At 70.5% G+C, this 52641-nt stretch carries 42 protein-coding genes (1 of these 42 cut by a window edge); 18 read left to right on the top strand and 24 right to left on the bottom strand.

Annotated elements, in window-relative coordinates; all coding sequences use genetic code 11:
• Positions 1-414: 414 nt before the first annotated feature.
• Positions 415-1422, bottom strand: coding sequence for a stage II sporulation protein M (locus ACIP6N_RS16360; RefSeq protein ID WP_401816153.1), 1008 nt, complete (start codon positions 1420-1422; stop codon positions 415-417).
• A gap of 187 nt (positions 1423-1609) precedes the next feature.
• On the opposite strand from ACIP6N_RS16360, the gene ACIP6N_RS16355 reads away from it, so the two are divergent.
• Positions 1610-2539, top strand: coding sequence for an RDD family protein (locus ACIP6N_RS16355; RefSeq protein ID WP_401816151.1), 930 nt, complete (start codon positions 1610-1612; stop codon positions 2537-2539).
• A 12-nt stretch (positions 2540-2551) separates the two neighbouring features.
• Here ACIP6N_RS16355 and ACIP6N_RS16350 read toward each other — a convergent pair whose 3' ends face one another.
• The 9 genes from ACIP6N_RS16350 to ACIP6N_RS16310 all read right to left on the bottom strand — a co-directional run bounded on the left by ACIP6N_RS16350 (position 2552) and on the right by ACIP6N_RS16310 (position 13438).
• Entirely contained in the window at positions 2552-3166 is a 615-nt protein-coding gene (locus tag ACIP6N_RS16350; RefSeq protein ID WP_401816149.1) for a hypothetical protein, read from the bottom strand.
• A 245-nt stretch (positions 3167-3411) separates the two neighbouring features.
• Complete coding sequence (gene ahcY, locus ACIP6N_RS16345; protein ID WP_401816147.1) at positions 3412-4869, bottom strand: adenosylhomocysteinase; 1458 nt, start codon at positions 4867-4869, stop codon at positions 3412-3414.
• Positions 4870-5198: 329 nt separating this feature from the next.
• Positions 5199-6221: a cation diffusion facilitator family transporter gene (locus tag ACIP6N_RS16340; protein ID WP_401816145.1), complete on the bottom strand. Its 1023-nt coding sequence runs from the start codon at positions 6219-6221 to the stop codon at positions 5199-5201.
• Between the two features lie 137 nt (positions 6222-6358).
• Positions 6359-7522: a mannose-6-phosphate isomerase, class I gene (gene manA, locus ACIP6N_RS16335; protein WP_401816143.1), complete on the bottom strand. Its 1164-nt coding sequence runs from the start codon at positions 7520-7522 to the stop codon at positions 6359-6361.
• Positions 7523-7704: 182 nt separating this feature from the next.
• On the bottom strand, positions 7705-8850 hold the full coding sequence (locus tag ACIP6N_RS16330) for an SIS domain-containing protein (protein WP_401816141.1): 1146 nt from the start codon (positions 8848-8850) through the stop codon (positions 7705-7707).
• Positions 8851-8889: 39 nt separating this feature from the next.
• Positions 8890-9072, bottom strand: coding sequence for a Trm112 family protein (locus ACIP6N_RS16325; RefSeq protein WP_401816139.1), 183 nt, complete (start codon positions 9070-9072; stop codon positions 8890-8892).
• A gap of 741 nt (positions 9073-9813) precedes the next feature.
• Positions 9814-11181: a phosphomannomutase/phosphoglucomutase gene (locus tag ACIP6N_RS16320; protein ID WP_401816138.1), complete on the bottom strand. Its 1368-nt coding sequence runs from the start codon at positions 11179-11181 to the stop codon at positions 9814-9816.
• Between the two features lie 83 nt (positions 11182-11264).
• A complete protein-coding gene (locus ACIP6N_RS16315; RefSeq protein WP_401816137.1) occupies positions 11265-12881 on the bottom strand; it encodes an L-lactate permease in 1617 nt (538 codons plus the stop codon).
• Between the two features lie 122 nt (positions 12882-13003).
• Positions 13004-13438 carry a DUF3499 domain-containing protein gene (locus ACIP6N_RS16310; protein ID WP_401816136.1) on the bottom strand — a complete coding sequence of 145 codons (435 nt, stop codon included), beginning with the start codon at positions 13436-13438 and terminating at the stop codon, positions 13004-13006.
• A gap of 273 nt (positions 13439-13711) precedes the next feature.
• Between ACIP6N_RS16310 and ACIP6N_RS16305 the strand changes: the two genes are divergently transcribed.
• Complete coding sequence (locus tag ACIP6N_RS16305; protein ID WP_401816134.1) at positions 13712-14140, top strand: metallopeptidase family protein; 429 nt, start codon at positions 13712-13714, stop codon at positions 14138-14140.
• Positions 14141-14228: 88 nt separating this feature from the next.
• Here ACIP6N_RS16305 and ACIP6N_RS16300 read toward each other — a convergent pair whose 3' ends face one another.
• From ACIP6N_RS16300 to ACIP6N_RS16290, 3 genes are all read right to left on the bottom strand, one after another.
• A complete protein-coding gene (locus ACIP6N_RS16300; RefSeq protein ID WP_401816132.1) occupies positions 14229-15839 on the bottom strand; it encodes a DUF5719 family protein in 1611 nt (536 codons plus the stop codon).
• A complete protein-coding gene (locus ACIP6N_RS16295) occupies positions 15836-19669 on the bottom strand; it encodes a glycosyltransferase (protein WP_401816130.1) in 3834 nt (1277 codons plus the stop codon). Before ACIP6N_RS16295 ends, ACIP6N_RS16300 begins: the two co-directional genes overlap by 4 nt.
• Before the next feature lie 206 nt (positions 19670-19875).
• Positions 19876-20139 carry a WhiB family transcriptional regulator gene (locus tag ACIP6N_RS16290; RefSeq protein WP_014046372.1) on the bottom strand — a complete coding sequence of 88 codons (264 nt, stop codon included), beginning with the start codon at positions 20137-20139 and terminating at the stop codon, positions 19876-19878.
• A 792-nt stretch (positions 20140-20931) separates the two neighbouring features.
• Between ACIP6N_RS16290 and ACIP6N_RS16285 the strand changes: the two genes are divergently transcribed.
• Genes ACIP6N_RS16285 through ACIP6N_RS16275 form a run of 3 tightly spaced genes read left to right on the top strand, consistent with a single transcriptional unit; the run spans position 20932 to position 23691 of the window.
• Complete coding sequence (locus tag ACIP6N_RS16285) at positions 20932-21432, top strand: cupin domain-containing protein (protein ID WP_401816129.1); 501 nt, start codon at positions 20932-20934, stop codon at positions 21430-21432.
• 13 nt (positions 21433-21445) lie between these two features.
• A complete protein-coding gene (gene cofD / locus ACIP6N_RS16280) occupies positions 21446-22402 on the top strand; it encodes a 2-phospho-L-lactate transferase (protein ID WP_401816128.1) in 957 nt (318 codons plus the stop codon).
• A complete protein-coding gene (locus ACIP6N_RS16275) occupies positions 22399-23691 on the top strand; it encodes a coenzyme F420-0:L-glutamate ligase (protein WP_401816126.1) in 1293 nt (430 codons plus the stop codon). Before cofD ends, ACIP6N_RS16275 begins: the two co-directional genes overlap by 4 nt.
• Positions 23692-23726: 35 nt before the next feature.
• Here the strand turns inward: ACIP6N_RS16275 and ACIP6N_RS16270 are convergent, their stop codons facing one another.
• The 3 genes from ACIP6N_RS16270 to ACIP6N_RS16260 form a co-directional block, all read right to left on the bottom strand.
• The gene (locus tag ACIP6N_RS16270; RefSeq protein WP_401816125.1) at positions 23727-24719 is read right to left on the bottom strand and encodes a DNA-3-methyladenine glycosylase family protein; all 993 of its coding nucleotides are present in this window, start codon (positions 24717-24719) and stop codon (positions 23727-23729) included.
• A 323-nt stretch (positions 24720-25042) separates the two neighbouring features.
• The gene (locus tag ACIP6N_RS16265; RefSeq protein ID WP_401816124.1) at positions 25043-26125 is read right to left on the bottom strand and encodes a sugar phosphate nucleotidyltransferase; all 1083 of its coding nucleotides are present in this window, start codon (positions 26123-26125) and stop codon (positions 25043-25045) included.
• A 99-nt stretch (positions 26126-26224) separates the two neighbouring features.
• The gene (locus ACIP6N_RS16260) at positions 26225-27625 is read right to left on the bottom strand and encodes an N-acetylmuramoyl-L-alanine amidase (protein ID WP_401816123.1); all 1401 of its coding nucleotides are present in this window, start codon (positions 27623-27625) and stop codon (positions 26225-26227) included.
• A gap of 162 nt (positions 27626-27787) precedes the next feature.
• On the opposite strand from ACIP6N_RS16260, the gene ACIP6N_RS16255 reads away from it, so the two are divergent.
• The 4 genes from ACIP6N_RS16255 (at position 27788) to ACIP6N_RS16240 (ending at position 34233) form a co-directional block, all read left to right on the top strand.
• The gene (locus ACIP6N_RS16255) at positions 27788-28540 is read left to right on the top strand and encodes a TIGR03089 family protein (protein ID WP_401816122.1); all 753 of its coding nucleotides are present in this window, start codon (positions 27788-27790) and stop codon (positions 28538-28540) included.
• A 160-nt stretch (positions 28541-28700) separates the two neighbouring features.
• The gene (locus ACIP6N_RS16250) at positions 28701-30269 is read left to right on the top strand and encodes an LCP family protein (protein WP_401816120.1); all 1569 of its coding nucleotides are present in this window, start codon (positions 28701-28703) and stop codon (positions 30267-30269) included.
• A 225-nt stretch (positions 30270-30494) separates the two neighbouring features.
• Complete coding sequence (locus ACIP6N_RS16245) at positions 30495-32354, top strand: LCP family protein (protein ID WP_401816119.1); 1860 nt, start codon at positions 30495-30497, stop codon at positions 32352-32354.
• Between the two features lie 94 nt (positions 32355-32448).
• Entirely contained in the window at positions 32449-34233 is a 1785-nt protein-coding gene (locus ACIP6N_RS16240; protein WP_401816117.1) for an LCP family protein, read from the top strand.
• Between the two features lie 96 nt (positions 34234-34329).
• Here the strand turns inward: ACIP6N_RS16240 and ACIP6N_RS16235 are convergent, their stop codons facing one another.
• Positions 34330-35364: a glycosyltransferase family 2 protein gene (locus ACIP6N_RS16235; protein WP_401816116.1), complete on the bottom strand. Its 1035-nt coding sequence runs from the start codon at positions 35362-35364 to the stop codon at positions 34330-34332.
• Between the two features lie 149 nt (positions 35365-35513).
• On the opposite strand from ACIP6N_RS16235, the gene ACIP6N_RS16230 reads away from it, so the two are divergent.
• Entirely contained in the window at positions 35514-37019 is a 1506-nt protein-coding gene (locus ACIP6N_RS16230) for an LCP family protein (RefSeq protein WP_401816115.1), read from the top strand.
• Between the two features lie 96 nt (positions 37020-37115).
• On the opposite strand, the gene ACIP6N_RS16225 is transcribed toward ACIP6N_RS16230, so the two are convergent.
• Positions 37116-37685: an acyl-CoA thioesterase gene (locus tag ACIP6N_RS16225; RefSeq protein ID WP_401816114.1), complete on the bottom strand. Its 570-nt coding sequence runs from the start codon at positions 37683-37685 to the stop codon at positions 37116-37118.
• A 128-nt stretch (positions 37686-37813) separates the two neighbouring features.
• Between ACIP6N_RS16225 and ACIP6N_RS16220 the strand changes: the two genes are divergently transcribed.
• From ACIP6N_RS16220 to ACIP6N_RS16195, 6 genes are all read left to right on the top strand, one after another.
• Positions 37814-39127 carry an LCP family protein gene (locus ACIP6N_RS16220; protein ID WP_401816113.1) on the top strand — a complete coding sequence of 438 codons (1314 nt, stop codon included), beginning with the start codon at positions 37814-37816 and terminating at the stop codon, positions 39125-39127.
• Between the two features lie 156 nt (positions 39128-39283).
• Positions 39284-39541, top strand: a complete 258-nt coding sequence (locus ACIP6N_RS16215; RefSeq protein ID WP_401816111.1) for a hypothetical protein — start codon at positions 39284-39286, stop codon at positions 39539-39541.
• Complete coding sequence (locus tag ACIP6N_RS16210; RefSeq protein WP_401816110.1) at positions 39516-40046, top strand: DUF6879 family protein; 531 nt, start codon at positions 39516-39518, stop codon at positions 40044-40046. The genes ACIP6N_RS16215 and ACIP6N_RS16210 overlap by 26 nt, the downstream gene beginning before the upstream one ends.
• A gap of 27 nt (positions 40047-40073) precedes the next feature.
• Positions 40074-40922 (top strand): DUF5753 domain-containing protein, encoded by an 849-nt coding sequence (locus tag ACIP6N_RS16205; RefSeq protein ID WP_401816109.1) that lies wholly within the window; start codon positions 40074-40076, stop codon positions 40920-40922.
• A 63-nt stretch (positions 40923-40985) separates the two neighbouring features.
• Entirely contained in the window at positions 40986-41231 is a 246-nt protein-coding gene (locus tag ACIP6N_RS16200; protein WP_401816108.1) for a hypothetical protein, read from the top strand.
• 157 nt (positions 41232-41388) lie between these two features.
• The gene (locus ACIP6N_RS16195; protein WP_401816106.1) at positions 41389-42489 is read left to right on the top strand and encodes a methyltransferase domain-containing protein; all 1101 of its coding nucleotides are present in this window, start codon (positions 41389-41391) and stop codon (positions 42487-42489) included.
• A 271-nt stretch (positions 42490-42760) separates the two neighbouring features.
• Here ACIP6N_RS16195 and ACIP6N_RS16190 read toward each other — a convergent pair whose 3' ends face one another.
• From ACIP6N_RS16190 to ACIP6N_RS16180, 3 genes are all read right to left on the bottom strand, one after another.
• Positions 42761-42958, bottom strand: a complete 198-nt coding sequence (locus tag ACIP6N_RS16190) for a hypothetical protein (protein ID WP_401816104.1) — start codon at positions 42956-42958, stop codon at positions 42761-42763.
• Between the two features lie 263 nt (positions 42959-43221).
• Positions 43222-43956 (bottom strand): hypothetical protein, encoded by a 735-nt coding sequence (locus tag ACIP6N_RS16185; protein WP_401816103.1) that lies wholly within the window; start codon positions 43954-43956, stop codon positions 43222-43224.
• Positions 43957-47348: 3392 nt separating this feature from the next.
• On the bottom strand, positions 47349-48533 hold the full coding sequence (locus tag ACIP6N_RS16180; protein WP_401816101.1) for an acyl-CoA dehydrogenase family protein: 1185 nt from the start codon (positions 48531-48533) through the stop codon (positions 47349-47351).
• Positions 48534-48761: 228 nt separating this feature from the next.
• Between ACIP6N_RS16180 and ACIP6N_RS16175 the strand changes: the two genes are divergently transcribed.
• Together ACIP6N_RS16175 and ACIP6N_RS16170 are read left to right on the top strand one after the other, a co-directional pair.
• Positions 48762-50108, top strand: coding sequence for a UDP-glucose dehydrogenase family protein (locus ACIP6N_RS16175; protein ID WP_401816099.1), 1347 nt, complete (start codon positions 48762-48764; stop codon positions 50106-50108).
• Positions 50109-50274: 166 nt separating this feature from the next.
• The gene (locus ACIP6N_RS16170; RefSeq protein WP_401816098.1) at positions 50275-50616 is read left to right on the top strand and encodes a hypothetical protein; all 342 of its coding nucleotides are present in this window, start codon (positions 50275-50277) and stop codon (positions 50614-50616) included.
• Positions 50617-50682: 66 nt separating this feature from the next.
• On the opposite strand, the gene ACIP6N_RS16165 is transcribed toward ACIP6N_RS16170, so the two are convergent.
• The 3 genes in view from ACIP6N_RS16165 to ACIP6N_RS16155 are tightly spaced (at most 5 nt apart) and all read right to left on the bottom strand, a layout consistent with a single transcriptional unit that may run on beyond the window.
• A complete protein-coding gene (locus ACIP6N_RS16165; protein WP_401816248.1) occupies positions 50683-51885 on the bottom strand; it encodes a dipeptidase in 1203 nt (400 codons plus the stop codon).
• 5 nt (positions 51886-51890) lie between these two features.
• Complete coding sequence (purE, locus tag ACIP6N_RS16160; protein WP_401816096.1) at positions 51891-52415, bottom strand: 5-(carboxyamino)imidazole ribonucleotide mutase; 525 nt, start codon at positions 52413-52415, stop codon at positions 51891-51893.
• Positions 52412-52641, bottom strand: the 3' end of a protein-coding gene (locus ACIP6N_RS16155) for a 5-(carboxyamino)imidazole ribonucleotide synthase (RefSeq protein WP_401816095.1). 910 nt of this gene lie beyond the right edge of the window; only the last 230 of its 1140 coding nucleotides appear in the window; its start codon lies off the right edge, out of view; the stop codon is at positions 52412-52414. Before ACIP6N_RS16155 ends, purE begins: the two co-directional genes overlap by 4 nt.

The following is a 52641-nucleotide window of genomic DNA, read 5'->3' as shown; positions in this document are numbered from 1 at the left end:
CGTGTTCCCGACTCTATCAGATGCTTTCCGTATCCGATCCCCAGTCAGCGGGGCTTGCTTTCCAGGTTCTCGCTTTCGCGTTTCCCTTTCCGGCGTTTCCGACTCTATCAGATTCCGTTGGGCTGTTCTGCCCGGTGAAATCCGATGGCCTTTGGATTGGCCTTTTGCCTTTCGGCTGATCCGACTTTATCAGAAGAATTTCGGCCGATCGAATCGGCCTTCGTGCTCTGAATGACGAATCAGTGGGCTCGACAGAAATGCAATCTCCGTCACGAGCCGCCTAGAGACTAACTTCCGCTCTCGAACTTGTCCAGCTTCGAGGCAACCGTTCGAATCTACCTCCCCGCTCAAGCCGTGTCAACAGCTTTCCTGGGGCGAAGAGGAGACTAACAGGTCAGGGACGCGATGCGCACATCAAGCGGCCACGGGGAGTTCAGCGGTTCGCTCCGTGGTGTCCACGTCTCCCGCCTCGCCCGCTCGTGCCGCTCGTCCGCCCACGACATAGACGTACACAAGGAACGCGACTTCAGCGGCGACACCAATGGCGATGCGTGCCCAGGTCTGCAGGCCGGACGGGGTAACGAAGCCTTCGATCGCTCCCGATATGAAGAGCACCAGCGCAAGGCCTATGGCCATGCCGATCGCGGCACGGCCCTGCCGCGCGAGGGCGGCTCGCCGGGAGAGAGGGCCTGGGTCGATCAGCGTCCAGCCGAGACGGAGTCCCGTGCCCGCGGCAACGAAGACCGCTGTCAGTTCGAGCAGACCGTGCGGAAGGATCAGCCCGAGGAACGTGTCGAGGCGGCCGGCCGATGACATCAGGCCGATGCCCACGCCCAGGTTCAGCACGTTGGTGAAGAGGATCCAGATCACCGGCAGGCACAGAAAGGCCCCGAGGACGAGACACATGGCGGCGGCCTGGGCGTTGTTCGTCCAGACCTGGGCGGCGAAGGAGGCCGCCGGGTGGCTCGAGTAGTACGTCTCGTACTCGCCGCCGGGCTCTGTCATCTGCCGGAGCACGTCGGGCGCGGCGATCGATGACTGGACCTCAGGATGGACGCTGATCCACCACCCGATGACCGCCGCGAGGAGCGTCGACAGCAGCGCGGTCGGGACCCACCAGTGTCTTGAGCGGTATACGGCCGCGGGAAAGCCCGCCGTCAGGAAGCGCGCCGCGTCTCGCCAGCCGGCGCGCCGTGTTCCGGTGACCGCGGCGCGGGCACGGGCCACCAGCTGGGTGAGGCGTCCCACGACCGCCGGGTCCGGGGCGCTGGACTGGACCAGGGAGAGATGCGTGGCAGTGCGTTGGTAGAGAGCGACGAGTTCGTCCACCTCGGCGCCCGTCAGGCGGCCTCCACGGCGCAGGAGTTGGTCCAGGCGGTCCCATTCGGCGCGGTGGGCTGTCACGAAGACATCGAGATCCATGGTCGGCTGCTGCTCCAGGCACTGGACGCGTACGGTCGGTACTGCTCGGGCTCAGGTCGTGTTGCGAAAGCCCCGCCTGGTTCGCTGCCAGCTGGTCATGCTCCGAGCCACGCGCGCGACGCCCTGCCGGTCAGCTTGGCAGACTGAGCCCTCAAGAGGCAGGGAACGTCTGTGAAGGGTGGCACCGGTGAATGAGCTCGTGACGGGCGACGCGGTCGTGTTGGGGCTGCGCCCGGCGAAGCTGCCGAGCCGAACGCTGGCACTCCTGATCGACCTGGTGGTGGCCTGGACGGTCTACATCCTGGTGACCGTCGCAGTCGTCTTCGCGGGCAGCTCGCTGGACGACGCGGCGCTGGCGGCGCTGGCCGTCGCGACGTTCCTGCTGGTGCTGGTGGGCGGGCCGATAGCGGTGGAGACCCTGAGCCACGGGCGCTCGCTCGGCAAGCTCGCCTGCGGGCTGCGGGTCGTACGGGACGACGGCGGACCCATCCGCTTCCGGCACGCGTTGGTGCGCGGGGCGATCGGGGTCATCGAACTCATGATGTCCTTCGGGGTCATCGCCTGTATCGCGTCGCTGGTGTCGGCGCGAGGGCGGCGGCTGGGCGATGTCTTCGCCGGGACCCTGGTCGTACGGGAAAGAGTCCCGGCGACGCGCCTGGCGACGGTTCCGCCCCCGCCGGACTGGCTCGTCGGGCGGTTCGCCGGGCTGGACCTGTCGGCGGTGCCCGACGGTCTGTGGCTCGCGATCCGCCAGTACCTCACCCGGATGGGACAGTTGGACGCCGAGGTGAGCCGGTCGATGGCGGAGCGGCTGGCGGCCGAACTGGTGACCCGCACGGGAGCACCGGCTCCGGAAGGCGTACCGGCCGGCGCGTATCTGGCCGCCGTCGTGAGCGAACGCCAGGCTCGGGACGCGCGCCTCGCCTTCGGGTCGCCTTCCGCCACACAGGCCCCGGATGCGACTTCAGCCCCAATGCCACCTTCGGGGCCGGCCCCTGGTCCGGTGTCAGCCGCTGAGCCTGCGGTTTCCGCTGCCGGGAATCCGCCCTTCACAACGCCACCGCCCGCTCCTGAGGTGCCCCGTCCGCCCTCCTCCGGCTTCGCGCCGCCCGCTTAGGCCCTGTCCGGGTCAGGACAGCGCAGACGGCGGGGTCTCCAGGTCTTCGAGCTCGATGCCGGGGGCCGAGAGCACCACGTCTCCGGCGAGGTGAATCGTGTGCTGCTCGCCCGTGTCCAACTCGCTGACCTGGTACTCGTCCACGATCAGAGGCCCGTTGTCAGTGGCATGCGCTTCACTGTTCTTCAGCGCCCAGGACTGGTCGAGGGTGCGGGGTGCCAGGACCGGATCGGTGAAAGCGACGAGGCGTACGCGCGTCTCGGGAGAAGTGGGGGTGAGGCGCAGGAGACGGGCGACGGCGATGAGGAACGCGGGGGACCTGCCGGTGAAGGCGTGGGCGCGCACATTGCCTTCTGTGGCGTGCTCCCCGGTGGGGTCGGTTCTGACCCAGGTGACGCCTTCGAGTGCGGCGGCGCGGACCTGCCAGTTCGCGGCCTGGAGTTGAAGCCGGATGGGGCGGCCGAGTTCGTCGAGGGCCAGATCGACGGAGCCGGCGGGGTCGCCCGACGGAGCGGTGATCTGTGAGACGTAGCGCCAGCCGGAAGGCCCTGGCGCGCAGTGGAAGTGTTCCTGACCGAGGGGGGTGTGATCGTGCGGATCATGGAGCGAATAACGGCCGCGGGGCATGGGGTCCTTCGGGTCCTCGTGGGTTGATACGGGCCCGGCCCGGGCGCGGGAACAGGCAGACCCCCGACACGGGGGTGCGGGGGTCTGCCTGGTACTACCGGAATACGCCGCCGAACCGCGAACTGCCGTCGGACCGCCGCTGACCGCGCCGGACCTGAGATGGCTGACGGGTGGGTCGACAACCCGTCAGCACTGCTCAGGCCTTCAGCGGGCCCGTCGGTGGGGCCGTCGGCGGTTCCACCGGATCAGTAGCGGTACTGCTCGGGCTTGTACGGACCGTCGACATCGACGCCGATGTAGGCGGCCTGCTCCGGGCGGAGCGTCGTGAGCTTCACACCGAGCGCGTCGAGGTGGAGCCGGGCGACCTTCTCGTCCAGGTGCTTGGGGAGCACGTAGACGTCGGTCGGGTACTCCTCCTGCTTGGTGAACAGCTCGATCTGGGCCAGCGTCTGGTCCGAAAAGGAGTTGGACATCACGAAGGAGGGGTGGCCGGTCGCGTTGCCCAGGTTCAGCAGGCGGCCCTCGGACAGGACGATGAGCTTCTTGCCGTCGGGGAACGTCCAGGTGTGGACCTGCGGCTTGACCTCGTCCTTGACGATGCCGTCGATCTTCGCCAGGCCGGCCATGTCGATCTCGTTGTCGAAGTGACCGATGTTGCCGACGATCGCCTGGTGCTTCATCTTGGCCATGTCCGAGGCCATGATGATGTCCTTGTTGCCCGTCGTGGTGACGAAGATGTCGGCGATGCCGACGACGTCGTCGAGCGTGGACACCTGGTAGCCGTCCATCGCCGCCTGGAGCGCGCAGATCGGGTCGATCTCGGTGACGATCACACGGGCGCCCTGGCCGCGCAGCGACTCCGCGCAGCCCTTGCCGACGTCGCCGTAACCGAAGACGACCGCGACCTTGCCGCCGATGAGGACGTCGGTGGCGCGGTTGATGCCGTCGATCAGGGAGTGGCGGCAGCCGTACTTGTTGTCGAACTTGGACTTGGTGACCGCGTCGTTGACGTTGATCGCCGGGAAGAGAAGGAGGCCGTCACGCTGCATCTCGTACAGACGGTGCACACCGGTCGTGGTCTCTTCGGTGACGCCGCGGATCTCGGACGCCAGGCGGGTCCACTTCTGCGGGTTCTCGGAGAGCGTGCGGTTCAGCAGACGGAGGATGTAGCCGTACTCCTCGCTGTCCGCCGTGGCCGGGTCCGGGGCCGCGCCGGCCTTCTCGAACTCAACGCCCTTGTGCACGAGGAGGGTGGCGTCACCGCCGTCGTCCAGAATCATGTTCGGACCGGCGGTGGGCGTGTTGGGCCACGTCAGTGCCTGCTCCGTGCACCACCAGTACTCCTCGAGCGTCTCGCCCTTCCAGGCGAAGACGGGGACGCCCTTGGGCTCCTCCGGGGTGCCCTCGGGGCCGACCGCGATGGCGGCGGCCGCGTGGTCCTGGGTGGAGAAGATGTTGCAGGACGCCCAGCGGACGTCGGCGCCGAGGGCGACCAGGGTCTCGATGAGGACCGCGGTCTGCACCGTCATGTGCAGCGAGCCGGTGATCCGGGCACCGGCCAGCGGCTGTGCGGCTGCGTACTCCTTGCGGATCGACATCAGACCGGGCATCTCGTGCTCGGCGAGAGTGATCTCCTTGCGGCCGAACTCGGCAAGCGAGAGATCGGCGACCTTGAAGTCCTGTCGGTTGGCGACAGTCGTCATGCGAGCTGCTCCTCGTAAGGGGTGTCGAGGGTGGGTACGTACGGCTGGCTCCACGGCGCGGGCATACGAATGCCCGGGCACGCGCGGCCCGTCCGTCGGAGGCCCTCTCTCCCTCGGCCGGTCCGCACGGGCGGGCCGCCCGACCGCCATCAGCAGCGACGTCTGGCTCTGCACACGAATCTACACCGGTCCGCCCGGCGGGCCACAGCTGATGTCAGAAGACCCAGGTGGGACCAGGGACGCGGAAAAGCAGACGGAGGTGGAGACAGGAAAATAGAGGGGCCGTACGAGGGAGCCGGACGCCCCCTCGTGTCAGGACTTCAGGAGGTTCAGTCGTCGTCGGCGCCGGAGTCGGAACGGGAGTCGGAGGCGGTGTTGGTGTCGGACGGCTCGTGGTCGCCGCCCGGGGTCTTGGCGGGGTTGGTGCCGGCCGCGGCCGCCGCCTCGCTGTAGATGTCCGGCTCCAGGTAGATCACGCGGGCGATCGGGACGGCTTCGCGGATGCGCTTCTCGGCGGCGTTGATCGCGTTGGCGACCTCACCGGCGGTGTCGTCGTGCTCCACCGCGATCTTCGCGGCGACCAGCAGCTCCTCGGGGCCGAGGTGGAGCGTGCGCATGTGGATGATGCCGGTCACGACGTCGCCGTCGACGACAGCCTTCTTGATCTTCTCCACGTCGTCGATGCCCGCGGACTCACCGAGCAGCAGGGACTTCGTCTCGGCGGCCAGGATCAGCGCGATCACGATGAGGAGGACACCGATGCAGAGCGTGCCGATGCCGTCCCAGACGCCGTTGCCCGTGCCGAGGGCCAGGCCGACGCCCGCGAGCGCGAGCACGAGACCGATCAGCGCGCCGAAGTCCTCCAGGAGCACGACGGGCAGTTCCGGGGCCTTGGCACGCCGGATGAACTCCTTCCAGGAGAGCTTGCCGCGCGTGACGTTCGATTCCTTGATGGCCGTGCGGAAGGACAACCCCTCCGCGACGATCGCGAAGACGAGCACCCCGACCGGCCAGTACCAGGACTCCAGGGGGTGCGGGTGTTTGATCTTCTCGTAGCCCTCGTAGACCGCGAACATGCCGCCGATCGAGAAGAGGACGATGGAGACGAGGAACGCGTAGATGTACCGCTCGCGGCCGTAGCCGAAGGGGTGTTGCGGGGTCGCGTCGCGCTTCGCCTTCTTGCCGCCGAGGAGCAGGAGGCCCTGGTTCCCCGAGTCGGCGAGGGAGTGCACGCTCTCCGCGAGCATCGACGACGAGCCGCTGAAGAGGAACGCCACGAACTTGGCTGCCGCGATCGCGAGATTGGCGCCGAGCGCCGCCACGATCGCCTTGGTTCCGCCGGACGCGCTCATGGGTGCCTGGTGTCCCTTCTTCGGTGCACTGACGTGCTGCTCTGTGCTGCGGACGTCTGTGCCGCGGCCCGTTCACCGCGGACCTGTCGCCGCCGTATGGCCGGACATTGTTGCAGCCATTGCTCACGAACGGCGGTTCAGACCACCACTGTGGCGCGGAACACGGTTCCGTCGCCCGCGAGTTGGGCCTGTTCGCCCGCCGGCACGAAAACGGAACCGCCCGGGGTCAGCGCCAGATCGTTCGCTCGGGGCGTGCCCGCCGTGCACAGCAGGATCTGCGGTGTGGCGGCGGTGAGGTCGCGCGGCTCCGCGCCCGGGGCCAAGTCGTACCGGGACAAGCGGAATTCGTCGATGGGGGTGTCGAAGACCTCCTCGCCGGAGGCGGACGCCTCGGGGCGCAGGATGCCCGGTTCCGTCGCCTCGAAGCGCACGACGCGGAGCAGTTCGGGCACATCGACGTGCTTGGGAGTGAGGCCGCAGCGCAGGACGTTGTCCGAGTTGGCCATGATCTCGACGCCCAGGCCGTTGAGGTAGGCGTGCGGGACGCCCGCGCCCAGGAAAAGGGCCTCACCGGGCTGGAGTTGTACGTAGTTGAGCAGCATGGCGGCGATGACGCCCGGGTCGCCGGGGTAGTGCCGCGCGATCGAGACGTACGGGGTGTATTCACCGCCGATGCGTTCGGCGGCCGCGGTGGCCTCCGCGACGGTGGCGGCCATCTCGGCCGGGTCCGCGGTCAGGACGGCGGTGAGGACTTCACGCAGCGCGGCCTCTTCGGGGCTCGCGTGCAGGAGGTCGACGTACGGCTTGAGCGAGTCGACGTCCAGCCGCGCGAGCAGTTCGGCGGCCTCGGCGGTGGCGCGGAAGCCGCACAGGCCGTCGAACGGCGTGAGGGCGCAGATCAGTTCGGGCTTGTGGTTGGCGTCCTTGTAGTTGCGGTGCGGGGCGTCGATCGGGACGCCCCGGGATTCCTCGTCCTCGTAACCCTCCTTCGCCTGCGCGAGGTTGGGGTGCACCTGGACGGAGAGCGGGGATCCGGCAGCGAGGAGCTTGAGCAGGAACGGCAGACGGGGGCCGAACTTGCTTACGGCGGCGGCGCCGAGTTCCGCTTCGGGAGCGGCGTCGATGAGGTCGGAGAGGGCCTGTTCGCCCGCGCCGCGGTCGGTGCCGGACGGGGCTCCCGGGTGGGCGCCCATCCACATCTCGGCCTGGGGCTCGCCGGTGGGGGCGGTGCCCAGCAGTTCCGGAATGGCGGTCGTGGAGCCCCATGCGTAAGGGCGCACGGTGTTGGAGAGGCGGTCCATGGGGTGTGGGCTTCCTTGTGCGTGATGAGGGGTGAGAGCCGGCGGTTCAGGCGTACGCGGGCCAGGAGTTGCTCGTTCCGGGCCGGTGTCGGTTACTCGTTCCGGGCCGCTGTCAGTGTTCCGGGCCGGTGTCGGTTACTCGTTCCGGGCCGCTGTCAGTGTTCCGGGCCGGTGTCGGTTACTCATTCTGGGCCGCTGCCCCCGGCGAGCGTCAGGTACACGGCGGTGAAGTCGGTCACGGCGACCAGTTCGGCGAAGGCTTCGAGATCGCTGCCCGCTTCCGGCTCCAGTTCGCTGACCGCCTTGCCGTGCCCGAGGGCGAGTTCGCGCGCGGTGGGAGCGGCGGTCAGTCCCCCGGCCGGCCGGTCGCGCAACAGGACGGCGCGGGGGCGCAGCGCCCCGGCGTCCTCGGCGCGGTCCCGGAAGAAGTCGTCGGCGGCGCCGCCGCTCGCGATGTCGCCCGCGAGGAGCGTGGCATGCTCGGTGAGCGCCTCGGGAAGCTCGGCGGCGAGTGCCGGGTGGCCGGCCAGCTCGGCCAGTACGGCGGCGAAGCGCCGACCCGCGGGGGCCGCGGTCACGCCCTCGGTCCAGATCAGCGGGAGGCTGTCGGCGAGTTCGACGGCGAGCGTCTTGGCGGGGTTGCTGTACGTGGTGACGGCGGGGCCGCAGCGTTCCGCGGTGTGGTCCAGCCGGTCGGCGACGAGCTGGAGCGTTTCGGCCGGGGCGGTGAGGAGACCCACGCGGTCGAGCAGCGCGAGCAGCGGTACGCCGAGGGCCCAGAAGGCGCCGGGCCCCGCGGCGTTCGCCCGCGCCTCCTCGGTGTACTGCTCGTACGGGGACATCGCCATGGGCACGAGGAGGCCGCGCGACCCGTCGACGCTCTCGCTCAGCGGCGACTGCCCGGGCGCGACGGCGACAACCGTGCAGCCGCGCCGGTACGCCTGCTCGGCGAGGATCGCGAGGCCCGGTTCCGCGCCGTCCGCGGTGGCGATGAGCAGCAGGTCCACGGGGCCGGCCCAGCCGGGAAGCGTCCAGCGCAGCGCGCCTGCCTCTGCGGCGACGCCGGTGGGACGCAACCGCGCGACCGGAGCGGCGCCGCCCGCCAGCGCGGCGATCAGGTCGGCGGCGCCGGACGCGGCGGTCCCTGCCCCTGCCACCAGCACGGCCCGCGGCCGGCCCTCCGGCGCGAGGCGGCCGACCCCCGCCTCGGCGGTGTTCCGCAGAGCGGTACGCACCCGGGCGCCGGCCTCCGCGGTACCCCGGAGCAGCCCCAGACGGTCGGCGCGGGCCAGTTCGTCCGGAGCGTCGAGCAGCGACTCGTCGAGCATGTGATGGGCCTCCGGGAATCCGTCGGTTGCGCGGGGCGGCTACGCGGGGCGGCGCGCTTCGTCGACGAGAAGGACGGGGATGTCGTCCCGCACGGGGTAGGCCAGGCCGCAGTCCTCGCCGGTGCAGATCAGCTCGGGGGTGTCGGCAGCCGTGCGGTCGCTGAGCGGCGCGTGGCAGACCGGACAGGCGAGGATCTCCAGAAGGCCGGCTTCGAGCGGCATGGGGTGGTGTCCCTTCAGACATACGGATCGGGCGCTGCCAGCCTACCGCCGGGTCGGCGTTCGGCGGGGGGCCGCCGTCTGGCAGGGGGGTTGCTGTCCGGCGGGGGGTGCGGTCCGGCGGGGGCTGGCGGGGGGTGCCGTCCGGCGGGGGGGGTGTCGCCAAGCGAGGGGTTATCGCCCAGCGAGGGGTGTCGTCCGGCGCGGAGTCACCGTCCGGCGCGGAGTCACCGTCCGGCGCGGGGTCGCCTTGTCATGGTTGCGGTTGTCGCCGGGTTCCGCGTCGCCATGGCGGCCGGGGCCTTGTGCGTTGCCGTGTCGCCGGGTTCCGCGCGGGTCGGCGTTCGCCGGGGGCGTCGTGCGCTGGGGTTCGCGCCGGGTTCCGCGCCGTCGTGGGCTGGGGTGTGGTGGCTGGTGCTGTCGCCGGGTTCCGCGCAGGGGAAGTGTCCGCCACTGCATGATTTACGGCGTGTACAGGCACAGTGGACACCGAGCCCGCGGTGTCCACGCCGCAAAGTCACGCTTTACGTTCTGGACACCACCCCTCCACGGCCCCCTTCCCACTGCGGACGAGCGGTCGCTCCGGCCGGAAGAGCGGACCGCCGGCCACTCCGGTCGTACGGGCGGTCGCGGCCCCCTTCCACCCGCGGACTACCAGTCGCTCCGGCCGGAAGAGCAGACCGACGGCCACTCCGGTCGTACGGGCGGTCGCGGCACCCTGCCACCCACGGACGACCGGTTCGCTCAGGTGGCGTCTCGGATCAGTGACAGTGCCTCGTCACGCACCCGCGCCATCGTCTCCTCGTCGCGTGCCTCGACGTTCAGCCTCAGCAGCGGTTCCGTGTTGGACGGGCGGAGGTTGAACCACCAGTCCGGGGTCGTCACCGTCAGGCCGTCCAGTTCGTCGAAGGTCACGTCCTCGCGGCCCTCGTAGGCCACCCGTACCGCCGCTGTGCGGGCCGTCTGGTCGTCCACCGTCGAGTTGATCTCGCCCGAGGCGCGGTAGCGGTCGTACGAGGCGACCAGTTCGGACAGCGGGCCGTCCTGGCCGCCGAGGGCCGCCAGGACGTGCAGTGCCGCGAGCATGCCCGTGTCCGCGTTCCAGAAGTCGCGGAAGTAGTAGTGCGCGGAGTGTTCGCCGCCGAACACCGCGCCCGTGCGGGCCATCTCCTGCTTGATGAAGGAGTGGCCGACGCGCGTGCGTACCGGCGCGCCGCCGTGTTCGCGCACCACCTCGGGGACCGACCAGGAGGTGATCAGGTTGTGGATGACCGTGCTGCCCGGGTGCCTGGCCAGCTCGCGCGCCGCGACCAGGGCCGTGATCGCCGAGGGGGAGACACCGATTCCGCGTTCGTCGACGACGAAGCAGCGGTCCGCGTCACCGTCGAAAGCGAGGCCGAGGTCCGCTTCTTCCTCGATGACCCGGGCCTGGAGGTCCACGATGTTCTTCGGGTCCAGCGGGTTCGCCTCGTGGTTGGGGAAGGTGCCGTCCAGCTCGAAGTACATCGGTACGAGGTCGAGGGGCAGGCCCTCGAAGACCGTCGGCACGGTGTGGCCGCCCATGCCGTTGCCCGCGTCCACGACGACCTTCAGGGGACGGATCGCGGAGACGTCGACCAGGGACAACAGGTGCGCGGCGTAGTCGGTCAGGGTGTCCTGCCGGGTGATCGTTCCCTGGCGGACGCCGGGGGCGGGCGGCGCGCCCTCGTCCAGCCAGCCCTCCACCAGCGTCCGGATCTCCGCGAGGCCGGTGTCCTGGCCGACCGGCGCCGCGCCGGCCCGGCACATCTTGATGCCGTTGTAGCGCGCCGGGTTGTGCGAGGCGGTGAACATCGCGCCGGGCAGGTCCAGGTGCCCCGACGCGTAGTACAACTGGTCCGTGGAGCAGAGCCCGATGATCGTGGCGTCGGCGCCGCGCGCGCACGCGCCCTTCGCGAAGCTCGCCGCCAGGCCGGGCGACGAGGGCCGCATGTCGTGGCCCACGACGATCGCGTCCGCTCCGGTCACGTCCACGAAGGCGGCGCCGAAGAGTTCGGCGAGCCGGTCGTCCAGTTGATCCGGGTACAACCCACGTACGTCGTACGCCTTCACGAGCTGCGACAAATCGGCCACGGCCAGCCTCCAGTGGTCAGGTTCCGCTTTCGCCATAAGGTACCTGGCCGGTGCGGAGCCCCGGTGGAACTAGCCCACCGATCCTAGGGAAGCATCCAGCCCAGTACCGGCGTGCTCTGCGCCGTGACGATCAGACACATCACCAGCAGCAGCCCCAGGCTCCACGGCAGCACTTTCCGCAGCACATCGCCCTCCCTGCCGGCGAGTCCGACCGCCGCGCACGCGATCGTCAGGTTCTGCGGGGAGATCATCTTGCCGAGCACTCCGCCGGAGCTGTTCGCCGCGGCCAGCAGTCCGGGCGAGAGGCCCGACTCCCGCGCCGCTGTCACCTGGAGTGCCCCGAACAGCGCGTTGGCCGAGGTGTCGGAGCCCGAGACCGCGACGCCGAACCATCCGAGGATCGGCGAGAGGAAGGCCAGTCCGGCGCCGGCCGCCGCGACGAAGTAGCCGATGGTGGCGGCCTGTCCGGAGAGGTTCATGACGTACGCGAGGGCCAGTACGGAGGTCACGGTGAGGATCGCGTACCGCAGTTCGCGCACGGTCGCGCCCCATTCACGTACGGCGTCGGGCGCGCGCACACCGAGGACCGCGGCCGCGAACAGGCCCGCGACGAGTACGAGTGTGCCGCCCGTCGCGACGAGCGGCAGGGAGAAGACGTTGGAGCCGACGGGTTTGCCCGCCGGGTCGGCGACATCGAGGAACGGCCAGTCGAAGGTCTGCGTCGCCTTCGCGAACAGGTCCTTGACCGGGGGTAGTTGGGCGAGGGAGAAGATCACGACGATGAGGGCGTACGGGGCGTAGGCGCGCACCACTTCGCGTCGCGGGTCCTCGCCGTCCAGGTCCTCGCTCCTGACTCCGGTGAGGACGGCGGCCCGTACGGGTTCGGCCGCGGGCCTGCGGGCGGACGGCACGGCCACCAGCGCCGCCGCACCCACCAGCGAGGCGGCGATGTCGGCGAGTTGGGCGGAGAGGAAGTTCGAGACCGCGAACTGCGCTGCGGCGAAGGCGATTCCGCAGACGAGCGCGGGCACCCAGGTCTCGCGCAGCCCGCGGCGGCCGTCGACGAGTCCGACCAGGATCAGCGGTACGAGCAGGGCCAGCAGCGGCGTCTGCCTGCCCACGACCGAGGCGACGGTGTCCAGGGGCACCCCGGTCACCTGGGCGAGTGTCACCACCGGGGTGCCCATCGCACCGAAGGCCACGGGCGCGGTGTTGGCGACGAGCGCGACGACCGCGGCCCTGACCGGATCGAATCCGAGCGCGACCAGCATCACCGAGCAGATCGCGACCGGCGCCCCGAAACCGGCGAGCGCTTCGAGCAGCGCGCCGAAGCAGAAGGCGATGACGAGCGCCTGGATACGCGGGTCGTCGGAGAGACGTCCGAAGGAGCGCCGGAGGATGTCGAAGTGCCGCGTGCGGACCGTCATCCGGTACACCCAGAGGGCGTTGACGACGATCCACATGATCGGGAAGAGGCCGAAGAGCACGCCCTGCACCCCGGCGGAGAGGGTCTGGCCGATCGGCATTCCGTACGTGAACCACGCGACCAGCACCGCGACGGCGAGGCCGACGAGTCCCGCGAGATGGGCTTTCATCCGGACGACGCCCAGCAGGATCAGTACGGCGGCCAGCGGGAGCGCGGCGACGAGGGCGGACAGGGCGAGCGAGTCGGCGACGGGTTCCAGTTCCTGCACGAACACGACAGACCTCCGGATTCCGCGATACGGAAACTGATCCCTCAGTGAAGGAATGGTCGTGCCCATGCCAAGAGCGGGTCAATGCCCTGTTCGGGATCCGCCGGAAAGCGGCGTGCGGGGAAGTCTCAGGGCTCCGGGGAGCGCAGCACCCGCAGGTGACCCCGGCGCCCGCCTTCCGTGGGGCCGCCGGGCCCGCGCGGTCCTGGTCCCTTGCCGCCGCCCTCGGCCGCACGCTCCTGGGGGCGCGCGGCTTCCCGTACGGCGTTGGCGAGCGCTTCCAGATCGTCACCGCTGGGGCGCACGGGGGCGGAGGGATCCGTCAGCCGGACGACTTCCCAGCCGCGCGGCGCGGTCAGCCTCTCGCTGTGCTCCGCGCACAGGTCATAGCAGTGGGGCTCGGCGTAGGCGGCGAGCGGGCCGAGGACCGCGGTCGAATCGGCATAGACGTACGTCAGTGTCGCGACAGCAGGGCGGCCGCACGCGGTGCGCGAACAGCGACGTACAGGGCTCACGACGTTGGACGGTACCGCACTCTTGAGCGGGCCGCGACGACTCACCACCAGGTCACCCCACCGTGTCGCATGCCGAAACGGGACACAACGGCGCTTCGGACAACCGCCCTGACCTGCACGGAAACAAAAGCGACCGGTTGGCCACAGCCCATTACGCGGTCATTACCCGGGGCAAATCACAGCAAGAGAGGCACGACGGACGATCACCGGGACGCGTGGTTTCGGGCCTGAGTTTGGCCGGAATGCTCAGTATGCGACATGCCGTCCATGGAGTAATGCCCACGATCGCTCCGCCCCCGGGAGGGCTACCCTGCGTGAGTGATGGACAGCCCCGTATCACCCCGCCCGCCCGAGCCGCGGCCGCGCCGCCGCGACCGCCATGGCCGCGGTATGCGCGGGCCCGTCGCCCCGCCCCAGGTGCCGCTCTCCCTCAGCCGCGCGGAATCCTTCAACGATCTTGTGCAGGACTCCGTCGACCGGCTCGAACGGCGCTGGCCGCAGCTGGCCGACGTCGAGTTCCTGGTCATGGACGTACCGGACGTGAAGGACGACGTGGTGCCGCTCGGCCTCTCGGCCCCCGCCGCCAAGGAGCGGCCCGCGCGCATCGTGCTCTACCGGCGGCCGGTGGAGATCCGTACCAAGAGCCGCGACGAACGGGCGATGCTGGTGCACGAGGTCGTGGTCGAGCAGGTCGCCGAACTGCTCGGTCTGGCGCCCGAATCCGTCGATCCCCGGTACGGCCAGGAATGACGTACGACCGGGAATGACGTACGGCCGGGCCGGGAACGGCGTACGACCGGGGACGACCCGGTCGTACGGCCCGCTCCCACCGGCGGCCCTACCGGCGGCCGTCCAGGATCGACAGGTCCTCCGCGGCCTTCGGTACCAGCACCGTCCCCCGGTCGTCGGGCATCGCCTGGACCGTGAACATCGACACGCCGTCCTCCGTCAGCGCGAGGGTGCGCGCCGCGTGGACGGGACCGCCCGACTGCGGCTCGATCGTCAGCGCGTACGAGCCCTTCAGGCCGCTGGGCACCGGCGGGGTGAACGCCAGCGTCGTACCGGCCTTGACGTCGTAGACCTTCTCGGCCGGTTCCCCGCCCTCGCTGCCCGCGGAGGCCGTGACCTTGACCTTCGCGGCCGCGCCCGGGGCGGTGAGGGAGAGCGTGGAACCCTTGGAGCGGTTGTCCGCCGCGGTCGCGCGCGAGGAGACGGCCCCGGTCGCGGGGATGAAGGCGATCTCCTGCTTGCCGCCCTTGCCGCGGACGACGCGCAGCGCCGCCACCACCGGGGTAGCGCGCCCGGCCTGCGCCGAGCTGAGCACCAGTGAACCCGCCTCGCCCTTGGTGACGTCCGCGAGGTCCACGGAGGCCGTCATCCCGGCCTTCACGTGCAGGGACTCGTGTCCTGCCGGGGTGATCGTGCCGGTGGGACCCGCGAGTTGCAGCTTCAGGTCGGCGTCTTCCTGACCGGGCGCGAACGCCACCAGGCGTACGTCGGTGGCGTCCGCCGGGATGCCGGGCAGCACCACGCGCCCCGAGGGTTCCGCCGACGCCTGGAGCCAGTCGCTGCCGGCGGAGTCGTCGGCGACGCTCACGGCGGCGCCGACCCGGCCCGAGCGGGTGGTGACATGGACGGTCAGATCGGCGGCGGCCCCGGTGGTGAGGGTGGAGAGCAGCACCGGGACGCTGGACCTGGCGGGCACCGGAATGCCCTCCCCCACCTCCGACTTGAGCTTGCCGTCCTTGCCGTACAGCTCGAGGTCGGCGACGGCCGCGGTGTCGTCGGGGTTGGTGAGGTGGACGTAGTCGTGGCGCGAACGGTCCGTGCTCGCTCCGGGGAACCAGAAGTCGGTGTCGGGAGCGGTGCAGGACAGACCGAGCAGCCCGCGCGCGCCGCCGATGTCGATCGTCGTGGTCTGCTGGGTGGTCCAGCCGGGCGCGAGGGGGCCGGTGGCCGTGCCGATCAGCGCGGGGGACTCCGCACCGCTCGCCTTGCCGGAAACGGGCTTGCCCGGCTCCTTCACCGAGATGAAGGGTTTCTCCTCCTCGGCCGAGCCGTCGGTCGATGCCTGGGACGAGCCCTCCTTCGCGGCGTCGCCCTTCTTCTTGTCGTCGTCCTTGGCGCCCTTGCCGCCCTTGCCGTCCTTCGTGTCGCCGGAGTCCGTGTCGGCCACCGAGACAGAGGCCTTCTTCAGCCCGGCCGAGTCCACCGCATCGTCACCGCTCGCGGCGCCCGTGCCCTTGGGCGTGAAGGAGGTGTACGTCGTCTCCGCCACGTCCGACACGCTGGGTGCGGGGCACAGCAGGCTGGTGCGTTCGACGGGCAGTCGCGCGGGCGACGCCACCGTCGTGCCGTCCCCGCCGTCCGGCGCGGTGAGCGCGGCGAAGCCGGTGACCGCGACCAGGGCGGTGGTGGCCGCGAGCAGGGAGAGGGTCGTTCGGTTCACTGGTTGCTGCTCCCGTCGGGACGCTGCTCGTTCTCGTGCTCCTGGCCGTCCGCGTAGGGCTGCCGGGGGTAGCCGTACGGGTCGTACTGGGCCGGGTCGTACTGCCGGCCGTCGTACGCACCGGCCTGCTGCGCCGGGTACTGCTGCTGCGGGTACGGCTGCTGGTACTGCTCCTCGCCGTACCCCGCGCCCTGCTGCCCGCCCTGCTGGTACTGCTCGTTCGGGTACTGGTCGTAACCGGCGCCCGCGTACGCCTGGCCGTCCCAGTCGCCGTACGACTGCTGCTGCGGCACCGCCGCGTACGGCGTCTGCCGGCCGGCCTGCGGGTCGTACGCGCCCTGGGGGTCGTAGACCTCCTGGGGAGGCGCGTCCGGCATCGGCGGGACGGTCTCCTGCCGCGGCACGGCCTCCTGCTGCCCGGTCTGCTGTCCCGCCTGCTGCCCGGCGTCGTGCTCGCCGGACTCGTGCGGACCGGACTCCTGCGGACCGGCCGCGTACGGGCCCGTCTCGTACGGGCCGGCCTCTTCCGGAGCGCCCGGGACGGCTCCGGTCATCTCGCCCTCCGTCTGCGCCGCCGCCCGCAGCCTGCGCGCGCGGCGTCCTTCGCCGTCGACCGGCTGCGCCGGGATCTCGACGTCGTCCTCGGGCAGGTCGTCGTCGATCTCCCTGCGCCGCCCCGGCAGGGCGAGCACGAGCAGGACGACGGCGAGCGCGACCTGCGTCCAGACCCAGACGGTGTGGGTGAACGGATCGTCGTACGTGAGGTCGAGCTTGCCGCCGGCGGTGGGCAGTTCGAAGCCCTGGGCCCAGCCGTCGACGGTCTTCTTGGTGAGCGGCCGGCCGTCGAGCGTGGCCTCCCAGCCGTCGGCGGCCCGGTCCGCGATCCGCAGGATCCGGCCCGATTCGCCCGCCGGGATCGTCGTGTGCGCCTCGACCGGCGAGGAGGCGACGGCCAGCGGCTCACCGGCGCCCGTGCCGTCGACGATGGTGGCCCGCGAGATCTGGCGGTCCACGCGCCACAGCGCGCTGCCGTCCAGCTGGCTGAGCCGGCTCAGTCCCGGGGTGGAGTCCAGGACCCGGGTCATCTGCCGCCGCGCGTCGTCCCGTACGAGTACGTACCGGATCGCGAAACCGCTGAGCTGCTGGGTCTGGTCGGCGCCCGAACCCGCGACGAGGTTGGCGACGACCTTGTCGAGCCGCGGGTCGCTGCCGCGCGACGCGGTCAGTTCCGCGTCGCCGAGACGCCCGCCGGAGCCGCGGACCAGGGAGTACGCGACCTCGGCGGCGGAGGTGCCCGAGAGGACCAGCGTGCGCGGCTGGTCGCGGGTGACGCTCTCCTCGGCGACGAACGCGGGGACCTGGACCGGGTCGCGGCGCTCCAGCGGTCCGGCGGCGCCGCTGATCATCCAGCCGGCGGCGCCGGCGAGCGGGGCGAGGAGCGCCGCGATGCCGATGAGCCCGGCGACGGGCTGGCGCCAGCCGAAGCTCTGGCTGGCGACCCGGCTCCTGGCGCCTTCCGCGCCGACGACGGCGGCGGCGATCAGCGCCAGACCGTAGACGAGCGTGGCGGGTCCGGCCCAGCCGGAGTTGTTGGCGAGTACGGCGAAGACCAGGGCGACGACGGCCGCGACCCAGGCGGCGCGGATCGCGAACTGCCTTTCGCCGCGCAGCAGCGCGGCCAGTGCGGCCAGGACGATGCCGATCAGCAGGACGCCGCCCACGGCCTTGGGGCCGCCGGGGCTCATACCGAGCAGGTCGAGCGCGGAGGCCGCGCCCGAGCCGTACTCCAGTCCGGCTTCGCGCAGGAAGGCGGACGGGCTTGTCAGCAGGGAGAGCGACCAGGGCGCCAGCAGGAGGACGGGCGCGCCGAGCACGGCGAGCGCGCGCAGACCGTACGCGGCGAGGTCGCCGCGGCGCAGCCAGAGGACCACGAGGCAGAGCAGGAGCGCCATCGGCCACACGACGGGGGTGAAGGCCATCGTGAACGTCAGCAGGAAGGCGTACGCCCAGGAGGCGCGCCAGCTGCCCCGGTTCCCGCCGCCGGAACCGCCGCCGCGCAGTCCGTACGCGGAGACCGCCGCGCGGGCCATCAGCGGCAGCAGGACGGCCAGCACGGCCGTGCCGAGCCGCCCGGTGGCCAGGGCCCCGGTCGCGGCCGGCAGGAAGGCGTAGGCGACGCTCGCCCACGCCCGCAGCAGCCGGGACTCGGTGAGGGGCCGGGAGACGAAGTAGGCGGTGAATCCGGCCAGCGGGACGGAGCAGACGAGCAGCAGGGTCAGCGCGAAGCCCGTGGAGCCGAGGAAGATCGCCGACAGGGTGGCGAGCACGGCGAGGTAGGGCGGCGCCGTCTGCGTGCCGCCGGTACCGACGGGGTGCCAGCTGTCGGCGTACCGGGACCAGAGGTCGGAGACGTCGGCGGGCGCGGGCAGCAGGGCGCCGCCGGCCAGGGAGCCGCCGCCGAACAGGCCGCGGCAGGCGATGAGGGAGACGACCAGCAGGACCGCGAAGAGCACGGGCCCCGGCTTGTGCGCGAGCTTCTTGAGCCGCGCGAACTGCTCGATCTCCAGGAAGTCGGCGTCGTCACCGCCGGGGCCGGACTCGACGGCGCCGTGCCGTGAACCGCTCGCGTCGGCCTCCGCGCTGCCGCCGAGGCTTTGCGCGACCTGTTCGGCGGTGGCTCTGACGGTGGCGCCCGGCGGCGGGAAGAGGGAACGCAGTTCGCCGGCCTCGACGACCCCCTTGCCGCGCCGTTGCCGCCCGCTGAGGATTCTGCCGGGCCGCAGCAGGATGCCGGCCAGACCCATGACCTCGTCGACGGCCTGTCCCGGTGCTTTGCCGACCAGATAGGCGAGCGTGCGCATCAGGGTGCCGAGGACGAGTCGCAGGAGTACCCACGGGATGACGGCGGCCCGCGAGTTGACGAGCATCGTGTAGACGGCGCCGGCCTTGTCGACGCGGTGCGGGTTGACGACGGAGCGGCCCGCGCAGTCGACCGTACGGCGCTCACGCGCGGCGGCCTCGGCGTGCCGCAGGACGGCGTCGGGGGCGACGAGCACCCGGTGTCCCGCGGCGTGCGCGCGCCAGCACAGGTCGACGTCGTCGCGCATGAGCGGCAGCCTGCGGTCGAAGCCGCCCAGTTCCTCCCACACGTCACGGCGGACGAGCATGCCGGCGCTGGAGACGGACAGGACGGTACGGACCTGGTCGTGCTGGCCCTGGTCCTGTTCGCGCCGGTCGAGGCCGGTCCAGCGGCGCCCGCTGTTGGCGATGGTGACGCCGACTTCGAGAAGCTGCTTGCGGTCGTACCAACCGCGGAGTTTGGGACCGACGATGACGGCGTACGGATCGGAGTCCACGACCCGCAGCAGTTCGGTGAGCGCGTCGGGGTCGGGGGCGCAGTCGTCGTGCAGGAGCCACAGCCACTGCACGGGTTCGCCGTGGGGCAGTTCCGGCAGGTCGTACGCGTCGTCCCGCCAGCTCCTGCTCACCGGGTCCCAGCCACTGGGGCGCTTCAGGTACGGCAGGTCGTCCGGGGTCAGGACCGCGGCGGTGCGTACCGCCTCCTCCACGGCCGTGCCGAAGCCGGAACGGCGGGCGAGGTGCAGGACCCGGTCGGCTCCGAGCGCGTCGGTGAGCAGCCGGGCTGAGTCGTCGGCGCTGCCGGTGTCGGCGGCGACGGCGTTCTGTACGGGGCGTTCCTGACCGAGCAGCCCGGCGAGGGCGTCTGGCAGCCAGCGCGCACCGTCGTGGGCGACGAGCACCGCGGTCACGACGTGCCGCGGGAACTCGGGAGCGGTGGTGGGAACGAACGCGGCGTTGGTGGCGGACATTGAGGTAACGGGCCCTCCGGCCGGGGGTCGCCCCGCAGGGGCGTCGGTGCGTCTCGGACGGGGGCCCACACTAACGGCTGGCAACGGGACGGTCCGCCGCCAGCGGGGATGGGGCAGGCGGCGGACCGTTCATTACGTACGGGCTTGTGCCAATTGGCGATACGGCTCGGGGACACGGCCGCGGATACGGCCGGACGCCGGTCCGCTCAGATGGCGGCTTTCTTCAGCCGGCGGCGCTCGCGCTCCGACAGCCCGCCCCAGATACCGAATCTCTCGTCATTGGCAAGGGCGTACTCAAGGCATTCCGAACGGACTTCACAGGCGAGGCATACCTTCTTGGCCTCGCGGGTGGAACCGCCCTTCTCAGGAAAGAAGGACTCGGGATCTGTCTGGGCGCACAAGGCGCGCTCCTGCCAGCCGAGTTCTTCGTCCGCGTCCTCGACCAGCAGTTGCTGGAACAGCTCGGTCATGTGCGCCCCTCGTCTGTCTTTTGCTTCCCCGTGATGTGACCGCTATCGATTTCGGCCAAACGACACGAGTGAAATTACAAGGCTGTGGTTCCGGGCCAGTCAAGCGGAGATCTGGTACCGGGCCGGATATTCACTCTGCGGAACCAAGGCTATGCGGAAAGTGTTCAAATCACCAAAAACCTGACACATGCCACTGGCCTGCCCGCATCGCCGCGTTTAACGCCTCCACATCGAGGGTTCAACGCCCTCGCATGGAGGGACGCGGCGAACCGGCCGGTCTTTGCGGATCGACCGTCGAAGCGATCCGGATCACAACGGCACGCCGGTGCACCAGGTGCGCACCGCGGCACATACCGGCACAGTTACTGCTGCGCCATGTCTCCGCAGGTGGGGACGGACAAACCTCGGACCGGCCGGAACAACCGGATGAGGTGAAACATTGACGCCAAACCGGTCATTGGGTTGACATCGAGGACCTCGTTCCACCACCTTGGAACGCATGCCAGCGAACGCCGCGTACCTCGCGACCCACCTCCGTGGGTTCCGCAGTGCTGCCCAGGCCCGCTGTCGCTGTTGTCGCTCCACCAGCTGTTGATGCCCCGGGGCCGTTGAAGCCCCCGGCTCCGGCCGATCCCGGTGATCCCCGCCCTGATGTTCCGTGGCGATCTCCGGTGATCTCTCTCCCGCGATCTCCTGCGATCCCCCGCAGATCTTTCGCGAACCCCCTCCTGTGACCTCTTCCCGTGCGCGGCGCCCCGCCGTGTCCCTGATCCGCCGAGGAACCACCGCACCATGAACAGCGACAGCGACCTCCAGATCGCCGGCGACCTCCTCGAGGTCGCGCACCTTCTCCAGCCGGTCCGCGAACACCCTTCCACCGTGGCCGAGTTCGCCGGGCTCGCCCGCAAGCTCGCGGCCGACCGCGCGCACTGGGAGCCGCTCGTCCAGTACGACGCGACGAGCCGCTGGTACCACCGGCTTCGCACCGGGCCCGGATACGAGGTGTGGCTGCTCTCCTGGGTGCCCGGACAGGGCAGCGGACAGCACGGCCACGGCGGTTCCTCGGGCCTGCTGACCGTGCTGGCGGGCGAACTGACGGAGCGTACGGAGAACGGGGCCCGCGCCCTCACGCCGGGCACGCAGCGCGTCTTCGCTCCCGGTTATGTCCACGAGGTCGTCAACGACGCGCTCGAACCGGCCGTCAGCCTGCACATCTACTACCCGGGTCTGACCGAGATGCCGATGCGGGCGGCCCGCCGCGCCCCGGCGGCGGAGGATGTCGTACCCGCCTGAGAGCATGGGCGGTATGCGCATTGTGGTTCTGGCCGGCGGTATCGGCGGCGCCCGTTTCCTCCGTGGCCTCAAGCAGGCCGCGCCCGACGCGGACGTCACGGTGATCGGCAATACCGGTGACGACATCCATCTGTTCGGGCTGAAGGTATGTCCCGACCTCGACACGGTGATGTACACCCTCGGCGGTGGCATCGATGAAGAACAGGGCTGGGGGCGTACCGACGAGACGTTCCAGGTGAAGGCGGAGCTGGCGGCGTACGGCGTCGGACCCGAGTGGTTCGGCCTGGGCGACCGCGATTTCGCCACCCATATCGTCCGCACGCAGATGCTCGGCGCGGGCTTCCCGCTGAGCGCCGTCACCGAAGCGCTCTGCGCCCGGTGGAAGCCCGGCGTGCGGCTGCTGCCGATGTCCGACGACCGCGTCGAGACGCATGTCGCCGTCGATGTGGACGGCGAGCGGAAGGCGATCCACTTCCAGGAGTACTGGGTGAAGATGCGGGCGTCCGTGGACGCCCAGGCGGTCGTGCCGGTCGGCGCGGAGCAGGCGAAGCCGGCGCCCGGCGTCCTGGAGGCCATCGCGGCAGCGGATGTGATCCTCTTCCCGCCGTCCAACCCGGTCGTCAGCATCGGCACGATCCTGGCCGTTCCCGGTATCCGTGAGGCGATCGCCGACGCGGGCGTGCCGGTCGTCGGTCTCTCGCCGATCGTCGGGGACGCGCCCGTGCGCGGGATGGCCGACAAGGTGCTCGCCGCGGTGGGCGTCGAGTCCACGGCCGCGGCGGTCGCCCTGCACTACGGTTCCGGACTGCTCGACGGCTGGCTGGTGGACACCGTGGACGCGGGCGCGGTGCCCGGGATCGAGGACGCCGGCATCCGCAGCCGGGCGATCCCGCTGATGATGACGGACCTGGACGCGACCGCTGCCATGGCGGACGAGGCGCTGCGGCTGGCCGAGGAGGTAAGAGCGTGACGTCGTTCCACGTCCGTGCGGTGCCCGGACTGCCCGAGATCAGCGCGGGCGACGATCTGGCGAAGCTGATCGCGGCGGCGGATCCGGGTCTGGCGGAGGGCGACATCCTGCTCGTCACCTCGAAGATCGTCTCCAAGTCCGAGGGACGGATCATCGAGGCGACGGACCGTGAGTCGGCCATCGACGCCGAGACCGTACGGGTCGTCGCGCGGCGCGGCACCCTGCGCATCGTCGAGAACAAGCAGGGCCTGGTGATGGCGGCGGCGGGCGTCGACGCCTCCAACACCCGTGCGGGCACTGTCCTGTTGCTCCCCGAGGACCCGGACGCCTCGGCCCGCACCATAAGGGAGGGACTGCGCGAGGCGCTCGGAGTGAACGTCGGCGTGATCGTCACGGACACCTTCGGGCGGCCCTGGCGCAGCGGCCTCACGGATGTCGCGATCGGTGCGGCCGGCGTGCGGGTCCTGGACGATCTGCGCGGCGGCACGGACGCTTACGGCAACCCGTTGAGCGCCACCGTCGTCGCGCTGGCCGACGAACTGGCCGCGGCGGGCGACCTGGTGAAGGGCAAGGCCGAAGGCCTGCCGGTGGCCGTCGTGAGCGGGCTGTCGCAGCTGGTCGGCGATGTGGCCGAGGGCGCACGGGCGCTGGTGCGCGTCGCCGCGGACGACATGTTCCGGCTCGGTACGTCGGAGGCGGTACGGGAAGCCGTCACGCAGCGCCGTACGGTCCGTGAGTTCACCGAGGATCCGGTCGATCCGGGCGCGGTCCGCCGCGCGGTCGCGGCGGCCGTCACGGCGCCCGCCCCGCACCACACGACACCGTGGCGCTTCGTCCTGCTGGAGTCTCCCGGGGCGCGTACGCGCCTGCTGGACGCGATGCGTGACGCCTGGATCGCGGACCTGCGGCGCGACGGCAAGTCCGAGGAATCCATCGCCAAGCGTGTACGGCGCGGGGATGTGCTGCGCAAGGCGCCGTATCTGGTGGTGCCGTGCCTGGTGACGGACGGCGCGCACACGTACGGGGACGAGCGGCGGGACGGCGCCGAGCGCGAGATGTTCGTGGTCGCGGCGGGCGCCGGTGTGCAGAACTTCCTGGTGGCGCTGGCGGGCGAGCGGCTCGGCTCCGCGTGGGTGTCCTCGACGATGTTCTGCCCCGACGTCGTACGGGAAGCGCTCGATCTGCCCGCGCACTGGGACCCGATGGGCGCGGTGGCGGTCGGGCGCGCGGCCGCGCCGCCGAGGGAGCGGCCCGCGCGGTCGGCGGACAGCTTCATCGAGGTGCGCTGAGTCGGGGGCGGCGGGCGCCGGAGTCCGCCGCCCCCTTACAGCTGAGCGATGTTCCTGACCGGCATCCGGGGCGCGCGGCGCGGCGGGATACGGCCGCTGAGCATGATCAGCCGGGTCGCGCGGTGGCGCTGTCCCGCGTACGGCTCCAGGAGTTCGAGCATCGCCGCGTCGTCGGCGTCCCGGTCACCGGCCAGCGCGTGGCCGACGATGCCGGGCAGGTGAAGGTCGCCGACGGTGACGGCGTCGGGGGCGCCGTTCGCGCGCTGGATGGTCTCCGCGGCGGTCCACGGACCGATGCCGGGGATCAACCGCAGCCGCGCCGCCGCCTGTTCGGGCTCCATGCCGGCGGCTTCCTCCAGCCGCCCCGCGACGCGGACGGCGCGCAGGATGGTCGAGGACCGCTTGGCGTCGACGCCGGCCTTGTGCCACTCCCAGGACGGGATGAGCGCCCAGGTCCTCGGCTCGGGCATCACGTACAGCCCGTCGCCCGGTCCGCCGGGCCCCGTGGGCCCCGGGGCGGGCTCTCCGAACGTACGCACCAGCGCGCGCCAGGCGCGGTACGCCTCGACGGTGGTGACCTTCTGCTCGAGGACGGAGGGAATCAGCGATTCGAGCACCAGGCCGGTACGGCACAGACGCAGCCCCGGGCGGTTCCGCTGAGCCATGAGGACGGCGCGGTGGCGGGGCGTGAAGGCGGCGGGGTCGTCCGCCGCTCCGAGCAGGCCGGGGAGCTGATCGAGCAGCCACTCGGCACCGGAACCCCAGGCTTCGGCGTCCACGGCGCCGTCCCTGGCGACGGCCCTGAGCGTGCCGGGGCCCGCGGGCGTCCGGCTGCTCCGCCATACGGAACCGTCGGCGAGGGCCCGGAACGTCGGATCGCCGCCGCCGCGCCGCAGCGGCCCGAGTACGAGCCCCAGGTCGTAGGGGCCCTCCGGCGGCACCCAGCGCCGCCGGACCCCGGGCATCGCAGGACCGACCGCGGGCGCCGGGGGCGCGGAGCGGGGGCGGGGTGCGAAACGGCCTGCCACGGGCGGGGTCCTCGGGAGGGGGCGGGGGGCCTGGGGGTCCGGCGGGGCCTGCGGGGCTCCTGCGGGATCTGCGGCACGGGGTCACGAACGAGGTTACGTGGTGACACGGCGAAGGCGGCTTTTCCGCTGCCCGACCGCCGCTGCTGCCGGCGCCCGCACCACCGGACCGCGCCCGCAGCCGCCCGACTCCGCCTGCCCGGCTCCACCCGCCGGCTCCTCCTGACCGCGTCCGCCTGCCCGTCCCTACCCGCCCGCCTCCGCCCCGCCTGCCCCTCCGGGCTCCCCGCCCCCGCGCTCCCCCGCCTCTCGCCGGGCGTCACGCGTCACTGGTCCGACGAGAACCTGACCGAGCCCTCCGGCAGCGCCGCCCCGCACCACACCCTGACTCCCTCGCGCAGCTCGTTGTCCGCTCCCACCACCGCGCCGTCGCCGACCACCACTCCCGTCAGCACCGACCGTGCACCCACCGTCGCACCTTCGCCGATCAGTGAGTCCGTGATCACCGCGCCCGGTTCCACCACGGCTCCGTCCAGCACCGCGCTGCCCGAGATCCGGGCGCCCGCGCCCACCTCGGCTGCCTCGCCCACCACCGTGCCGTCCGTCAGCTTCGCGTCGGGCGCCACCTTCGCCGTCGGCATGACCAGGCAGTCGCCGCAGCGGCCCGGGACCGCCGGGGACTGCACGCGGCCGAGGACCAGGTCCGCGGAGCCGCGTACGAACGCCTGTGGTGTTCCCAGGTCCAGCCAGTACGTCGAGTCGACCATGCCCTGGAGATGCGCGCCCGAGGCCAGCAGTTCCGGGAAGGTCTCCCGTTCCACGGATACCGGACGCCCGTGCGGGATGGAGTCGATCACCGAGCGCCGGAACACGTACGCGCCCGCGTTGATCTGGTCGGTGACGATCTCTTCCGGCGTCTGCGGCTTCTCCAGGAACGCCGTGACCCGCCCGTCCCCGTCCGTCGGCACCAGGCCGAACGCCCGCGGGTCCTCGACCCGCGTCAGGTGCAGGGAGACGTCCGCCCCCGAGGTCGCGTGTGTCCGTACCAGGGCTTCGATGTCGAGCCCGGTCAGGATGTCCCCGTTGAAAATGAGTACGGGCTCGTCCGGGCCCGAGCGCAGCCGGGAGGCGACATTGCGGATCGCCCCTCCCGTGCCCAGTGGCTCCCGCTCCGTCACGTACTCCAGATGCAGGCCGAGTGACGAGCCGTCACCGAAGTAGGGCTCGAACACCTCGGCGAGATACGACGTGGCCAGCACGACGTGCTCAACACCCGCCGCCTGCGCACGTGCCAGTTGGTGCGTGAGGAACGGGACGCCTGCCGCCGGCACCATGGGCTTCGGTGTGTGCACCGTGAGCGGCCGGAGACGGGTGCCTTTGCCGCCGACCAGGAGGATCGCTTCTGTCACCTGTCGTCTCTGCTTCCTGCTGGGGCCGACTATTCGCACATTCGCACATTCGTGCGCTCGTACGTAAGGGCGGCCAGTCTACGCAGTCAATCCGTACGCCTAGAGTCGTCCGCCTTGATACTTGGTGGCCGAAGTCCGCACGGTCCTAAGCTTGTTGTAAAGACGGTCCCCGGGACAGTCGGTGGCGAATCCGTCCCGATGCCCGGAGATGGCGTCAAGTTTGACCTTCTTCCCCTTTCTGTACTTGTCGCCTCCCTGGGATGTAGTCACGACCTTGGCGCGCGGGTCGACTTCGTACAGTCCGAGTTTCCAGGCGGAGAGTTTCGCGATAGCGGTAGTTGCAGCGGCGGATGGATTCGTATTTTTGTATGTCCCTAGAACAGCAATGCCCATGCTGTTGCTATTGAATCCGAGCGTGTGAGCGCCCATCACGGCTTTGGCCACACCACCGGCGCGTCCCTCGTAAATGTTTCCGCACTTGTCGATGGCGAAGTTGTAGCCGAGATCACGCCAGCCGTTGCTCTTGACGTGGAAGCGGTAGATGCCGCGCAGTACCGACGGCGCCTGCTTACAGGTGTAGTTGTTGCCCGTGGCGCTGTGATGGACGAAAACCACCTTGACCGCTTTGGTGTAGCCGAACTTCTTCTCGCGCAACTTCTCGTCCGCTCCCCACCCCTTGCGCGAGATGATGCGCGGGCGTCTTCCGGTGTACGGCTTCGCGGCCGGCGTGTTGTCCGCGGCCGTCTCGCGGAGGGCCCGCGGAGCAACACCGCTGCGGGTGGTCGCGGGCGGTTCGGCGGCCGGGTCCGGTTCCGCGTCCGGTTCGGTGTCCGGCACGGCGGCCGGTTCGGCCTCCGGTTCCGCGTCCGGTTCCGCGTCCGGGGCGTCACCCGGGTCGACGAGGTCGAGCCGCATACCGCTCGGCAGGGCCCGACCGCCGCCCGTCGCGCCTCGTACCCGTACCTCGACACCGTCCGAGTCACCGACCCACAGCGGCGCGGTGGAACCGTGCGCCGGGGACTCCTCGCGCTCCTGCGCACCGAGGTCGGCGCCGTGGTCCTCGTTGTGTGTCTCCAGGCTCTGCCAGCCGGACCAGGTCTCCGATCCTGTCGCGCGCGTACGGACCCGGACCGTGCCGCGCAGTTCGGCCGCCGGGTCGTCCCACACGAGGCCGAGCAGCGAGAAGGGTCTGACGCCGCGCCCAGTCAAGTCCCGTTCTTCCGGGCCTGGTTCCGTCGCCGGTTCTGATCCTCGTTCCGTTCCCCGTGCCCTTCCCCGTCCTGTCACACGGCCGATCGTCCGGCCCTCCGGCGCGGCGGCGAGCGGAAGCGACTGGGTGGAGCCCGGCGCCGGGGCCCGGTCGTCCCGGACGGCGCCGTCTCCCCGGTCGGACCGCCCGGCCGGGGAGGGCGCCGCGTCCGCGTCGGACGGCAGAGAGAGCGGAAGGACCAGCGCGACGGAGCACGCGGCACCGATCGACGTTGCCAGGAAAGCACGCATACGAGGATTCTGCGGGCGGCCCGACCCCGCGCGCGGTCCAACATGCTGACAGACCGTCGGAAGAACTGTCCGTCGTACCGGTGTTCTCCTCCACTGGTACGGCCGCGGCTCCTTCAGCGGTACGACGGTGCTGCCGGTTCTGTCCGGCGTACCCTGTGCGGCGTGAACGCCATCCGCCGTACCCCCGCCGACCTGCTGCGATCCGCCCTCGCGACGGACCCGGCCCGCCCCTTGGTCACCTTCTACGACGACGCCACCGGAGAACGCGTCGAACTGTCCGTGGCCACCTTCTCCAACTGGGTGTCCAAGACCGCGAACCTCCTCCAGGGTGACCTCGCGGCCGAGCCCGGCGACCGGCTCGCCCTCCTGCTGCCCGCCCACTGGCAGAGCGCGGTCTGGCTGCTCGCCTGCTCGTCGGTGGGCGTGACCGTCGAGATCGGCGGCGATCCGGCCGCCGCCGACCTCGTTGTCACCGGCCCCGGCACACTGGACGCCGCGCGCGCGTGCCGCGGCGAGCGGGTGGCGCTCGCGCTGCGCCCGCTCGGCGGCCGCTTCCCGCAGCCGCCCGAGGGCTTCGTGGACTACGCCGTCGAAGTGCCCGGCCAGGGTGACCGCTTCGCGCCGTTCGCGCCGGTGGACCCGGACGCGCCCGCGCTCGTCGTCGGCGGTACGGAACTGACGGCGGCCGAGGTCGTGGAGCGGGCCGGCGCCGACGCCGGGGAGCGCGGACTCACGGCCGGGTCCCGGCTGCTGTCGGGGCTCCCGTACGACAGCTGGGACGGGCTCTCGGCCGGGCTGTTCGCGCCGCTGGGCGCGGAGGGCTCCGTCGTGCTGTGCCGCCATCTCCCGGAACTGTCCGAGGACGGGCTCGCGAAGCGCGTCGAGAGCGAACGGGTCACGCACCGCGCGGTGTGAACACACCGCGGTTTGAACGGTGTTCCTCCGGCAAGACGTCACTGCGCTTCACCGGTAGTACGTGATCGGCGAAAGATACAGCACACCGCACAACCATGTGCGGTTTTCGCCCGTCTACCCCAGCAACCGGCGGCCCAGCGTGCCGCCGATGCCCTGAAGGATGGACGCAGACGTGACCGAGAGCGCCGGCACGCCCACCGGACCGGACAGTCCGGACGAGGACAAGCAGCCGACCGGGGCAGTCGAGCCTGACGACGACGTCACGGCGGACGAGCACACGACGTCCAAGGAGGCGGAGGTCCCGGAGGCCGCCGCCCCGGACGAGCCCGGAGCACAACCAGAGCCCGATCCGGACACCGAGCCCAACTCCGGGCAGGAGCCCGGGCCGGGACCAGAGGCCGTACCCGAGCCGGACGCCGAGACCGCGACCGAGTCCGAGCCCGAGCCCGACGCCGAGCCGGACAACAGCGCCGAGCCCGGCTCAGAGCCCGACACCGACACAGAGCCCGACACCGACACCGAGCCCCAGCCCGGCGCCACCCCGCCCGCCCGCACCCACCGCTGGTTGCGCTGGACCGCGCTCGGCGCCGCCGTCGTCGTCCTCGCCGCGGCCGGGACGAGCTGGTGGTTCTACCGGAAGCTCGACGGCAACATCACCACCGACACCGGCGCCGCCGCCGAGCTGCGTACGTACGAGAAGGACCGGCCTCAGCCCGTCACGCTCGACACCGAGAACATCCTGCTCATCGGCTCCGACTCGCGCTCCGGCAAGGGCAACGGCAAGTACGGGCAGGACGACGGCGGCTCCCAGCGCTCCGACACCACGATCCTGCTGCACCTCGCGGCCGACCGGCAGAGCGCGACCGCGGTCTCCATACCGCGCGACCTGATGGTCGAGATACCCAGCTGCGGCAACCAGGACGGCAGCCGCGGCAAGGCCCGGTTCGCGCAGTTCAACAGTGCTTTCGAGTCCGGCGGTACGGCCTGCACGATCCGTACGGTCGAGAAGCTGACCGGAGTCCGGATCGACCACCAGATGGTCGTCGACTTCAGCGGCTTCAAGGAGATGGTGAACGCGGTGGACGGCGTCGACATCTGCCTCAAGGAGGCCGTCGACGACAAACAGGCCCACCTCAAGCTGAGCGCGGGACGCCAGACGCTCGACGGCGAGCAGGCCCTCGGTTTCGTCCGCGCACGCCACGGCATCGGTGACGGCAGCGACACGCAGCGCATGGACCGCCAGCAGCGCTTCCTCGGCGCCCTCTTCAAGAAGGTGCAGAGCAACGGGGTGCTGCTCAACCCGACCCGGCTCTATCCGGTGCTCGACGCCGCGACGAAGGCCATCACCACGGACCCGGGCCTGGACACACTCAAGGACCTCTACGACCTGACGCGCTCGATGCGTGGTGTGCCGACGGACAAGGTGCAGTTCCTCACGGTGCCCCGGCAGCCGTACTCCCTGGACCCGAACCGCGACGAGCTGGTCCAGCCGGAGGCCGACGACCTCTTCAGGCAACTGCGCGACGACGTACTTGTCTCCGTGGAGGCGCCCGGGGACGACGCGGGCAGCGACGACGGCGGCTCCTCGGAAGAGACGGAAGAGACCGGTGATCCGTCCGGCGAACCATCGGGAGAAGCGTCCGTGAAACCGTCCGGCACTTCTTCGCCGAGCCCCGGACCGGCCCCCACTTTCACGGGCACGAACGCCGCCGAGGGGATGTGTGAGTAAAACGATGGCCAAGGGAAGACAGCCACCGGATGGGGATTGGGCGGATTGCCCGGTTGTAAGTGAGGTGCGATTTGTCACGGGCGTCGCTGGACGCTGAACTGGGCGGATACTGTGACGCGATCCGGTGTTTCTGGCCGAGAGGTCGCGCACCGATGGATTGCAAGACCGAGCGTCTTCGGGGGGAAGACGCCTCGTGTTGGCACCCGACGGAGGATTCAAGCAACCGTGGATGCGCATAGCCGTGGACAGGCGGGCGACGACATCGACCCCGCCGACCAGTGGGTCCTCAACCCGCAGACCGGTAACTACGAACTGCGACTGGATCACTCCGCAGGGCAGCCGGCCGCCCCGAGAACGGGAGCGCCGAGAGGCGACTCCGGGCGCTCGCCGCGAACCGGTGCCGACACGGACTCCGGGAACGAGAGCGACGCGGACGGTTCCGTGCCGCGGTCCCGGTCCGAATCCCGTTCCGAGTCTCGGTCCGAATCCCGGCAGGGTTCGCGGTCCGGGTCCCGTTCCGGCCGCGGCGGGTCCGGCGCGGAGCGCGCCGAGGTACCGGCGCAGCGCAGCCGTCGGGCCGGCAAGGGCCAGCCTCCGGAGACGGCCGCCGGCCGCCGCAAGCGCAAGGCCAAGAAGTCCGGCAAGAAGAAGGTGCTGCTGTGGACGGGCGGCACCCTGGCGTTCCTGCTCGTCGCCGGGTCCGCGGGCGGCTACCTGTACTACGAGCACCTGAACAACAACATCACGGCGTTCGACGTCGGTACGGGCGACAAGGCCGTGGCGAACGACCGCGCCATGAACATCCTGATCATCGGTACGGACAAGCGCACCGGTAAGGGCAACGAGGGCTACGGCGACGCGGGCAGCGTCGGCCACGCGGACACGAACTTCCTCCTGCACATCTCCAAGGACCGGACGAACGCGACGGCGCTCTCCATCCCCCGGGACCTGGTCACCGGTATCCCGGACTGCGAGACCAGGCAGCCGGACGGCAGCAGCACGGTCATCCCCGGCACCCCGCAGTCGGACTTCAACCCGCGCTTCAACCAGAGCCTCGGGCAGGACGACCGCGACCCGGGCTGCACGATGGCCACCGTCAAGGAACTGACCGGGCTGACCGTCGACCACTTCCTGATGGCCGACTTCAACGCGGTCAAAACACTGACGACGGCGGTGGGCGGTGTGGACATCTGCCTCGCCAAGGACGTGCACGACAAGGACTCGCACCTCAACCTTCCGGCGGGCGAGCACAACGTCCAGGGCGAGCAGGCGCTCGCCTTCGTCCGTACCCGGCACAGCTTCGGCAACGAGGGCGACCTCGACCGCATCAAGGTGCAGCAGCAGTTCCTGGCCTCACTGATGCGCAAGATGCAGTCCAAGGGAACGCTGACCAGCCCGAGCAAGGTGTTCAGCCTCGCGGAGGCCGCGACGAAGGCGCTGACGGTCGACTCCGGCATCGGGACCGTCGGCAAGCTCCAGGACCTCGCCATGGAGCTGAAGGACATCAACCCGAAGAACATCTCGTTCCTGACGCTGCCGGTGGTCGACAACCCGGCGGAGGGCACGAATCACGCGACGGTCGTCATCAACGAGGCCCAGGCGAAGCCGCTGTTCGCGATGTTGCAGAACGACACCTCGCTCACCGAGGTGAAGAAGAAGGAAGCCGCCGCCAAGGACGCGCAGAACGACGCCCTGAAGGGCCCGAAGGCCGCGGCGGCCGACGTACGGATAGACGTGTACAACGGCGGCGGTCCGGCGGGCTCGGCACAGGAGACGCTTGCCTGGCTCCAGAACGACAAGGGCGCGCCGAAGACCACCAACAAGGGCAACGCGCCCGCGAACGTGGACAAGACGACCCTGGAGTACGCGCCGAACCAGGCCGACCAGGCGCGCGCCGTCGCGGACTGGATGGGGCTGCCCGGGTCGGCCCTGAAGAAGGGCACGGAGGACGCCGAGGGGCTCGAGGCGATGACGCTGACGCTCGGCAAGGACTTCAAGGGCGCGGGCGTGCCCATCACAGGGCCGGCAAAGGCGCCGGAGGGTGTGCAGAAGGTGGAAGCGGACAAGCAGGTCTGTGCCAAGTGACGCCGGAACACCGGCCCGCGCGGACGACCTGAACGAAGGGGATCTGGTGGGTCAGAGCAGCGGGCACAGGGAGGGGACAGGCACGCACGGACGTGTGCCGCATGCCCGTGAACTGGGCTGGGACGACAGCCTGTACGAAGGTGAAGACGAGGGCGCGGGGGCGCGGCCGCAGGACGCGGGCGGCGGGGACGACGGGGACAGCCGGTCCGCGGACGGCAGGAGCGCGGGAACGGCCGGCGACGGCGCGACCGGTGGCGGCGGGGGAACAGGCGGCGCGGGATCCGGCAAGGGCGCAGACTCAGGCAAGGGCGCGGGCAAAAGCGGTCCCGGCGCGGCTGCCGGGCGCCCGCGCGCGAGACGCGTCAAGCGCGTACTGCGCTGGTCGGCCGCCGTGCTCTCCCTCCTGATACTCGGGACGGCCGGCGCCGGTTACCTGTATTACCGCCATCTCGACGGGAACATACGCAGCGGCGACCGCAGCAACGGCGCCGACGGCCTCGCGAAGCCCGGGGCCAACGCGGCGGGCCAGAGCCCGCTGAACATTCTGCTGATCGGGTCCGACAGCCGCGCCGACCCGGAGAACGTCAAGCTCGGCGGCAGCAAGGACAGCGCCGGCAACCCGCCGCTCGGCGATGTGCAGATGCTGATCCACATCTCCGCCGACCGCCGGAACGCCTCGGTCGTGTCCATCCCCCGCGACACCCGGGTGGACATCCCGGAGTGCCAGGACGCCAGGACCGGCAAGGTCTATCCGAAGATCAACACCATCATCAACGAGTCGCTGGCACGCGGTGGTCCCGGCTGCACCCTGAGCACCTGGGAGAACCTGACCGGCGTCTACATCGACCACTGGATGACGATCGACTTCGCCGGTGTGGTCTCGATGGCCGACGCGATCGGCGGGGTCGACGTCTGCGTCAAGCAGGGCGTGTGGGACCGGCCGCTGGGTGCGGCCGGAGGCGGTTCCGGGCTCAAGCTCCAGGCGGGCACGACCAAGATCCAGGGCAAGCAGGCTCTCCAGTGGCTGCGCACCCGGCACGCCTTCGCGAGCGACCTCGGCCGCGCCGAGGCCCAGCACATGTACATGAACTCGATGATCCGCGCGCTCAAGTCGCAGAACGTCTTCACGGACACCGGGCGGCTGACGGGACTCGCGGAGGCCGCGACCAAGTCGCTGGAGGTCTCCGAGGAGATCGGCTCGGTCAAGAAGCTGTACGACCTCGGCATGCAGCTCAAGAGCGTGCCGACCGACCGGCTCACCATGACGACGATGCCGACCGTGGTGGACCCGCAGGACCCCAACCACCTGGTGGCCAGGGCGGCGGACGCGGACGAGCTGTGGACGTTCCTCCGTGATGACGTGGCGTTCGACGGCAACGGCTCCAAGGACGAGGGCAAGACGGACGGCAAGGGCGGCACGAAGGAGCCGGCCGGGCCGGCGTCCAAGGACCCGTCCGCCGATCCGGCACAGACCGGGGTGCGCGTGCTCAACGGCACCGGCGGCGGCGAACAGCCCGCGGCGGCCCATCGCGCGGCCGAGGTCGCCGAACTGCTCGCGGGCAAGGGCTACACGCTCGCGCGCTCCGGCTCCCAGCCCGCCTCACAGGAGGAGACCACGGTCACCTACCCGAGCGCGGAGCTGGAGGGAGACGCCCAGGGGGTCGCCAAGGCCCTCGGGATTCCGCTGAGTTCGGTGAAGGTGTCCACGGACGTCTCGGGGGTCACGGTGACCGTGGGCGCCGACTGGCGCACCGGCTCCTCGTACCCGAAGCCGGAGAAGCCGCGGGCGGGCGGCATCCCGGAGACGTCGGACGCCCTCAGCGGCTCGGACACCGGCGCGTGCATGGACGTGTACGAGCCGTACCGCTGGCCGGAGTAGCCGCGTACGCCCGAACCACCCGTATCCCCGCACCACATGCAGGAGCGCCGCCCGGCAGTCGGCCGGGCGGCGCTCCTGTGCGTACGTACGCGGCCGTTACGCGTCGACCGGGCGCGCGGCGGGCCTGCGGCTCGCCATGACCTTCTTCGCGAGGGCGCGCGGGCTGGTGAGGAAGCCGTATCCCCAGGCCATGTGCATGGTGGCCAGCGCCACCGGGATCCGCAGCCGGGCCTTCAGCGGCAGTCCCTTGCCCGCCGGGACGGAACCCGCGGCGATCGCGGCGAGGTACGCGCCGGGGACGACGAAGCCCCACGGCGTGAGCGCCACTCCGACGACGATGCCCGCGGCGATGGCGCACACGGCCGTCGGCGGGGCGAGGTAGCGCAGGTTGATCGAACCGGAGTGGTAGCGCGCGACGACGTGGCGCCAGCGGCCGTAGTCCTTGTACTGCTTGGCCAGCGCCCGGACGGAGGGACGCGGCCGGTACTGGACGCGCAGTTCGGGGGAGAACCAGATCCCGCCGCCCGACTCACGGATGCGGAAGTTCAGCTCCCAGTCCTGGGCGCGGATGAACTCCTCGTTGTACCCGCCCAGCCGCTCCAGCGCCTCGCGCCGGAAGACACCCAGATACACGGTTTCCGCGGGACCGGCCTGGCCGCCCGTGTGGAAGGCCGCGTTGCCGACGCCTATCTTCGACGTCATGGCGGCGGCGACGGCTTCCTCCCAGTCGTTCTCACCCTCGGCGTGCATCACCCCGCCGACGTTCTGCGCGCCGGTCTCCTCCAGGAGCCTGACGGCGGTGGAGATGTAGTTCGGCGAGAGCATGCCGTGTCCGTCGACCCGCACCACGACGGGGTGCCTGGACGCCTTGATCGCGGCGTTCAGCGCCGCGGGCGTGCGGCCCGTCGGGTTGGGGACGGTCTGGACGCGGGCGCGGGCGTTGGACGCCGTTTCCCGTACCAGCTCGGCGGCGATCTCGTCGGTGCGGTCAGTGGAGGGCCCGAGAGCGATCACCACCTCCATCTCACCCTCGTACTCCTGCTCCAGGATGTGCTGGACGGAGTTCCTGAGATGACGTTCCTCGTCGAGCACCGGCATGATCACGGAAACCGCGGGCGGCAGGGCAGGCATGGGGTCCTTCGGGGCCTTCGGAAGTGGATTCGCGCGTCACGTTACCGCGAACGGGGGACAGCGGCGCGCGCCGCCCGGTCGCGGAACCGTGGCGCTGATCGTATGGGCTTATCGTCCTCACGATTCCTCGTCTCGCGGAGGTGTTCCCCGTGTCCACGCCGCCCCGCTCCCCCCGCCCGCGTCCCCCGGCCGGCCGCCCCCGGCCCCGCCCGGTCCGGCGGGACGCGCGGCCCCGCTGGGGGGTGAGGACGGCGGCGAGCCTCGCGGTCGTGGTGCTCGGCGCGGGCGGGATCGGCCACGCGGTGGTGACGAGCCTGGATACGGGGATCGGCCGGGTCGACGCGTTCAAGGACATGAAGAACCGCCCGGACGCGGGCCACGGTATGAATCTCCTGCTCGTCGGCACCGACGGCCGCCAGCGGATCACCCCGCAGGAGAAGACGAAGTACCGCCTCGGCGGCGCCCCCTGCGACTGCACCGACACGATCATGCTCGTCCACCTCTCGGAGGACGGGAAGCGCGCGAGCGTCGTGAGCATTCCGCGCGACAGTTACGCGGAACTCCCCGGCCGCCACACGGACGCGGTCACCGGCAAGTCCCACAGGGCCCACGCGATGAAGATCAACGCGGCGTACGCGGAAGGCGGCCCGAATCTGACCGTCAGGACCGTGGAGCACATGACGGGCGTGAAGATCAGCCACTACCTGGAGGTCGACTTCACCAGCTTCATGAAGACCGTGAACGCGCTGGGCGGGGTGGACATCTGCACGCCGAAGCCGCTGAAGGACGCGTACACCGGTCTCGACCTGACCCCCGGCACGCACCGGCTGGACGGCGGCCAGGCCCTCCAGTACGTACGCTCCCGGCACCTCGACGCCTCGTCGGACCTCGGCAGGATGCAACGGCAGCAGCGCTTCGTGGCCGCGCTGATCAACCGCGCCACGAACAGCGGGGTGCTGCTGAACCCGGTGAGGTTCCAGCAGGTGACCTCGGCCATGCTCGGCTCGGTCCGGGCCGACCGGGGTTTCGGTACGGAGCAGCTGCTCCGGCTCAACGAGGCGATGCGCGGCTTCTCGCCCTCGTCCTCGGAGTTCACCTCCGTGCCGCTGAGCGGTGACGGCGTGGAGATCAAGGGCATCGGCGCGACGGTGAAGTGGGACGCGGTGAGGTCGGGTGCGCTCTTCCGGGCGCTGCGGAACGACACACCGCTCACACCGCCGCACCAGCCGGCGCCCGTGGGCCCGTCGAAGCCGGCCGGCTCGCCTTCGCCGCTGCGGAAGAAGCCCGCGCTGGTCGAGGTGAAGCCACAGACGATCAGGGTGCAGGTCTACAACGGGACGCGCGCCGACGGTCTCGGCAAGCGGGTCGACGACGCGCTGCGCGCGGCCGGCTTCCAGACCAGCCGCGCCCCGCTCACCGCCGACGCGCGCAACGTCAAGCGGACGGTCGTGATGTACGACCCGCGCTGGGACCGCTCGGCGAAATCCCTGGCGGCGGCGCTGCCGGGCAGCGAACTGCGCAAGGTCGCGCGGCAGGGCGGCACACTGAAGGTGGTGGCGGGGACGGACTTCAAGGCGGTGGCGCCGGTACGGGCGGAGGCACCGCCGGCGGGCCGGTTCGGCGCGGTGACCGGCGACCAGGTGGTCTGCCCGTAGGGCGTCCCGCCCCGGCGCACCCGGTCCCGGTTCTTGCTCAGTCGCTCGGTTGCTCGGCTCGCGCGGTTGGACTCCTTGTTCCGTTGGACTCCTTGCTCAGTTGGACTCCGGGGACGTCTCGTCCACGATGCCGCCCGCCGTGCGCCTCTCCCGCAGCTCCTTGATCGCGCGCCGCCTGGCGAGCCGGTGCGTACGCCGGATCTGCGCCTCCTGGTGGCGCCGCCGGTCCCGTTCGGTCTCCGGGATGACCGGCGGTACGGGCCGGGGCCTGCCGTCTCCGTCGACGGCCGCGAAGACCAGGTAGGCGCTGCCGACCTGGGTGGCGGGGGTGGACTCGTTCCAGCGCTCCGCCAGCACCCGCACCCCGACCTCCATGGAGGACCGGCCGACCCAGTTGACCTGGGCTTTCACATGAACGAGGTCGCCCACCCGCACCGGCTCCAGAAAGACCATCTCGTCCATGGAGGCGGTGACGGCGGGCCCGCCCGAATGCCGGCCGGCGACGGCCCCCGCCGCGTCGTCGACCAGCTTCATGATCACGCCGCCGTGCACCGTGCCGAGGAGGTTGGTGTCACTGCCGGTCATGATGTGGCTGAGTGTGGTTCTGGAGGCGGAGGTCGGCTTACCCGGTATCTCACTGTCCGGGCGATGAGCCTGATCTGTCATGCCACCCACCTTATGCGGGGGTCCGTGACGGCTTCCATCGGCTCTGATTGCATCAGCTTGGCAACAGGCCAGACCCGATTCTCCCCCGGCCTGTATGGCCCGCCCCCGGGCCCGGCACACTGGTTCACATGAGTGACTGGCCCGATGGACCGACCGGCGACCGCGCGGAGCGCGGCGAGCGTTACGGGCGCGGCAGCGCGGGCGCGCAGCCCGAGAGCGCGCAGCGGATGCAGCATGTGCGGAGACAGCCCGGCGTACCTCCCCAGCCGCAGCAGCAGCCGCGCGGCTACGGCGTACCCGCGCAGCAGTCGCAGGGCTACGACCAGGGGCACGGCCAGGGCCAGGGACAGCCCGGGCCGGGGTTCGACAGCGGCTACAACACGGGCCAGGTCTACGGCACCCCGCACGGCGGCGGCCACGGACAGCCGCCCGGCAGCGGCGCCCCCGGCCCCCGGCAGGCCCCGAACTGGGGCCGGCGTATCAAGTTCGGCGCGCTGGCCCTGGTGATCGTGGTGCTCGGCGTCTCCATCGGTACGTACTTCTGGGCGGATTCCAAGCTCAATCGCGACGTCGACCTGTCCAAGGTCATCGAGCGCCCCTCCGAGGGTGACGGAACGAACTACCTGATCGTGGGCTCGGACAGCCGCGAGGGCATGTCGGCAGAGGAGAAGAAGAAGCTCCACACGGGCTCGGCCGAGGGCAAGCGCACCGACTCGATGATGCTCCTGCACGACGGCTCCAACGGCCCGACGCTCATCTCGCTGCCGCGCGACTCCGACGTGACGATCCCGTCCTTCCGCGGCTCGGAATCGGGCAAGCTCTTCCCGGCCCAGCCCGGCGTGCACAAGAAGCTCAACGCGGCGTATGCCGAGGACGGTCCCGCGCTCCTCGTCCGCACGATCGAGGCCAGGACGGGCCTGCGCATCGACCACTACGTCGAGATCGGCTTCGCCGGCTTCGCGAACATCGTGGACGCGATCGGCGGGGTGGACATGAACCTCCCGAAGGGCTTCAAGGACAAGTACTCCGGCGCCGACTTCCAGGCGGGCGAGCAGACCCTCGACGGCCAGCAGGCGCTTGCCTTCGTACGCACCCGCCACGCGTTCGCGGCGAGCGACCTGGAACGCACCAAGAACCAGCAGAAGTTCATCGCGGCCCTCGCCTCCCAGACTGCGTCCCCCGGCACGGTCCTCAACCCGTTCAGGCTCTACCCGGCTCTGGGTGCGGGCCTGGACACGCTGATCGTGGACAAGGACATGTCGCTGTGGTCGCTGGGACAGATGTTCCTGGCGATGAAGGGCGTGACCGGCGGCGACGGCGTCTCGATGAACATGCCGGTCTCGGGCAGCAGTGGCGGCAACCTGGTCTGGGACGACGCGAAGGTCAAGCAACTGGTCACGCAGCTCAACGCCGACGAGCGGGTCACGGTCACCAGCGACTGAAATCTGACGTCCCATCAGCAGACCCTCAACCCGAAGGGGCGCCCCGGACACGGGGTGCCCCTTCGGGCGTTCTCCTGGCTGCGCTCTTGACGGGGTCGACTCCGTAGGGCGAAGCTCGTGCAAGTTGGCGTAAGCCACTCGGCACCGGAGGCAATCGTGGCACTGCGGTTCATCGGCATTGATCCAGACACAGGACAGCAGGGTTCCCCCACCATCTGGGTGGACGAGAAGAAGCGGGAACTGGTGCTCCAGGGATGGAAGCCCGACGAGGAGCTGGAAGCTGAGTGCTCGGCGTTCGAAGCGCCCGGGCACGCGGCGGGGATTCCCGCGCACGAAGCCGTCATCAGGATTCCGACCCGCATGGTGCCGATGCTCAGGGAGGCATGCGATGTCGCAGAACAAGCCGGGTTTTGAGGAACTGCTGGCGGCTGCCAAGCACTCGGCCGTACACCTGGAGATGCGCGACTCGTACGGCGTGGGTGACGAGTCCGAGGATTTCGAGAAGTGGAAGCGCACGGGGCGACGTGATGTGGACCCCGCATCCGCTTACTGGACCCCTTGGGTCGATCTGATCCGGAACACGGTGGCAAGAGGCGTGGTGGTCCGCCGCGCTCGCGTCGTCTCCGAGCCGGTCAGTGAGTACATCCGGTACGAGTACACCGGCACTCCCGTCAACGTTGAGGCCGGGGAACAAGTCCGTTGGCTGCCCAGGCGCCAGGCGTCGGACATCGCTCTGCCCGGGAACGACTGCTGGGTCTTCGACAGTGCGACAGTGCTTTTCAACCACTTCTCAGGTGAAGGCAATTGGTCCGAGCCGGGCTGGGAGGTGCGCACCGAACCGGCCGTGGCCCGGCTGGCATCGGCCGCGTTCGAGGCAGTCTGGGACCGTGGCGTCCCGCACGAGAAGTATTCGGTCTGACCTGAAGGAACACTGAAGATCCTGTCCATGTCCGCTTCCCCGTCCTCCAGCGCCCAGGCCGCCCGTGAAGCCATCGCCGCCCGCCTCGCGGAGCTGCGCAGAGACGCGGAGCTGACCGGGCACGAGTTGGCACTCCGATGTGACTGGAGCCCTGCCAAGTCGTCACGCATCGAGCGGGCCAAGACGCCCGCCTCCGACGCCGACATCCGCGCGTGGTGCACAGCGTGCAGCGCGGAAGACCAGATCGTGGACCTCGTCGCGGCGAACCGCCGGGCCGACCACATGTACGTCCATTGGAAGAAGCTCCACCGGCACGGAATGCGCAGGGCGCAACAGGAAGTCGTCCCCCTTTACGAGGGCACTCGTCACTTCCGCGTGTACTGCTCGAACGTCATGCCCGGCATGCTCCAGACCGAGGCATATGCGACTGCCCTCCTCTCCACCATCGCCACCTTCCAGGGCACCCCGGACGATTCGCCCGAGGCTGCGGCTTCGCGCGTCGAGCGTTCGCACGTTCTGCATGAGGGCAACCATCGGTTCGCACTGCTCATGGAAGAGACCGTGCTTCGTTACCGCGTAGGCGACGCCGGCACGATGGCCGGCCAACTCGGCTACCTGCTCGCCGTGATGGCGCTCCCCAACGTGAGCCTCGGCATCATTCCATTCGCCGCCGAAAGGCGCGTATGGCCGCTTGAGGCGTTCTATCTGTTCGACAATCGCCAGGCGAGTGTCGAACTGCTGACGGCAGCAGTGAACGTATCGGCCCCGAGCGAGATCGAGGCCTATGCGAAGGCGTTCGCACAACTGACGGATATGGCCGTCTACGGCTCAGACGCGCGGGCCCTCATCACAGAGGCGATCGACTCACTCCCGTAATCGGCGTGCAAGCCCATGCAAGAACGTCGACGAGTAGTCATTCCACTCCTTAGCGTAACCACCATGATGGACGACGAAGCCCCTCGCAGGCTGAAGCTCACCGGTGGCGCACGCCTGGTCGGCGATCGTGTCGCGGTCTTCGCCATGGTTTTCCGTGGCCCCGTGCACATCGCGACGGAGGAGGTGTTCCTGAGCGTCGATGACGCTTCGGTCCTCCAGGCGCAGCTCACACGCGTCCTCGACGCGCGCTCGTTTCCCGGCCTCGACCGGATGGATCGCGAGAAGACCCGTACGCGCTACGGCTTCTGAGCCGTCATCCCATCAGTCATCGACAGGAAGCGAGACAGCAATGCCCAAGCAGGGCGGAACCCACTCCGGCAAGCCCGACACGTCCAGCAGCGACGGCCACCGCGACAGACCGCCGGGGCCGACCAAGCCGTACGAGCCTCCGAAGGGGTGAGGCCGAATGACGACACACCGCCGGCTCGTGGAGACGCTGAAGCGCAAGGGCGCGCCGCCACAGTGGCAGGACGCCGTGGCGGCCGTGGATCGCGCACTGTTCATTCCGGGCGTCATCGAGGAAGGCGACTTCGCCGACGACCCCGAGGGGTGGCTGCGCGCGGTCTACTCGGACGCACCCGTCGTCACTCAGGTGAATGACGGGAAGCACACGCCGGAAGGCGCGTTCCGGTTGTTCACGTCGTCGTCCTCCATGCCGTCGATCATGCTGGAAATGCTGGACCTCCTCGATGTGCGGGAGGGGCAGCGGGTTCTGGAGATCGGTACCGGGACCGGCTACAACGCCGCCTGGTTGTGCCACCGTCTGGGCGACGCGGACGTCACTACCGTGGAGTTGGACGAAGCCGTCCTGTCGGTCGCCGCGGAAAACCTGCGGCGGGCCGGGTTCAAGCCGACCGCAGTTCTCGGCGACGGCCGCGACGGGCACCGCCGGGGCGCGCCCTACGACCGGGTCATCTGCACCTGCACCGTGCGGGAGGTACCGCGCGCGTGGCCGGAGCAGTGTCCGGACGGGCGGATCGTCACCCCGTGGGGCAGCAGCTTCTTCAGCGGTTCCTACGCCACGCTGGATGTGGTGAACGGGACGGCGCGAGGCGGGCTTTCCGGCTCTCCGGCCTTCATGTGGGACCGCGGCCAACGTGGCGGGGCCGGGCGGATCGCGGATCTGTACCACGAGGCGGAGGGGCGGAGAAGCCGTACCGATATCGCACCACAGAACGTGATCCAGGACGACCCCGCGTTCTTCACCGGTCTGAGCGTCACCGATGCCTGGTACCGCTGGTGCGAGGCGGACGACGGCAGCGGGGAGGCCACGCTGTGGCTCCTCGCCGACGACCGGACGTCGTGGGCGACCGTCGAGTACGTTCCGGGCGCGCGGGCGTACGAGGTGGAGCAGTACGGCCCGCGCGCGCTGTGGGACGACGTACGGGAGGCGTTCCTGCGGTGGCACACGCTGGGGAAACCGGAGCGGTCCCGCTTCGGGCTGTCCGTCGACGGTGCCGGTCAGCGCGTGTGGCTGGACAAACCGAGCCGTCTCATCGGCCGGTGACAGGCCTCAACCTGCATGGGTCGGCGGCGATCCGAGGACGGCCGCCTCCCTGTGGGTCGCACCGACGGCGGGAAAGGCCGGGCAACAGGGCAGCTCATGGGCATCCGCATACGCGGCGACCTCTCCTGCTCGCTCTGCGTCACGGCAAGAAAGACGCGGGCATCGGCGCGCGGCTCCGCGAGACGATCACTCTGGAGGAGAAGATCCATCGGTCCGTGACGGACCTGTCGGTGTTCGTCGCCAAGGTGACGGCATGACCCCGGCAGACGGTTCACGTCGCCGAGGTGCGTCCGCCCGGCGCTGCTCCGTCCGGTCGCTGCCCGTGGTGCGCGGCGAACACGAAGGCCTGCCTGCCGCCGTCCAAGTCGATGGACAGCGACGCGTCCAGGGCCTTGGCCGGGCAGGTGAGCAGCCGCAGGGTCGGTACGGAGTCGCCACCCTCGGTGTTCGAGACCTGCGGCTGGTTCATACCCGCGCGACGTGCCGGTTCGGTCTGCGACAGGCTGAGTTCGGTGCGCCGGTCGTACACAGCCTGGCCCAGCGCGAACGCGCACCTGGCCTCTACGCGTTCGCCATCGCCGCTCGGTGACCGAACGACACAACCGCGCTCCTCTCCTCTCCTCTCCTCTTGCGAAGGTCCGGGGCACAGCTGTACCGCCGCTTGAACCCAACCCGAACGGGCGCCGTACGACCGGCCCGCCGGAGATCCGACGGGCCGCGACGGCGTGAGGATCAGACCTCAGTGGAGCCGTCTCCGTAGCGGGCTTCGAGCTGGGTCACGAGTTCTTCGTAACTCACCACGCCGTCACCGTCGAGATCCTCCCAACGGTCAAGCCCGCTTTCCCGAAGTTCATCCATCAACTGGTCCATGTCCTCAGGACCCAGCGTCCCGTCAAGGAGCGACTGCTCCAGAGTCGTGAGAGGCGGGTACTCCTCTCCCCCGTCCGGCACGGCGAAGAGCTGCACGCCCACCGGGGCAGGTGCGACCGGTGCGGCCAGAGCATCTGGCAAACCCGGCACAGGAACCGGCGGAATCGGTCCGGTCGCCGCCACAGGGGCCGGGGTGGCGCCTGCGACGGGGGGCTCCCACGGCACGGAACCGCCACGGGTATCCCGCACGGGATACGTCTCGATCATGTCGAACTCCACCGACTCATCACCCCAGAACGGACGCACAGTAGTCGGCGGCCTCCACACATCCGACTCAGACTCAACCGGCGACACCGGCTCAGACACAAACCCCTCGGGCACCGGCTCAGCCACCGGGTTACCACCTGGGACGGGCCGCTCCCACGGCACAGAACCACCAGGGGTATCCCGCACGGGATACGTCTCGATCATGTCGAACTCCACCGACTCATCACCCCAGAACGGACGCACAGTAGTCGGCGGCTTCCACACATCCCAGTCAGACTCAACCGGCGACACCGGCTCAGACTCAAACCCCTCAAGCACCGGCTCGGGCACCGGCTCAGGTACCGGAACGGGCGCAGGCTCGGGCACTGGAACGGGCGCAGGCTCGGGCACCGGAACGGGCGCAGGCTCGGGCACCGGCTCAGGTACCGGAACGGGCGCAGGCTCGGGCACTGGAACGGGCGCGGGTTCAGGTATCGGAGCAGGTGCCGGCTCAGGAACGGGCACAGGGGCAGGCTCGGGCGCCACCACCCCGGCAGGGGCGCCGAACAGGCCCTGAGCAGGCGCGGGCGCGGGAGCCGGCGCGGGCACGGGGGGCGCGGCGCCGAACAGGCTCGGGGAGGGAGCCGCCCCGGCGGGTGAGCCGAACAGGCCCAGAGCAGGTGCCGGCTCAGGAACGGGCACAGGGGCAGGCTCGGGCGCCACGACCCCGGCAGGGGCGCCGAACCCGAACGAGCCCAGAGCAGGCGCGGGCGCGGGAGCCGGCGCGGGCACGGGGGGCGCGGCGCCGAACAGGCCCGGGGAGGGAGCCGCCCCGGCGGGGGAGCCGAACAGGCCCAGAGCAGGCGCGGGCGCGGGAGCCGGCGCGGGCACGGGGGGCGCGGCGCCGAACAGGCCCGGGGAGGGATCCGGAGCCACCCCGGTGGGGGCGCCGAACAGGCCAGGAGCAGGAGCGGGCGCGGGCGCGGGCGCGGGAGCCGGCGCGGCGCCAAACAGGCCCGGAGCAGGAGCGGGCGCGGGCTCAGGTATCGGAGCAGGCGCGGGCGCGGGAGCCGGCGCGGGCTCAGGTATCGGAGCAGGCGCGGGCGCGGGAGCCGGCGCGGGCTCAGGTATCGGAGCAGGCGCGGGCTCAGGAACCGGAGCAGGCGCGGGCGCGGGAGCCGGCGCGGGCTCAGGAACCGGAGCAGGTGCAGGCGCGGGAGCCGGCGCGGGCTCAGGTATCGGAGCAGGCGCAGGCGCGGGCTCAGGTATCGGAGCAGGTGCAGGCGCGGGAGCCGGCGCGGGCTCAGGTATCGGAGCAGGTGCAGGCGCGGGAGCCGGCGCGGGCTCAGGTATCGGAGCAGGTGCAGGCTCAGGAACCGGAGCAGGCCAAGCACCCGGCATCGAAGGCTCAGGCTCCGGCTCAGGCATCGGATCCGGCACAGGAACAGGCGCCGGCTCGGGCTCAGGAACCGGCACAGGCGCGGGATCAACCACCGGACCAGGCCAAGCACCCGGCATCGAAGGCTCAGGCTCCGGCATCGGATCCGGCAAAGGAACAGGCGCCGGCTCGGGCTCAGGAACCGGCACAGGAACAGGCGCCGGCTCGGGCTCAGGAACCGGCACAGGTGCAGGATCAACCACCGGACCAGGCCAAGCACCCGGCATCGAAGGCTCAGGCTCCGGCATCGGATCCGGATCCGGATCCGGCAAAGGCAGAATCGGCGGCTCTGGCTCCGGGGTCGGCGGCACAACTGGCGGGGTTACGGGGGGCGCAGGGAAAGGAATAGGAATCGGGACGATGACCGGGTCGTCATCATCTTCCGGCTCAGGCTCCGGCTCGGGCTGCGGCTCCGGCTGCGGCTGCGGCTCGGGCTCAGGATCCGGCTGGGGCTCAGGATCCGGCTGCGGCTGCGGCTCCGGATCCGGCTGGGGCTCGGGATCCGGCTCCGGCTGCGGCTGCGGCTGCGGCTGCGGCTGCGGCTCGGGCTCCGGATCCGGCTGGGGCTCCGGATCCGGCTGCGGCTGCGGCTGCGGCTCCGGATCCGGCTGGGGCTCGGGATCCGGCTCCGGCTGCGGCTGCGGCTCCGGCTGCGGCTGCGGCTCGGGCTCAGGATCCGGCTGCGGCTCCGGCTCCGGATCCGGCTGCGGCTCGGGCTCAGGATCCGGCTGGGGCTCGGGATCCGGCTGCGGCTGCGGCTGCGGCTCGGGCTCAGGATCCGGCTGCGGCTCCGGCTGCGGCTCCGGATCCGGATCCGGCTGCGGCTCGGGCTCAGGATCCGGCTGCGGCTCCGGCTCCGGATCCGGCTGCGGCTCGGGCTCAGGATCCGGCTGCGGCTCCGGATCCGGCTGCGGCTCCGGCTCAGGATCCGGCTGCGGCTCCGGATCCGGCTGCGGCTGCGGCTCCGGATCCGGCTGCGGCTCCGGCTCCGGCTCCGGCTGCGGCTGCGGCTGCGGCTCAGGCCCGATAATTTGGTTCGGATCGGGCGAGATCGGGGGTACCCAAGCCGGCTCGTCGGGTTCGCCGATGACGTCAGGTGACAACGGGTCCATGGGCCCGTACGTGTTCTGATCGATGGGCTCCGAAGTGGTCCCGTTGGCGTTCTCATCCGGAGGCAGCGGGTCCTGGGTGCCCGTGTCAGGCTCCGTGTACGGAAGGTCATCCGGGTAGGGCTGAGGCTCCCCAGGGATCACCGCCATGATGTCCGGGGTGAACACCGCCCAGTACTCGCCGCTTCCTTCGTCCGCAGGCCCCGCACCCGCGACCAAGCCCAGTTCGTCATCGGAGAGTTCCCGGGTTTCAATACCAGGCCATTTATCCACGATGTCGTTTCCTCTGAGTAATGAGCCCGCAAGACAGGTGGAGAGCGCCACCCCCAGACGAACTGTTGTGCGCGCATTCTTCAGGTAGTTCAGGTGCGGGCTGCGGCGCGGGCATGAACGACCGTTCACTCACCACCCATCACGGTGGTGAGCGACGACTCGCCGGGTGTGTCGACCGCTCGCTCTCAGAGCGTCGTCGTAGGCCTCAGAACAGCTCGCCACGACCACCTTCCTGACCACGAGCCCGACCCCCACCGCGGCCCTCTCCGAGGATGCTCACGCCGACGCGCGAGACATCCTGCGGCGCAACCGCCTCCAGCAGATCCGAGGGGACTTAAGGGACTCCAACGAGTAGGCGACGGAGGGGTGTTGCCAAAACGTAAGGCTGCCCCAGCCTCCCCCGGCCTCCGGGGCACAGGGCGTCCCAACCCGCGCGCCGGCGTTGCCGCCGAATGTCCGGGTGCGGGGATCCAATCAACTCCGCACCGGCACGAACGTCATCTTGCTCAACAGCAGTGCACCGCCAGGTCGTCCGGGCCGTCAGCCGGTGGCGGCGAGTGGCTTGCTCGGCCGTCCCAGTACCCGCACACCGTCCGTGGCCAAGCCGCCTTTTCCGGGGCCGTCATGACTCGGCCTCAGCCAGTCACCGGAGGCGCACGTGGGAGCGGTCGCCGCCCCCGGTTCTCCCGGATCTCGAAGTCCGTCGCACCCCCTGAGCCGGGGAGGGAGGTGCGACGACCACGAGAACCTGAGTCACACCGGGGGCCGCGTTGTTTGTACTGGTCAGTGGCCGTTTCCAGCTGGGGATCCGCCGGGTTTCACCAGTCCGACGTCTGGGAACGGCCCTGCTCGGTCCGCGGCAGCCAAGAACCCGAGGGCACCTCTTCAGGCCTCAAAAGCGCCACTGACCCGCAAACACGCTACTACGGCAGGTTCCTCGCCATCACGATGCGCTGGACCTGGTTCGTGCCCTCGTAGATCTGGGTGATCTTGGCGTCGCGCATCATCCGCTCCACCGGGTAGTCCCGCGTGTAGCCGTAGCCGCCCAGCAGTTGGACCGCGTCCGTCGTGATCTCCATCGCCGCGTCCGAGGCGTAGCACTTAGCCGCCGCGCCGAAGAAGGTCAGTTCCTCCTTGCCGGCACCCGAGCCCGCGCCCAGCGTGACGCGTTCGGAGCGTGCGGCCGCCGCGTACGTGAGCTGGCGCGCGGCCTCCAGCTTCATCGCCATGTCGGCCAGCATGAACTGCACGCCCTGGAAGTCGGCGATCGGCTTGCCGAACTGCTTGCGCTCCTGGACGTAGCCCTTCGCGTAGTCGAGCGCGCCCTGCGCGATGCCCAGCGCCTGGGCCGCGATCGTGATGCGGGTGTGGTCCAGCGTCTTCATCGCGGTGGCGAAGCCCGTGCCCTCCTCGCCGATCAGGCGGTCGGCCGGGATGCGGACGTTGTCGAGGTAGACCTCGCGGGTCGGGGAGCCCTTGATGCCGAGCTTCTTCTCCGGGGCGCCGAACGAAACTCCCTCGTCCGACTTCTCGACGACGAACGCCGAGATCCCCTTCGTACGTTTGTCAGGGTCGGTGACGGCCATGACCGTGTAGTACTCCGACACCCCCGCGTTGGTGATCCAGCGCTTCACGCCGTTGAGGATGTAGTGGTCGCCGTCCCGTACCGCACGGGTCTTCATGCCGCCCGCGTCCGAACCCGCGTCCGGCTCGGAGAGGCAGTACGAGAACATCGCGTCACCCTTGGCGAGCGGGCCCAGGTACTTCTTCTTCAGGTCCTCTCCTCCGGAGAGGACGACGGGCAGCGAGCCGAGCTTGTTCACGGCCGGGATCAGCGAGGAGGAGGCGCAGACCCGTGCGACCTCCTCGATGACGATCACGGTGGCGAGGGCGTCCGCGCCGGCGCCGCCGTATGACTCGGGGACGTGGATGGCGTGCAGGTCGGAGCCGACCAGCGCGTCCAGCGCCTCCTGCGGGAACCTGGCCTCCTCGTCCACGGCGGCGGCGTACGGGCCGATCTTCGCCTCGGCGAGCGCGCGCACGGTGTCGCGGAGCATGTCGTGTTCCTCGGACGGGCGGTACAGGTCGAAATCAGCCGATCCGGCCACGATCACTCACTCCCCAAGCAGCTAACTACCGTTAAGTAACACAAGCTTAGAGGGCTGTGCCGCCGCGCGCATAGGTGAGTTTGCCAACAACGTACGGCCGCGAGTAAGAGCAAAGGTCAGCGCGCCTGTGGAGCGCCGATGACGCGCGGCTATGCTCGGGCCCGCGCCCCGCCCGATGTATTGCCATGGCAATGCACCGGATCCGCCCCGCACTCCCTGGAGCACCCCATGGCCCTCAAGATCACCGTGATCGGCACCGGCTACCTCGGCGCCACGCACGCCGCGGCCATGGCGGAGCTGGGGTTCGAGGTACTGGGGCTGGATGTCGTCCCGGAGAAGATCGCGATGCTCTCCGAGGGCCGCGTGCCGATGTACGAGCCCGGCCTCGAAGAGATGCTGCACAAACATGTCGCCGGGATCGAGGGTTCGACCGGGCGGCTGCGCTTCACGATGGACTGGGCCGAGGTCGCCGAGTTCGGCGATGTGCACTTCATCTGTGTGAACACTCCGCAGAAGCACGGCGAGTACGCCTGCGATATGTCGTACGTCGACGCCGCCGTGGACAGCCTCGCCGGGCACCTGGCCAGGCCCGCGCTGGTCGTCGGCAAGTCCACCGTCCCGGTCGGCAGCGCGGAGCGGATCGCGGCGCGCATCGCCGAACTGGCGCCCGCGGGCGACGCGGTGGAGCTGGCGTGGAACCCGGAGTTCCTGCGCGAGGGCTTCGCCGTGAAGGACACGATGCACCCGGACCGCATCGTGGTGGGCATACGGAGCGAGCGCGCGGAGCGGATCCTGCGCGAGGTGTACGCGGCGCCGATCGGGGAGGGTTCGCCGTTCGTGGTGACGGACTTCCCGACCGCCGAGCTGGTGAAGGCGTCCGCGAACTCGTTCCTGGCCACGAAGATCTCATTCATCAACGCGATGGCAGAGGTCTGCGAGGCGTCCGGTGGTGATGTCCTGAAGCTGGCCGAGGCGCTCGGGCACGACGACCGCATCGGCAAGAAGTTCCTGCGGGCCGGGATCGGCTTCGGCGGCGGCTGCCTGCCGAAGGACATCCGGGCGTTCATGGCACGCGCGGGCGAGCTGGGCGCCGACCAGGCGCTGACGTTCCTGCGCGAGATCGACTCGATCAACATGCGCCGCCGCGGCCACATGGTGGAGCTGGCGCGCGAGGCCGTGGACAGCGACTCGTCCTTCCTCGGCAAGCGCGTCGCGGTGCTCGGCGCGACCTTCAAGCCGGACTCCGACGACGTACGGGACTCCCCCGCGCTCAATGTGGCGGGTCAGATCCACCTCCAGGGCGGCCAGGTGACGGTGTACGACCCGAAGGGCATGGAGAACGCCAAGCGGCTGTTCCCGACGCTCCGGTACGCGGACTCCGCGGTGGACGCGGTGGAAGGTGCCGACGTCGTCCTGCACCTGACGGAGTGGCAGGAGTTCCGCGACCTCGACCCGGCCGTACTCGGCGAGCGGACGGCCCGCCGGCTGATCCTGGACGGGCGCAACGCGCTGGACCCGGAGCGGTGGCGCGCGGCGGGCTGGACGTACCGCGCGATGGGCCGCCCGCGCGCCTGACGCGCGGAAGCGCTGACGTCACCGGCGCATACCGCGGCCACCGAAGACGTGCGGGCCGCTGCGGCTACTGCGTACGGGTGAAACGGTACAGAGAGGGGCATACGGGCGAACGGCCCTGGGCAGCGTCGGGTGGCTCGACCAATCCACACGACAAGGGATCATTTTCATGCGTCTTCGCACCACGGTGGCCGCCGCCCTCGGCGCCCTCACCCTGCTCGTCTCCCTGCCGGGCTCCGCGTCAGCGGCAGAGGGGCGGTTCGAGTACGTGTACACGGATCACCACCACCACGAGCAGATCGCGGTGCTGGCGCACCCGGCGGGCAGGGAGTGCATCCCGCTCCCGGGAGCGGACAAATGGCATGAGCGGCCCGCGCACAGCCCGCGCAACCGCACCAACGCCAGCGCAACGGTGTTCAAGAACGCAGACTGCACGGGCGAGTACTACACGCTGCGCCCCGGTGGAAGCGCGGGCAAGGGCCTGGAGATGCGTTCCGTCATCTTCTCCTGAGCCGTCCGCTCCACCCGGAGGCGCGGGGAGGTGCGCCGCAGAACGGCGCACCTCCCCGAACGAGCCTCAGGCAGTCCCGTCCAGTTCGCCGATCGTCGCCAGCGACGGGCCGCGCGAGGCCTGCGCCGAGCGCGCCACGTCCTCCGCCGCCCGCAGCGCCCGTACCGCGTTCTGCCAGGTCAGCTTGGCCAGATCGGCGGCCGACCACTTGCGCCGCAGCAGTTCCGCGATCAGGTTCGGATAGCCCGCCACGTCCGACAGGTCGGCGGGCGTGAACGCCGTCCCGTCGAAGTCACCACCGATCCCGACGTGATCGACGCCCGCGACCTCACGCATGTGGTCCAGGTGGTCGGCCACCGTCGACGCCGTGGCGGTGGGCCGGGGGTTCGCCGCCTCGAAGGCCGCGTGGAGCTTCATCGCCTCGGCCGTGGTGTCGAGGTGGTGCAGCCCGTGCGCCCGCAGGTTCTCGTCCGCCGACTGCGTCCAGGCGACCGCCTCCGGCAGGATGAACTTCGGTACGAACGTGGCCATCGCGACGCCGCCGTTCGCGGCCAGCGTCTCCAGCACGTCGTCCGGAACGTTGCGCGGGTGGTCGCAGATCGCCCGGGACGAGGAGTGCGAGAAGATCACCGGCGCCTCGGTCACCGCGAGGGCGTCGCGCATCGTCGTGGCGGCCACGTGCGAGAGGTCGACCAGCATCCCGCAGCGGTTCATCTCGCGGACGACCTCGCGCCCGAAGGCCGAGAGACCGCCCACACCGGGCTCGTCCGTGGCGGAGTCGGCCCACGCCAGATTGTCGTTGTGCGTGAGCGTCATGTACCGGACGCCCAGGGTGTGCAGGGCCCGCAGCGTGGCGAGGGAGTTGTTGATCGAGTGGCCGCCCTCCGCGCCCATCAGCGAGGCGATCCTGCCCTCGCGGCGCGCCGCTTCCATGTCGGCGGCCGTACGGGCGCGCACCAGGTCCTTCGGGTAGCGCGCGAGCAGCCTGCGGACCACGTCGATCTGTTCCAGCGTCGCGCTCACCGCGTCGTCGCCGGCCATGTCGGACCGTACGTACACGGACCAGAACTGCGCGCCGACTCCGCCCGTCCGCAACCGCGGGATGTCGGTGTGCAGTTGGGCGGACAGGTCGTCGGCGATGTCGAGCCGGTCCAGGTCGTAGCCGACGTGCTCGCGCAGCGCCCACGGCAGGTCGTTGTGGCCGTCGACCACGGGGAAGTCGGCGAGCAGCGCCCGCGCGTCCCGGAGGTGGTCCGTGTACGTCGTCACCGCGGTCACTTCCCGAATCCGAAGTGGTCCGTGCCCTGGGCCTTCGCGCGCAGGCGCTTGCCCTTCTCGGTCGCCTGCTCGTTCAGCTCGTGCTGGAATTCGCGCATCCGGTCCTGAAGGGCCGGGTCGTGGGCCGCGAGGATCCGCGCCGCCAGCAGTCCCGCGTTGCGCGCGCCGCCGACGGAGACCGTGGCGACCGGGACGCCGGCCGGCATCTGCACGATGGACAGCAGCGAGTCCATGCCGTCGAGGTACTTCAGCGGTACGGGGACGCCGATCACCGGCAGCGGGGTCACCGAGGCCAGCATGCCCGGCAGGTGCGCGGCGCCGCCCGCGCCCGCGATGATCGCCTTGAGGCCGCGGCCCGCCGCCTGCTCGCCGTACGCGATCATCTCGTGCGGCATCCGGTGCGCGGAGACGACGTCGACCTCGTACGCGATCTCGAACTCGCCGAGCGCGGTCGCAGCGGCTTCCATGACGGGCCAGTCGGAGTCCGAGCCCATGACGACTCCGACGAGAGGGGAACTCATTCTGTGATCGTTCCTCGCAGGTATCCGGCGGCGTGGCGGGCGCGCTCCAGCACGTCGTCCAGGTCGTCGCCGTAGGTGTTGACGTGCCCCACCTTGCGGCCGGGCTTCACGTCCTTGCCGTACATGTGGATCTTCAGCCGCGGGTCCCTGGCCATGCAGTGCAGGTACGCCGCGTACATGTCGGGGTAGTCGCCGCCGAGCACGTTGCACATGACCGTCCAGGTGG

It is taken from the genome of Streptomyces sp. NPDC088725 (genome assembly GCF_044751305.1).
Taxonomy (GTDB): domain Bacteria; phylum Actinomycetota; class Actinomycetes; order Streptomycetales; family Streptomycetaceae; genus Streptomyces.
Note: the sequence above shows the minus strand (reverse complement) of the source record. Positions and strands in the feature narration are given on the sequence as shown.

Bases quoted from the DNA above. Each gene is read 5' to 3' on its own strand.
- ACIP6N_RS16190 (WP_401816104.1), bottom strand. From the start codon at position 42,958: ATGAACCAGCCGCAGGTCTCGAACACCGAGGGTGGCGACTCCGTACCG.
- ACIP6N_RS16330 (WP_401816141.1), bottom strand. From the start codon at position 8,850: ATGCTCGACGAGTCGCTGCTCGACGCTCCGGACGAACTGGCCCGCGCC.
- purE (WP_401816096.1), bottom strand. From the start codon at position 52,415: ATGAGTTCCCCTCTCGTCGGAGTCGTCATGGGCTCGGACTCCGACTGG.
- ahcY (WP_401816147.1), bottom strand. From the start codon at position 4,869: ATGACGACTGTCGCCAACCGACAGGACTTCAAGGTCGCCGATCTCTCG.
- ACIP6N_RS16360 (WP_401816153.1), bottom strand. From the start codon at position 1,422: ATGGATCTCGATGTCTTCGTGACAGCCCACCGCGCCGAATGGGACCGC.
- ACIP6N_RS16195 (WP_401816106.1), top strand. From the start codon at position 41,389: ATGACGACACACCGCCGGCTCGTGGAGACGCTGAAGCGCAAGGGCGCG.
- ACIP6N_RS16170 (WP_401816098.1), top strand. From the start codon at position 50,275: ATGCGTCTTCGCACCACGGTGGCCGCCGCCCTCGGCGCCCTCACCCTG.
- ACIP6N_RS16205 (WP_401816109.1), top strand. From the start codon at position 40,074: ATGTCCGCTTCCCCGTCCTCCAGCGCCCAGGCCGCCCGTGAAGCCATC.
- ACIP6N_RS16235 (WP_401816116.1), bottom strand. From the start codon at position 35,364: ATGCCTGCCCTGCCGCCCGCGGTTTCCGTGATCATGCCGGTGCTCGAC.
- ACIP6N_RS16285 (WP_401816129.1), top strand. From the start codon at position 20,932: ATGAACAGCGACAGCGACCTCCAGATCGCCGGCGACCTCCTCGAGGTC.
- ACIP6N_RS16295 (WP_401816130.1), bottom strand. From the start codon at position 19,669: ATGTCCGCCACCAACGCCGCGTTCGTTCCCACCACCGCTCCCGAGTTC.
- cofD (WP_401816128.1), top strand. From the start codon at position 21,446: ATGCGCATTGTGGTTCTGGCCGGCGGTATCGGCGGCGCCCGTTTCCTC.
- ACIP6N_RS16250 (WP_401816120.1), top strand. From the start codon at position 28,701: ATGGACGCAGACGTGACCGAGAGCGCCGGCACGCCCACCGGACCGGAC.
- ACIP6N_RS16290 (WP_014046372.1), bottom strand. From the start codon at position 20,139: ATGACCGAGCTGTTCCAGCAACTGCTGGTCGAGGACGCGGACGAAGAA.
- ACIP6N_RS16175 (WP_401816099.1), top strand. From the start codon at position 48,762: ATGGCCCTCAAGATCACCGTGATCGGCACCGGCTACCTCGGCGCCACG.
- ACIP6N_RS16225 (WP_401816114.1), bottom strand. From the start codon at position 37,685: ATGACAGATCAGGCTCATCGCCCGGACAGTGAGATACCGGGTAAGCCG.
- ACIP6N_RS16220 (WP_401816113.1), top strand. From the start codon at position 37,814: ATGAGTGACTGGCCCGATGGACCGACCGGCGACCGCGCGGAGCGCGGC.
- ACIP6N_RS16305 (WP_401816134.1), top strand. From the start codon at position 13,712: ATGGACAGCCCCGTATCACCCCGCCCGCCCGAGCCGCGGCCGCGCCGC.
- ACIP6N_RS16260 (WP_401816123.1), bottom strand. From the start codon at position 27,625: ATGCGTGCTTTCCTGGCAACGTCGATCGGTGCCGCGTGCTCCGTCGCG.
- ACIP6N_RS16200 (WP_401816108.1), top strand. From the start codon at position 40,986: ATGATGGACGACGAAGCCCCTCGCAGGCTGAAGCTCACCGGTGGCGCA.
- manA (WP_401816143.1), bottom strand. From the start codon at position 7,522: ATGGACCGCCTCTCCAACACCGTGCGCCCTTACGCATGGGGCTCCACG.
- ACIP6N_RS16350 (WP_401816149.1), bottom strand. From the start codon at position 3,166: ATGCCCCGCGGCCGTTATTCGCTCCATGATCCGCACGATCACACCCCC.
- ACIP6N_RS16340 (WP_401816145.1), bottom strand. From the start codon at position 6,221: ATGAGCGCGTCCGGCGGAACCAAGGCGATCGTGGCGGCGCTCGGCGCC.
- ACIP6N_RS16210 (WP_401816110.1), top strand. From the start codon at position 39,516: ATGTCGCAGAACAAGCCGGGTTTTGAGGAACTGCTGGCGGCTGCCAAG.
- ACIP6N_RS16325 (WP_401816139.1), bottom strand. From the start codon at position 9,072: ATGCCGCTCGAAGCCGGCCTTCTGGAGATCCTCGCCTGTCCGGTCTGC.